This window comes from Colwellia echini (assembly GCF_002843355.2).
Taxonomy (GTDB): domain Bacteria; phylum Pseudomonadota; class Gammaproteobacteria; order Enterobacterales; family Alteromonadaceae; genus Colwellia; species Colwellia echini.
Map to the genome: position 1 here is coordinate 1 of NZ_PJAI02000019.1, position 57,671 is coordinate 57,671.

52 protein-coding genes and 1 riboswitch (1 of these 53 running past the window's edge) are annotated in these 57,671 nt (G+C 35.4%); of the genes, 31 read left to right on the forward strand and 21 right to left on the reverse strand.

The genetic code is table 11. The annotated features are described in order from the left end of the window. Together CWS31_RS14035 and CWS31_RS14040 are read left to right on the forward strand one after the other, a co-directional pair. A partial coding sequence (locus tag CWS31_RS14035; RefSeq protein WP_484038965.1) for an ATP-grasp domain-containing protein occupies nucleotides 1-314 on the forward strand: 314 nt, incomplete at its 5' end. 12 nt (nucleotides 315-326) lie between these two features. Further along, nucleotides 327-1,346, forward strand: coding sequence for a succinylglutamate desuccinylase/aspartoacylase family protein (locus CWS31_RS14040; RefSeq protein ID WP_101343043.1), 1,020 nt, complete (start codon nucleotides 327-329; stop codon nucleotides 1,344-1,346). Between the two features lie 173 nt (nucleotides 1,347-1,519). Here the strand turns inward: CWS31_RS14040 and CWS31_RS14045 are convergent, their stop codons facing one another. Then, nucleotides 1,520-2,599 (reverse strand): phospholipase A, encoded by a 1,080-nt coding sequence (locus CWS31_RS14045; protein ID WP_101343042.1) that lies wholly within the window; start codon nucleotides 2,597-2,599, stop codon nucleotides 1,520-1,522. Between the two features lie 216 nt (nucleotides 2,600-2,815). Here CWS31_RS14045 and CWS31_RS14050 point away from each other — a divergent pair, with 216 nt between their 5' ends. The 3 genes from CWS31_RS14050 (at nucleotide 2,816) to CWS31_RS14060 (ending at nucleotide 5,433) form a co-directional block, all read left to right on the forward strand. Then, nucleotides 2,816-3,541: a 5-oxoprolinase subunit PxpA gene (locus CWS31_RS14050; protein WP_101343041.1), complete on the forward strand. Its 726-nt coding sequence runs from the start codon at nucleotides 2,816-2,818 to the stop codon at nucleotides 3,539-3,541. Continuing rightward, on the forward strand, nucleotides 3,541-4,404 hold the full coding sequence (pxpB, locus tag CWS31_RS14055; RefSeq protein ID WP_246143544.1) for a 5-oxoprolinase subunit PxpB: 864 nt from the start codon (nucleotides 3,541-3,543) through the stop codon (nucleotides 4,402-4,404). The genes CWS31_RS14050 and pxpB overlap by 1 nt, the downstream gene beginning before the upstream one ends. Before the next feature lie 75 nt (nucleotides 4,405-4,479). Further along, nucleotides 4,480-5,433, forward strand: coding sequence for a 5-oxoprolinase subunit C family protein (locus CWS31_RS14060; protein ID WP_101343040.1), 954 nt, complete (start codon nucleotides 4,480-4,482; stop codon nucleotides 5,431-5,433). A gap of 55 nt (nucleotides 5,434-5,488) precedes the next feature. Here CWS31_RS14060 and uspE read toward each other — a convergent pair whose 3' ends face one another. The 10 genes from uspE to ccoN all read right to left on the reverse strand — a co-directional run bounded on the left by uspE (nucleotide 5,489) and on the right by ccoN (nucleotide 15,149). After that, on the reverse strand, nucleotides 5,489-6,436 hold the full coding sequence (gene uspE, locus CWS31_RS14065) for a universal stress protein UspE (RefSeq protein WP_101343039.1): 948 nt from the start codon (nucleotides 6,434-6,436) through the stop codon (nucleotides 5,489-5,491). A 149-nt stretch (nucleotides 6,437-6,585) separates the two neighbouring features. Next, nucleotides 6,586-7,305, reverse strand: a complete 720-nt coding sequence (gene fnr / locus CWS31_RS14070; protein WP_101343038.1) for a fumarate/nitrate reduction transcriptional regulator Fnr — start codon at nucleotides 7,303-7,305, stop codon at nucleotides 6,586-6,588. 99 nt (nucleotides 7,306-7,404) lie between these two features. Then, nucleotides 7,405-8,181, reverse strand: coding sequence for a sulfite exporter TauE/SafE family protein (locus CWS31_RS14075; protein ID WP_101343037.1), 777 nt, complete (start codon nucleotides 8,179-8,181; stop codon nucleotides 7,405-7,407). Nucleotides 8,182-8,184: 3 nt separating this feature from the next. Then, nucleotides 8,185-8,415, reverse strand: a complete 231-nt coding sequence (gene ccoS / locus CWS31_RS14080) for a cbb3-type cytochrome oxidase assembly protein CcoS (protein WP_101343036.1) — start codon at nucleotides 8,413-8,415, stop codon at nucleotides 8,185-8,187. Between the two features lie 55 nt (nucleotides 8,416-8,470). Continuing rightward, on the reverse strand, nucleotides 8,471-10,960 hold the full coding sequence (locus CWS31_RS14085; protein ID WP_101343035.1) for a heavy metal translocating P-type ATPase: 2,490 nt from the start codon (nucleotides 10,958-10,960) through the stop codon (nucleotides 8,471-8,473). Nucleotides 10,961-11,221: 261 nt separating this feature from the next. Then, nucleotides 11,222-11,716, reverse strand: coding sequence for a FixH family protein (locus CWS31_RS14090; RefSeq protein ID WP_101343034.1), 495 nt, complete (start codon nucleotides 11,714-11,716; stop codon nucleotides 11,222-11,224). A 161-nt stretch (nucleotides 11,717-11,877) separates the two neighbouring features. Next, nucleotides 11,878-12,849, reverse strand: a complete 972-nt coding sequence (gene ccoP, locus CWS31_RS14095) for a cytochrome-c oxidase, cbb3-type subunit III (protein WP_101343033.1) — start codon at nucleotides 12,847-12,849, stop codon at nucleotides 11,878-11,880. Next, on the reverse strand, nucleotides 12,842-13,048 hold the full coding sequence (locus CWS31_RS14100; protein ID WP_101343032.1) for a cbb3-type cytochrome oxidase subunit 3: 207 nt from the start codon (nucleotides 13,046-13,048) through the stop codon (nucleotides 12,842-12,844). The genes ccoP and CWS31_RS14100 overlap by 8 nt, the downstream gene beginning before the upstream one ends. Before the next feature lie 21 nt (nucleotides 13,049-13,069). After that, nucleotides 13,070-13,714, reverse strand: a complete 645-nt coding sequence (ccoO, locus tag CWS31_RS14105) for a cytochrome-c oxidase, cbb3-type subunit II (protein WP_101343031.1) — start codon at nucleotides 13,712-13,714, stop codon at nucleotides 13,070-13,072. 10 nt (nucleotides 13,715-13,724) lie between these two features. Next, nucleotides 13,725-15,149 carry a cytochrome-c oxidase, cbb3-type subunit I gene (gene ccoN / locus CWS31_RS14110; protein WP_101343030.1) on the reverse strand — a complete coding sequence of 475 codons (1,425 nt, stop codon included), beginning with the start codon at nucleotides 15,147-15,149 and terminating at the stop codon, nucleotides 13,725-13,727. 571 nt (nucleotides 15,150-15,720) lie between these two features. On the opposite strand from ccoN, the gene CWS31_RS14115 reads away from it, so the two are divergent. Further along, nucleotides 15,721-16,227 carry a hypothetical protein gene (locus CWS31_RS14115; protein ID WP_246143546.1) on the forward strand — a complete coding sequence of 169 codons (507 nt, stop codon included), beginning with the start codon at nucleotides 15,721-15,723 and terminating at the stop codon, nucleotides 16,225-16,227. 185 nt (nucleotides 16,228-16,412) lie between these two features. Here the strand turns inward: CWS31_RS14115 and CWS31_RS14120 are convergent, their stop codons facing one another. Continuing rightward, nucleotides 16,413-18,089: a lytic transglycosylase gene (locus CWS31_RS14120; RefSeq protein WP_101343029.1), complete on the reverse strand. Its 1,677-nt coding sequence runs from the start codon at nucleotides 18,087-18,089 to the stop codon at nucleotides 16,413-16,415. A 126-nt stretch (nucleotides 18,090-18,215) separates the two neighbouring features. Continuing rightward, nucleotides 18,216-19,076, reverse strand: coding sequence for a hydroxyacylglutathione hydrolase (gene gloB / locus CWS31_RS14125; protein WP_101343028.1), 861 nt, complete (start codon nucleotides 19,074-19,076; stop codon nucleotides 18,216-18,218). A gap of 189 nt (nucleotides 19,077-19,265) precedes the next feature. On the opposite strand from gloB, the gene CWS31_RS14130 reads away from it, so the two are divergent. Then, nucleotides 19,266-20,093, forward strand: coding sequence for a class I SAM-dependent methyltransferase (locus CWS31_RS14130; RefSeq protein WP_101343027.1), 828 nt, complete (start codon nucleotides 19,266-19,268; stop codon nucleotides 20,091-20,093). A gap of 69 nt (nucleotides 20,094-20,162) precedes the next feature. Further along, nucleotides 20,163-20,921, forward strand: coding sequence for a Nif3-like dinuclear metal center hexameric protein (locus CWS31_RS14135; protein ID WP_101343026.1), 759 nt, complete (start codon nucleotides 20,163-20,165; stop codon nucleotides 20,919-20,921). A 79-nt stretch (nucleotides 20,922-21,000) separates the two neighbouring features. Here the strand turns inward: CWS31_RS14135 and CWS31_RS14140 are convergent, their stop codons facing one another. Further along, nucleotides 21,001-21,765 (reverse strand): ElyC/SanA/YdcF family protein, encoded by a 765-nt coding sequence (locus CWS31_RS14140; protein ID WP_101343025.1) that lies wholly within the window; start codon nucleotides 21,763-21,765, stop codon nucleotides 21,001-21,003. A gap of 208 nt (nucleotides 21,766-21,973) precedes the next feature. Further along, a riboswitch (Lysine riboswitch) is annotated at nucleotides 21,974-22,215 on the forward strand. A gap of 174 nt (nucleotides 22,216-22,389) precedes the next feature. Here CWS31_RS14140 and lysC point away from each other — a divergent pair. Next, complete coding sequence (lysC, locus tag CWS31_RS14145; protein WP_101343024.1) at nucleotides 22,390-23,784, forward strand: lysine-sensitive aspartokinase 3; 1,395 nt, start codon at nucleotides 22,390-22,392, stop codon at nucleotides 23,782-23,784. A 337-nt stretch (nucleotides 23,785-24,121) separates the two neighbouring features. Here the strand turns inward: lysC and CWS31_RS14150 are convergent, their stop codons facing one another. Together CWS31_RS14150 and sbcB are read right to left on the reverse strand one after the other, a co-directional pair. Next, complete coding sequence (locus tag CWS31_RS14150) at nucleotides 24,122-24,607, reverse strand: glutathione peroxidase (RefSeq protein WP_101343023.1); 486 nt, start codon at nucleotides 24,605-24,607, stop codon at nucleotides 24,122-24,124. 193 nt (nucleotides 24,608-24,800) lie between these two features. Next, nucleotides 24,801-26,246, reverse strand: a complete 1,446-nt coding sequence (gene sbcB, locus CWS31_RS14155; RefSeq protein WP_101343022.1) for an exodeoxyribonuclease I — start codon at nucleotides 26,244-26,246, stop codon at nucleotides 24,801-24,803. A gap of 183 nt (nucleotides 26,247-26,429) precedes the next feature. On the opposite strand from sbcB, the gene CWS31_RS14160 reads away from it, so the two are divergent. From CWS31_RS14160 to galU, 16 genes are all read left to right on the forward strand, one after another. Further along, nucleotides 26,430-26,972, forward strand: a complete 543-nt coding sequence (locus tag CWS31_RS14160; RefSeq protein ID WP_101343021.1) for a DUF6942 family protein — start codon at nucleotides 26,430-26,432, stop codon at nucleotides 26,970-26,972. 172 nt (nucleotides 26,973-27,144) lie between these two features. Continuing rightward, complete coding sequence (locus CWS31_RS14165; protein WP_101343020.1) at nucleotides 27,145-28,167, forward strand: Wzz/FepE/Etk N-terminal domain-containing protein; 1,023 nt, start codon at nucleotides 27,145-27,147, stop codon at nucleotides 28,165-28,167. Between the two features lie 340 nt (nucleotides 28,168-28,507). Beyond that, nucleotides 28,508-29,554 carry a UDP-N-acetylglucosamine--undecaprenyl-phosphate N-acetylglucosaminephosphotransferase gene (gene wecA / locus CWS31_RS14170; RefSeq protein WP_101343019.1) on the forward strand — a complete coding sequence of 349 codons (1,047 nt, stop codon included), beginning with the start codon at nucleotides 28,508-28,510 and terminating at the stop codon, nucleotides 29,552-29,554. A gap of 651 nt (nucleotides 29,555-30,205) precedes the next feature. After that, complete coding sequence (locus CWS31_RS14175; protein ID WP_101343018.1) at nucleotides 30,206-31,447, forward strand: hypothetical protein; 1,242 nt, start codon at nucleotides 30,206-30,208, stop codon at nucleotides 31,445-31,447. Beyond that, nucleotides 31,440-32,504, forward strand: a complete 1,065-nt coding sequence (locus CWS31_RS14180) for a glycosyltransferase family 4 protein (protein ID WP_101343017.1) — start codon at nucleotides 31,440-31,442, stop codon at nucleotides 32,502-32,504. The genes CWS31_RS14175 and CWS31_RS14180 overlap by 8 nt, the downstream gene beginning before the upstream one ends. After that, the gene (locus CWS31_RS14185) at nucleotides 32,494-33,582 is read left to right on the forward strand and encodes a glycosyltransferase family 4 protein (protein ID WP_170252891.1); all 1,089 of its coding nucleotides are present in this window, start codon (nucleotides 32,494-32,496) and stop codon (nucleotides 33,580-33,582) included. The genes CWS31_RS14180 and CWS31_RS14185 overlap by 11 nt, the downstream gene beginning before the upstream one ends. Nucleotides 33,583-33,588: 6 nt before the next feature. Continuing rightward, nucleotides 33,589-34,854, forward strand: a complete 1,266-nt coding sequence (locus CWS31_RS14190) for a hypothetical protein (RefSeq protein WP_101343015.1) — start codon at nucleotides 33,589-33,591, stop codon at nucleotides 34,852-34,854. Continuing rightward, entirely contained in the window at nucleotides 34,805-35,686 is an 882-nt protein-coding gene (locus CWS31_RS14195; RefSeq protein WP_101343014.1) for a hypothetical protein, read from the forward strand. The genes CWS31_RS14190 and CWS31_RS14195 overlap by 50 nt, the downstream gene beginning before the upstream one ends. Continuing rightward, the gene (locus CWS31_RS14200; protein ID WP_101343013.1) at nucleotides 35,674-36,687 is read left to right on the forward strand and encodes a glycosyltransferase; all 1,014 of its coding nucleotides are present in this window, start codon (nucleotides 35,674-35,676) and stop codon (nucleotides 36,685-36,687) included. The genes CWS31_RS14195 and CWS31_RS14200 overlap by 13 nt, the downstream gene beginning before the upstream one ends. A gap of 1 nt (nucleotide 36,688) precedes the next feature. Further along, on the forward strand, nucleotides 36,689-37,795 hold the full coding sequence (locus CWS31_RS14205; RefSeq protein WP_101343012.1) for an acyltransferase family protein: 1,107 nt from the start codon (nucleotides 36,689-36,691) through the stop codon (nucleotides 37,793-37,795). Further along, complete coding sequence (locus CWS31_RS14210; protein ID WP_101343011.1) at nucleotides 37,795-38,577, forward strand: glycosyltransferase family protein; 783 nt, start codon at nucleotides 37,795-37,797, stop codon at nucleotides 38,575-38,577. Before CWS31_RS14205 ends, CWS31_RS14210 begins: the two co-directional genes overlap by 1 nt. Nucleotides 38,578-38,619: 42 nt before the next feature. After that, nucleotides 38,620-39,498 carry a glucose-1-phosphate thymidylyltransferase RfbA gene (rfbA, locus tag CWS31_RS14215; RefSeq protein ID WP_101343010.1) on the forward strand — a complete coding sequence of 293 codons (879 nt, stop codon included), beginning with the start codon at nucleotides 38,620-38,622 and terminating at the stop codon, nucleotides 39,496-39,498. Further along, nucleotides 39,498-40,043 carry a dTDP-4-dehydrorhamnose 3,5-epimerase gene (gene rfbC, locus CWS31_RS14220; protein ID WP_101343009.1) on the forward strand — a complete coding sequence of 182 codons (546 nt, stop codon included), beginning with the start codon at nucleotides 39,498-39,500 and terminating at the stop codon, nucleotides 40,041-40,043. Before rfbA ends, rfbC begins: the two co-directional genes overlap by 1 nt. Nucleotides 40,044-40,101: 58 nt before the next feature. Beyond that, the gene (gene rfbD / locus CWS31_RS14225; protein WP_101343008.1) at nucleotides 40,102-40,989 is read left to right on the forward strand and encodes a dTDP-4-dehydrorhamnose reductase; all 888 of its coding nucleotides are present in this window, start codon (nucleotides 40,102-40,104) and stop codon (nucleotides 40,987-40,989) included. Between the two features lie 41 nt (nucleotides 40,990-41,030). Next, entirely contained in the window at nucleotides 41,031-42,143 is a 1,113-nt protein-coding gene (rfbB, locus tag CWS31_RS14230) for a dTDP-glucose 4,6-dehydratase (protein ID WP_101343007.1), read from the forward strand. Nucleotides 42,144-42,304: 161 nt separating this feature from the next. Beyond that, nucleotides 42,305-43,237 (forward strand): UTP--glucose-1-phosphate uridylyltransferase GalU, encoded by a 933-nt coding sequence (gene galU, locus CWS31_RS14235; protein WP_101343006.1) that lies wholly within the window; start codon nucleotides 42,305-42,307, stop codon nucleotides 43,235-43,237. Between the two features lie 170 nt (nucleotides 43,238-43,407). On the opposite strand, the gene CWS31_RS14240 is transcribed toward galU, so the two are convergent. The 4 genes from CWS31_RS14240 to cmoA form a co-directional block, all read right to left on the reverse strand. Beyond that, nucleotides 43,408-44,568, reverse strand: a complete 1,161-nt coding sequence (locus tag CWS31_RS14240; RefSeq protein WP_101343005.1) for a patatin-like phospholipase domain-containing protein — start codon at nucleotides 44,566-44,568, stop codon at nucleotides 43,408-43,410. A gap of 107 nt (nucleotides 44,569-44,675) precedes the next feature. Then, nucleotides 44,676-46,046, reverse strand: coding sequence for an anti-phage deoxyguanosine triphosphatase (locus CWS31_RS14245; RefSeq protein WP_101343004.1), 1,371 nt, complete (start codon nucleotides 46,044-46,046; stop codon nucleotides 44,676-44,678). 97 nt (nucleotides 46,047-46,143) lie between these two features. Continuing rightward, on the reverse strand, nucleotides 46,144-47,112 hold the full coding sequence (gene cmoB, locus CWS31_RS14250; RefSeq protein ID WP_101343003.1) for a tRNA 5-methoxyuridine(34)/uridine 5-oxyacetic acid(34) synthase CmoB: 969 nt from the start codon (nucleotides 47,110-47,112) through the stop codon (nucleotides 46,144-46,146). A 104-nt stretch (nucleotides 47,113-47,216) separates the two neighbouring features. Then, a complete protein-coding gene (gene cmoA / locus CWS31_RS14255) occupies nucleotides 47,217-47,945 on the reverse strand; it encodes a carboxy-S-adenosyl-L-methionine synthase CmoA (protein WP_101343002.1) in 729 nt (242 codons plus the stop codon). A gap of 322 nt (nucleotides 47,946-48,267) precedes the next feature. Here cmoA and aspS point away from each other — a divergent pair, with 322 nt between their 5' ends. From aspS to ruvB, 4 genes are all read left to right on the forward strand, one after another. Then, complete coding sequence (gene aspS / locus CWS31_RS14260) at nucleotides 48,268-50,049, forward strand: aspartate--tRNA ligase (protein ID WP_101343001.1); 1,782 nt, start codon at nucleotides 48,268-48,270, stop codon at nucleotides 50,047-50,049. Nucleotides 50,050-50,208: 159 nt separating this feature from the next. Further along, nucleotides 50,209-50,736 carry a crossover junction endodeoxyribonuclease RuvC gene (ruvC, locus tag CWS31_RS14265; RefSeq protein ID WP_101343000.1) on the forward strand — a complete coding sequence of 176 codons (528 nt, stop codon included), beginning with the start codon at nucleotides 50,209-50,211 and terminating at the stop codon, nucleotides 50,734-50,736. A gap of 161 nt (nucleotides 50,737-50,897) precedes the next feature. Then, nucleotides 50,898-51,533, forward strand: coding sequence for a Holliday junction branch migration protein RuvA (ruvA, locus tag CWS31_RS14270; RefSeq protein ID WP_101342999.1), 636 nt, complete (start codon nucleotides 50,898-50,900; stop codon nucleotides 51,531-51,533). A gap of 102 nt (nucleotides 51,534-51,635) precedes the next feature. Beyond that, on the forward strand, nucleotides 51,636-52,646 hold the full coding sequence (ruvB, locus tag CWS31_RS14275) for a Holliday junction branch migration DNA helicase RuvB (protein ID WP_101342998.1): 1,011 nt from the start codon (nucleotides 51,636-51,638) through the stop codon (nucleotides 52,644-52,646). A gap of 111 nt (nucleotides 52,647-52,757) precedes the next feature. Here ruvB and CWS31_RS14280 read toward each other — a convergent pair whose 3' ends face one another. Continuing rightward, nucleotides 52,758-53,267: a DUF2062 domain-containing protein gene (locus CWS31_RS14280; RefSeq protein WP_101342997.1), complete on the reverse strand. Its 510-nt coding sequence runs from the start codon at nucleotides 53,265-53,267 to the stop codon at nucleotides 52,758-52,760. 584 nt (nucleotides 53,268-53,851) lie between these two features. Here CWS31_RS14280 and CWS31_RS14285 point away from each other — a divergent pair. Beyond that, nucleotides 53,852-56,428 (forward strand): DNA internalization-related competence protein ComEC/Rec2, encoded by a 2,577-nt coding sequence (locus CWS31_RS14285; protein WP_101342996.1) that lies wholly within the window; start codon nucleotides 53,852-53,854, stop codon nucleotides 56,426-56,428. 309 nt (nucleotides 56,429-56,737) lie between these two features. Then, nucleotides 56,738-57,671 carry the 5' portion of a lipid A export permease/ATP-binding protein MsbA gene (gene msbA, locus CWS31_RS14290; protein ID WP_101342995.1) on the forward strand. The gene runs 908 nt beyond the window's last position, so the window shows 934 of its 1,842 coding nt (coding positions 1-934); its start codon is at nucleotides 56,738-56,740; its stop codon lies off the right edge, out of view.

The following is a 57,671-nucleotide window of genomic DNA, read 5'->3' on the forward strand; positions in this document are numbered from 1 at the left end:
TTGCGGCGATGAAACGTCAAGGCGCGGAAGGTGAATTTCGCTCTAACTTACACCGCGGCGGCTCAGCAACTGTGGTTAAATTATCAAAAGAAGAGCGCGACACGGCAATTATGGCGGCTAAAGCAATGGGCTTAAATATGTGTGGTGTTGATTTACTTCGTTCACAACATGGCCCTATGGTGATGGAAGTTAACTCTTCTCCTGGTTTGGAAGGAATTGAGGCCGCAACGGGTCAAAACGTAGCGGGAATGGTGTTTGAATTTTTGGAAAAAAATGCTAAACCAAATAATACTAAAACTCGTGGTAGAGGTTGATTAAGGAAAGTTATGGATATTTTAAAAATTGGTGAGTTTGAAATTTTACCTGGTGAGCAACGCAAAATAGATTTGCCTGTTGCTAAACTATATACCGATGCCAATGTATCGTTACCTATTCATATTATTCGCGCTAAAAAGCCAGGCCCAACAATTTTTGTTAGTGCCGCAGTGCACGGTGATGAATTAAACGGTATAGAAATTATTCGTCGTTTGATTAATGAGAAAAAATTTAAAATTATTAAAGGTACTTTAATCGCTGTACCTATGGTTAATGTGTATGGTGTGGTAAATCAAAGCCGTTATATGCCTGATCGTCGTGATTTAAACCGTTGTTTTCCAGGCTCGGCAAAAGGATCGCTCGCCGGTAGAGTGGCGCATATATTTCTTAATGAAATTGTTAAGCACTGTGATTACGGCATTGATTTACATACAGGTGCAATTCATCGTTCAAATCTGCCGCAAATAAGGGCCGATATGTCTGATGCAGCCACAAAAGAATTAGCAGAAGTATTTGGCGTGCCAGTAGTATTAAATTCTAACTTAGTTGATGGCTCGCTCAGAGAAGCTGCAGTTAGGAATGAAACCAAAATACTATTGTATGAAGCCGGTGAAGCATTACGTTTTGATGAATTCTCAATTCGAGCAGGCATGAAAGGTATCTTAAATGTTTTACAACACTTAGGCATGAAACGCAAAACCTCTGCCTCAAAGAAAAAAGTTGTTCCATTTATTGCAAACGGTAGTCAGTGGGTTAGAGCGAATGCGAGTGGCATTGTACATAACATTGTTAACTTGGGTGACCAAATCACTAAAGGGCAAGTGCTGGCCGAAATAGGCAGCCCTTATGGCGAGGTTATTGATGCGGTTAAAGCGACTCGATCAGGTATTTTAATCGGTAAACAAAATATCCCGTTAGTGCAAGAGGGGGAAGCTATGTTTCATGTCGCTTATTTTAGTGAAGATGATGAAGAAATTGCCGAGCGTATAGAAACGATTCATGATCAATTATTACCTGATAATGAAGATTAATCGTTTAAGCTAGCAGATTATAATCAAAGCCCTAATAAACTTAGGGTTTTGATTAAAGACTAATCATTCTCTGAATTGAGCCTGTTCCAACTATGAATTTGAATTCTGCTTAACTTATGTTTTAGTTATTTTTAAGTAGTGTTTAGGTAGTGTTTAGCGTCAATTTCCATTTATTATAGTAAAGTCGTTAGCGCTATACCTATACCAAAGCGTGTTTGATTAATATTATAATCAATTAAACTTCCACCATAACCACTACTGAGTTGTGTGTAACCCTTAAGTTTACCCCACAGAGGAAAAGTAGCGCCTATCTCAATAAAACCATTATGTGTAGAGAAATTATTTCTAATTTTTGAATAGTATTCAAAGTTGATACTCTGCTTATAAACCATACCCAATTCAAAATAGCCCATGTAATCAATTATATCGGGATTATCATCACCATCACCATCTATCACCCCGTTTACTGGCGGTGACTTTTCAGATTCTGGGATCCTCCACCATGCGCGGAAAGCCAGGGCAAAATCACGTTTTTCATAAAGGTAGGTTGCATAAGCACGGTTCCAACTTCTTGATAATAATTGCGATTGTCCGTTTGATTGATGTTCTAAACCCAAAACTAATGCTGAATTCCCTCCGAAAGGGTGTAAATTAATTGGTGTAAGGTAGAAGAATTCAGGTTGGTAATTTGTTTCTCTAAAAGGCTTAGAAATCTCTTTCGCATAAATTTGCCACCATGATTGCAACGTAAAACCAAAGAAAATTTGATCGCCTTCTCGAAACAAATCCCCCGTTAATAAGGGAATTTTTACACTGATTTGAAACTGAGCTTCAACATTTTTTAGATCATCTTCCCAAGTAGAAAAATCTTTATAAGCGTTTCGGTTAACAGTGTTAACGACCGTAAAGGGTAAGATATAATTCATTTTATAAGGTGTTAAAACATAAGGATTATCTTCGCTGTGTTTTTCTTTAATAATTCGATTAGATAAAGCGCCTAACTCAATAGGTTGTTCATTGTTTTCATGGAGAATTTCACGGGCGATTTTCTGCTCACACAAGCTCTCTATTTCTGCTAAAGATGTTTTTTTATCAGCACTTTTAATGGTTTTGATGATGCACTTGTCAAACTTATCAGCAGATGGATACTCTGTTTCGACACTGGTTTTACTATCAGCAGCGTTAACTGGTATGTTAACAACAAAGTACAGTAAAAAAGTTAAAAAACTGCTCGAAAATACGTTATTGTTCATACATTCTTTATCATGTGGTTTATTGATAGTTTATATTAACAAGTATAACCTGTTATTGGCTGAGTCAATAAGCATTGATTTGGCTCAGGCATATACCTATAGATTTGTGCTATTTAGTTATGAGCTTGAATATAATTGAGATAATAATTTTTACTTCTTTTTCAGCATTTAGAAACGCTTTTATGAATAAAGAACGGTACACGAGTATATATGATAATGAAATTAAACTGTGATTTAGGCGAAAGCTTTGGCGCGTGGTCCATGGGGCTTGATAATGAGGTGATGCCTTATATTGATCAAGCCAACATTGCTTGTGGCTTTCACGCCGGCGATTCCTTAGTAATGCAAAAAACATTAACTTTGGCAAAACAATGTCAAGTATCTATTGGCGCGCATCCAAGTTATCCCGATTTAGTAGGGTTTGGACGACGGTCTATGGCCTGTACACAGCAAGAAATAATAGCAATGCTCCACTATCAAATTGCAGCACTCGACGGTATGGCACAAGTTCAAGGATTATCGCTTGATTATGTGAAACCTCATGGTGCGCTATACAACGATATGATGAAAAAACCAGAAGTATTTAACTCGATTTTAACGGCTATTTCTCAATATCCTAAGAAACTTGTGTTGATGATCCAAGCAACAGCTGACTTTGATAATTATAAACTACAAGCAACGAAATTAGGCATTACGTTGTATAGCGAAGCATTTGCTGATAGATGTTATGACGATAACGGCAGATTATTAGCTAGAACTGAGCAAGATGCGGTGTTATCTAAAGAAGCTATGCTTGCACAAGTCAAGCAACTGGCAGAGCAGGGCAGTGTTACCACTATTTCAGGTAAGATTCTAACATTAAACGTTGATAGCTTGTGTGTGCATGGTGATAATATTGAAGGCGTACAGGCCATTCGTGAAATAAAAGATTTGCTACGTTAATGGCTATAGATGATCAACCCAAGCGGCCTGTGTATAACAGCCCATTAACTCCAGAGTTTAATTGTGAGATGAATACATCAACTCAAATTAATGAACATATTCGATTGGATATTGCTGGCGAAAATGTATTAATACTTTACTTTACGGAGCTTGATTTTACAGAACATGACTTAACGCTAGGCGCTAACGAGGATAAAAAAGAACCTTCTTCCAATAATATTTTGCAAAGCGGTATTTCCGAAACTGTTAATAGCCAAGTGCAGCAAACTGTAGTTTTACTCCGTCAGCATTTAGCCAATGAAATTATTGATCTTATTCCTTCATATGCTTCCGTTTTGGTAATGTTTGATTTATTGAAAACCGATCATCACCAATTACGATTAAAATTACAACAATTATTAAAATCTTGCACAATAGCACCTGAGCAGCAAGGTAGGCTAATCGAATTACCAGCTTATTATTCTCTTGAATCAGGTATGGATTTACCCCGTATTGCGAAACAAGCGAAATTAAGCGTTGAGCAAGTTATTCATTTACATCAAGCACAAGAGTATCGGGTTTATGCCATAGGCTTTGCACCCGGCTTTGCTTATTTAGGTGAAGTGGATGAGCGTATTGCTATGTCGAGGTTAGCAACACCACGATTAACAGTGCCTAAAGGTGCAATTGCCATTGCAGATAGGCAAACTGCAGTTTACCCCGCACAATCTCCAGGGGGATGGAATATTATAGGCTTATGCCCAACAGATATGTTTAATGCCAAAGCTGAGCCAATAATGCCTGTAGCCGTTGGTGATAGAGTAAAGTTTGTGGCAATAACTAAACAACAGTTTTTAAGCTTGGGCGGAAAATTAGCTGATTAGGCGACGTTAGTCACCAACTATTAAAATGACAATATCAGTGATACTCATGGTAACGACAATAAAGGATAAACAACAATGCTAGGGTTTGTCGTTAAAAATTCGGGTGTACTAAGCATAATTCAAGATGCTGGCCGTTTTGGGGCGTTTAATTTAGGTTTAACCAATGGCGGCCCTGCGGATGCCTTGGCGTTTAATTGGGCTAATAAATTATGCGGTAATGAACTTAACTCATCAGCGATTGAGATTAGTGTCGGTGGTTTACAATTAACAGCGCAAGTTGATTGTGTTATCGCTATAACTGGCGCGCCTATGCCACTAACGCTTAATGGTAAAGCAAAAGAGTTATGGCAAAGCTTTACGGTAAAAGCCGGTGATAATATTCAGCTTGGTTTTGCTTCGGTTGGCGTACGTTGTTATTTAGCCGTTGCAGGAGGATTTACTGTACCCCATATTTTTGGCAGTAGCGCTACGGTTTGTCGAGAATCTATAGGTGGTATTAATGGTGGTAAATTAGTGGTTAATGATCTATTAGTTTGTCAACAAATGTCCACAGTAAGCTGTAAAAATATAAAACTATGGCAGTTGCCTGAGTATGATATTCCAACCTATTCTAACGAAGTGGTATTAAAAACAGTATTAGGTTATCAACATCAGCATTTTAGTGTAGCTGAAAAACAATTATTTTTCAGCAGTGAATATAAGATAGGTAAGTTATGGGATCGCATGGGGTATCGTTTACAAGGACGGCCCATTACTGCAGATATTGACGGTATCTTATCCGAAGGGATCAGCTATGGAGCGATACAAATACCTGCAGATGGTCAACCTATTGTATTATTAAACGATCGGCAGACTATCGGCGGTTATCCTAAAATGGGGACTGTTTTTTCAGCAGATTGCGCTAAGCTTTCGCAGTATCGACAAGGTGATAGCGTTCGTTTTAAGCCAATATCAATAGAAAACGCAAATAATTTATATCATCTAAATGCCGCGCGATTTAATCGTATTAAACTTATTCGTTGTAACTAAGCCGAGTTAAATCAATATGTTTAACTCATCGGCTTAATAAACATTATACTCGCATCTACTCAGCTAGTGGCGACACATAACCGTCAGGCTTTAATGCTAATACATCACAGTTTAATAGGTCGATAACTTGCTCTGCTGTATTACCTATTAAAGCGGCTGAAATACCTGTACGGCCAACTGTACCTAAAACCACTAACTCTGCATCAATCTTTAATGCCGTTTCTTCAATGACAGCTTCCGGTAAACCTTCTTCAACATAAGTATTAGCTAACGGTATATTAAAATTATTAGCATGAACTATCATCGCTTTTTGGTGATGTTCATGCATGGCATGATTGTATTCACTCGCATCGAACTCTGGTATTTCAATGGCAATATTCACAGGAGTACCTGGATAAGAGTTAACTAAGTGTACATTCGCGGTAATTAATTGCGCAATATTTTTTGCCTGCTCGGTAATCCGGTTATTTAACGAAAGGTGCTCTGCTTCATCACTACCAACATTTAAGGCTGCTAATATATTGCCTTGTTTTGGCCATGCATGATCTTTTACTAGTAATACAGGGCAAGGGCATTTTCGTAAAATATGCCAATCAGTTGGAGTAAAAACTACCGACTTAAATTTATCGTGATGATGTGTGCCCTTGATCACAAGATCGTGATTATGGCCAATAACTTGTTTGACAATGGCTTCATAAGGGCGATTATTCCAAACGACTTTACTGTGTATTTTGATATCGACATTTAAGTCGTCAATAAGATCATTCAACCATTGTTGTTTTTCTTTGATAACTAGCTCACGCATACTATCTCTATCGTCGCTAGATAATATTGTTGTCATCTCATAGGAAAAGTCGAAGATACTAAAAAAAGCAGTGATTTTGATGTGCTTTTCAGGCAGCAGAGTTTGTATTTTAGAGACTAGTTCTATTGCTCTTTTTAATGCTTTTTGATCTTCATTTGAAGGGTCAATAACAACGAGAATACTTTGATAAATGTCCATACCTGCCTCTGTAAATTAATGAATAATATTATAGTATTTATAGCAAAGTTGACGAGTTAATGCTTATTAAAATTAGTGTTATTTAAATTTTTGAGGCGTTAATGGGTTGTTAAAAGAGCAATACGAGTGAACACCAGGTTATCAGGCCACTATAAATCGGCAGTCTTACAAAGCATATCAAAATCAACAATTGAAATTAATTTCCCTTCAACCTTTATTAAACCGATTTTGTGGAAACGATTTAATAAACGACTGATAGTTTCCACTGTTAAACCAATGTAATTACCAATATCGCTACGTGTCATGGTTAAACGAAATTCGCTGGCGGATAAGCCACGAGCATGATACCGCTCGCTTAAACTGACGATGAAAGTAGCAACACGTTGCTCGGCATTCTTTCTGTTAAGTAAGGTTAACATTGCCTGATCGGTTTTAATTTCATTACTCATTAACCGTAATACCTGCTTTTTAAGTTTCGGCATAGTATCAGATAGTTCATCTAAGTTGACATAAGGAATTTCACATACCATAGATGTTTCGAGGGCTTGGGCAAAACTCGGGTGAGAGTTATCGGCAATAGCATCAAAACCAAGTAAGTCACCTGCAAGATGAAACCCTGTAATTTGTTCTTCACCTTGCTGATTTATAGTATAGGTTTTAAAGGTGCCTGAGCGGATAGCAAATAAAGCATGCATCACTTCGCCGTCTTGAAATAATTTGTCGCCTTTATGAATAGGGCGTTTGCGATCAATAATTTCATCAAGAGAGTTAAGCTCTTGATTATTTAAGGAAAAGGGTAGGCAGAGTTCGCTTATGCTGCAGTTATGGCAATTAATATGTTGTGTTGCAGAGCAGCTATTGTTTGACATGTTATTGACTCTTTTATTAGTGATTTTTATTATTTCTAACTAACTATTAATGACGTTGATTTGTTTAGTTAACCATATACTCCAGCTCTTCGGATATTATTAAAACACTACTCGAATGGCAACTATAAAGCTATATATTCCATAACTAATAAGCGATATCGCCATGGTTTTTCTAAACAGTAAATTAGCAAGTAAGGCTTTAATACTTTGCATACCAATTGACAAAGCAATTAATGCCGGTAGGGTGCCTAAGCCAAAAGATAACATGATAGCTGCCCCTGTCAATGTGCTGCCGCTAGCTAGTGCCCAAGTTAGGGTAGAATAAACCAAGCCACATGGCAACCAACCCCATAACGCACCTAATCCTAGTGACTTCTTACGACTATCAACAGGAATAACAAATTTTGCCATGGGGGATAAATGTTGCCATAAACCTTTGCCTAAAGCTTCAACTCTATTAAGCCACATTAACCATTGGCCTATGTATAAACCCAATAAAATAAGAAATATAGCGGCAACTAAGCGTAACCCGGCTAGTGGTAAGCCTATATTTTTAGCTGCTATTGAACCAGTAAAACCTACGATGGCGCCAATTAAGGTATAACTAGCAATGCGGCCAATATGATAAAATAAAATGAATTTAAAACGGCTTGATTGCGCCGAACACGCTGTTGATGAACTCATTGGGGGGGCAGCACTTGTCACGGTAACGGGTATGTCACCTTGCGTGCTGATGTTTGCTTGTCCTAATGTCTCACGCTTTGTGGGCTTATTAATTACCGAAGTGAGCATGGTAGTTATGCCACCACACATAGCTAAACAATGACCAGAGCCAAGTAAGCCAATAATAAAAGCGGAAAATAAATCAATACTCATGGTTTAGTTAGGCTTGTTTATATCTGATTGAACTTCTGGCTTAATTTCTTGCATCTGCTTTTCGATGCTAATTTCATCTGTATTGTTTTTACGTTGTTCATCGTCAAACAAAATGCTCATGCCTTGCTTTTCAAGATCATCAAACTGTTCTGTTTTAACGGCCCAGAAAAAGAAGTAAATACCTAACGCGGTGAATATGATGGCGATTGGGATTAATATATAAATGATACTCATTGTTTTTATCTCTTAGCTAATGTTTTAGCTTATTGGCTCTTCGCTTACGCAGCGTTTAAGGTTTAAGTAAGCGTAATGAATTGGTGATCACTAATATGGAGCTAGCAGACATACCAATTACCGCCATATATGGGGTAATATATCCGGCAACGGCTAAGGGTAATACAATAGCATTATAACCAAATGCCCATAAGTAATTTTGAAATATTATGCGTCTTGTTCGGTGCGATACTTTGATTAAGGTATTGATGCTACTTAATTTATTATTGAGCAAAATTACATCTGCGCCACTTTTAGTGATATCTGCGCCACAGCCCATAGCAATCGATACGTGTGCGGCACCAAATACTGGAGAGTCATTAACACCATCCCCAGTCATAGCTACGTTATCGCCTTGTGCTTGCATGTTTTGTATATACTGCATTTTTTCTGTCGCGCTCAAACCTCCTAAAGCAACATTCAACGGTAATATCTGACTAATAGCATCACAAGCATGCTGACTGTCACCTGATAATAAACGCGTTTTATGTTGCTTATTAAGCTCTGATAAGGTGTTAAAGGCATCATCACGAACTTTATCGATAAGGTAAAAAGCAGCAATTATTTGTTTGTTTGCCATTAAAATACAATTAGCACCTTGTAAATCAATTTGCTTGCCTTGCTGACAATTTATTGCACCTAATTTAGCTAACCAAGTACATTTACCAATAGTATAATCGATCTCATTAATAGACCCCGTAACACCTTGACCTGAGTGTACTTTAACTTGTTCGGCTTTGAGGCTGTGATCTCTAAATTCAGTAAAAGGCTTAGCTATTGGGTGCTCTGAATGAGCTTCAAGTGCGGCTGCAATGGCAAGTACTTGTGCTTTACTCGTATTGTCATTATTCGATCCAATGAGTTCAATACGGTCAATAGTAAACTCACCTGTGGTTAAGGTGCCAGTTTTATCAAAAGCAAAACAATTAATACTAGGAATAGTTTCCATAACATGACCACCTTTGATCATTATCCCCGCTTTATTCAAACGAGTTGTAGCGCAGGTTAAACCGGTAGGTGTTGCTAATGAAAGGGCGCAAGGGCAGGTCGCGACTAACACTGAAAGGGTGATCCAAAAAGCTTCTTCAGGTAAATGTTGATGCCAATAAAGTGCAGTACCAATTGAGGTTAATAATATGATGGCAACAAAGTATTGGGCTATTTTATCTGATAATTGAGCTATTTTAGGTTTATGTGTTTGTGACTCTTCACTTAAACGGATAAGTTGGCTTAAAAAAGACTGACCTGAGTTTTTAGTGACTTGTACGGTAATATTACCATCACCATTTATCGTACCAGCAAATATTTTATCATTAACTGTTTTATTAACAGGTGTTTGCTCACCTGATAACATCGCTTCATTTAACTGACTGTTACCGAGCGTAATAATACCATCAGCAGGGACAAGCTCACCAGGTTTGATAATTACAATATCACCTTGCAATAAGCTTTTAGCAGCAACAAGTAATTCTTGTGGGGCAGCATCAGCGCTAGTTGAATTAATATCCGTAGGTATTAATTTACAGGCAGTCATCGGCATCAATTTTAATAAATTAGCTGACACTTGGGCCGCGCGAGAGCGGGCTCTAAATTCTAAAAACTTACCAATGAGCAATAAGAAGGTGAACATTGAAACTGACTCAAAATACACTTCCCCTTGTTGCGTAACAGTAGCCCAAGCACTTGCACTAAACGCGAGAATAATAGCAACTGATACTGGCACATCCATGGATAATCGTTTAGCTTTTACGGCGTTTATCGCGCCAATGTAAAAAGGGAATGCGCCATAAAATATAATTGGAATAGCTAGCATAAAGCTTATCCAACGTAGGTATACTTTATTGTCTTCGGTCATATCGGCGAAAGCGCCAAAATATAAACCAACGGCAATCATCATGATTTGCATCATTAAAATACCGCTAATACCAAGACGTTTAATGAAGGCTTTACTCTGTTTCGTATTGTTTATTTCAATGTCATTCGCTTTAAAAGGTAGGGCTTGATAACCAATGCGCTCAATTTCACGCAAAATATCACTCAGTTTTACTGAGGTATCTTGCCACTTTACCGTGGCACGTTGTGTTGTAGCATTAACGTTGATAGAAACTAAACCTGTTAGCTTATCTAATTGTCTTTCAATTAACCAAGCACAAGCCGCACAACTAATGCCATCAACGGTTAATATCGCTTCTTTAAGGTCATTTTGTAGTTCATTACCTTGAGCATCAACTCCTGTATTTGAACTACTATTAAAAACAAATTCACTCTGTAATACCGCTTCATCAAGTAATTTATTTTTTTGTAATTGCTCAGGAATAAGAGAATGACCTTTATGTGCAGGCTCTGTTCTAACTGAATAATATTGAGATAGACCATTCTCAACAATAGTTTGGGCGATGGCTTGACAGCCAAGACAACACATAGGTTGTTGAATATGATTAATTTCAACGTGGAGGTTGATACCTTTAGGAACTATTTCATTACAGTGAAAACATTGAGTAGTCATGATTTAATACTTTGTAACTTTGAAGTGTAATAGCGAACATTGAAAATTCGCTATGGTTCGCCATAGGGTGATAAATTAGCCAGCTAACTTGACTCACGTATTTAACCAACTTTTAACCTATTCTCTCAATATAAGCTCCGCTTAACAATACGTAATAAATGGAGCTTAGTTGATAGTGTTTAATAGATGGATCTTAGTTGGGTTGAATATGTTAATGCCATTAATTTAAAGGTACTTATTAAAGATATTTATTAAAGATATTTACTGAGCTTTTATTGGATCAGGAATAAAGTCGATAAAATTCTTTTGTGGTAAGCCAACAGTATCCTGAATTTTCCAGTGACCTTCAAAAGAGGTTAAAGTAATTTTCCATTTACCACCAACAGGTTGCTCAAATTGATGTCTAAAATGACCATTGCCATCAGGTGTTAAGGCTAAGTAAAAGTCTTGTTCAGCCAGTGTAGGGTGAGCAAAATTAACATTGAGTAATGGAAATACTTTTTCTATGCCAGTAGGCTTTATGATTAACTCGTTACCATCTAATTGCAGTGCAAAGCGAAGCCCTAGTTTTTGCGCCATTTTTACTTTGCCAACTTCTAAATTAATGGCTTTGCCTTTTTTATAATAATCCCCAACCACTAAAGGATCTGGGTTAGTATTGGCGATGATATAAGTTGAAATGCCTGCGACAACGGCAGTAAAAGGTAAAATAAAAACTAACCAAGCCCAAGGCTCACGATACCAAGAATCTTTCATAAAGGTGCTTTTTTTGACAGTAGAATATGGGGCAAGATTATACCTTTTATAACAGCCATCAGCTAGTTTTGAAGACAAATAAAAAAGCCCTTGATTACCAAAGTAATCAAGGGCTTTATCTTTACAATACCGCTAATCTAAAAAAAGCTAGATATTGATAATTAGTCTTGCGATAAACTGTAAACGTAGGCGCCAATTAGGTGAACTTTTTCTTCACCTAAAATATCTTTCCATGCTGGCATAACACCGGCGCGACCATTACGAATAGTTTCTTCAATAACACGTTTTGAACCGCCGTATAACCATATGTTATCAGTTAAGTTTGGCGCGCCCATAGGCGTACCCATAGCTAAACTACCTTGACCATCTGGACCATGACAACCTGCACATATTGCAAATTTTGCTTTACCTGCTTTTGCCATTTCAGGATCTACCGAGCGACCACTTAGACTAATAACATAAGCAGCAACTTCTTGCACACCTTGCTCGCCGCCTAAAGTTGTTTCCCAAGCCATCATACCAGCAGCCTTACGGCCATTCATTATGGTTTCTTTAATCGCTTCAGGTGTACCGCCATATAACCAGTCTTTATCAGCTAGGTTAGGAAAGCCAGTAGTACCGTGAGCATCAGAGCCGTGACATTGTGCACAGTTTTGAATGAATAAGCGCTGACCAATTTTTAATGCTTCGTCGTCTGTCGCTAAATCTTCAATACTACGCGCCGCGTAAGCAGTGAAAATTGGACCAAACTTAGCATCAGCAGCAGCCATTTCTCGATCGTACTGCACTAGTACACCCGAGTCTTTTTCTAAATACTTTGCTGTTTCGGCATTTGATTGTGCAATACTTAAAATACCTTGGTTAGAGCTTTTCCAGCCTAAAAGACCAGTCCATGCACCTAAACCATACATAGCAATGTAACCAAAAGCCCAAATGATTGTTAGTAAGAAAAAGGTACTCCACCATTTAGGTAAAGGGTTATTTAACTCTTCAATGCCGTCAAAGCTATGACCCATTGACTCACCTTCTTCAACGCCTGCAAAGTTCTTCAAGCACATACGTAGTAGTAAAGTAAGTGCTACTAACAAGCCAAGAGAAAGAACCCAAATCCATATATTCCAGAAGCTAGACATTATTATTCGTCTCCTGTTTGCTATCTTTATCGTGATGGCGTTTAGTATTATCAGCAGCTAAATTATCTTCTTCAAAAATAGAGTTTGCGACTTCATCAAATGAGTCTTTACGCTTTTTTGAATATGACCATACAACAATGATAATAAACAACCCCAATATAAGTAGGGCAAATAGCCCTCTAAGTGTACCGTAATCCATAACTTTTCCTTTAGATACGGCTTACTTCAATGCGTGACCAAGTGATTGCAAATATGCAACCAAGGCACTCATTTCAGTTTTACCTTCAACAGCAGCTTTAGCACCGTCAATTTCAGCTTGAGTATAAAGCGGAATTGGGTTGCCGTTTTCATCTTTATGACTGCGGTTACGAGTTAAAAAGTTAAATGTTTCTAGCTTTTTACCGGTTAACTCACCATCTAAGGTATTAGTACTTAACCACTTAAAAGAAGGCATGTTTGATTCTGGCACAACTGAACGAGGATCAATTAAGTGAGCAATATGCCAATCGTCACTATAACGACCACCAACACGTGCTAAATCAGGACCAGTACGTTTTGAGCCCCATAAAAATGGATGTTCCCATACGCTTTCGCCCGCTACACTATAATGACCGTAACGCTCTGTTTCTGCGCGAAATGGTCGAATCATCTGGCTATGACAGTTACTACAGCCTTCACGAATGTAGATATCACGACCTTCCATTTGTAGTGCAGTGTATGGTTTTAAATTATCAACGGGTGTCGCTAATTCTTTTTGAAAGAACAACGGCGTTATTTCAACTAATCCACCGATACTGATAGCCATAACGGTAAATAGAAAGAATAAGCCAACATTCTTTTCAACTTTTTCATGTGAATTTTTCATTTGGCTCTCCTTAAGCTGCATCTACAGGCTTAAGACTATTGTCTTTAGCACCGATAGTTTTAAACATGTTGTAAGCCATTAATATAAAGCCGGTTACAATCAAAACACCACCTAAAAAGCGGATGAAATAGAATGGGTAAGAAGCAGTTAAACTCTCAACAAAACTATAAGTTAATGTACCGTCGCTGTTTACAGCTCTCCACATTAAACCTTGCATTACACCAGAGATCCACATAGCTACGATGTAAAGTACTACACCTACTGTATGCAACCAGAAATGTACGTTAATAAGGCGAATGCTATACATACGACCTTGATTAAATAACACCGGAATTAAGTGATACATAGCACCGATAGATATCATAGCAACCCAGCCTAAAGCGCCAGAATGTACGTGACCAACAGTCCAGTCAGTGTAATGAGATAAAGCATTTACTGATTTTATTGCCATCATCGGACCTTCGAAGGTAGACATACCGTAGAAAGATAATGAAACAATTAAGAAACGTAATATAGGATCGGTGCGAAGTTTATGCCAAGCACCAGAAAGTGTCATGATACCGTTGATCATTCCCCCCCAAGAAGGCAAAAATAGTACAATAGACATAACCATACCTACTGATTGAGCCCAATCAGGAAGTGCTGTGTAATGTAAATGATGCGGACCAGCCCAAATGTATAAAGAAACTAATGCCCAAAAATGCACGATAGATAAACGGTAAGAGTAAACAGGACGTTCAGCTTGTTTTGGTACGAAGTAATACATCATACCTAAGAAACCAGCAGTTAATAAGAAACCAACGGCGTTATGTCCGTACCACCATTGCATCATGGCATCAATTGCACCAGAGTAGATAGAGTATGATTTCATCCCAGAAACAGGAATTACCATAGAGTTACCAATGTGTAATACCGCTACGGTTGCGATAAAGCCACCAAAGAACCAGTTGGCAACATAAATATGTGACACTTTACGTTTTACTAAAGTACCAAAGAAAACAATAGCGTACGAAACCCATACTACAGCAATAAGAATGTCGATAGGCCATTCAAGTTCTGCGTATTCTTTAGAAGAGGTATAACCTAAAGGTAAAGAAATAATTGCCGAAACTATTACTGCTTGCCAACCCCAAAAGGTGAATGGAACTAGCATGCCACCAAAGAGTCGTGTTTTACAGGTACGTTGTACCACGTAATAAGAGGTGGCAAATAATGCACTTGTACCAAAAGCAAATATTACAGCATTAGTATGAAGTGGACGAAGACGGGAGTAGGTTAACCAAGGTGTTTCAAAGTTTAACGCAGGCCAAATTAATTGTGCCGCGATAAGTACACCTAATGAGGTACCAACGATACCCCAGATTACAGTCATTACAGTAAACTGACGTACAACATCAAAGTTGTAGTTTACTGCTGACGTATTACTTGTGGTCATGTTAAGAATTCCGCAGTGTTATTGTTAATCAGAAAGTATAATTGCTATAAGAACTAAATAGATAAAACTTTTAGTTATAGGACACAAAAGTACTTACTCTATGGGTTTGCTCTGTTGAGCTGTGAGATTATGTCACATGGTGTAAAAAAATGTTTCAAAATCCCTATAATTTTACCCTCTGCCAAGGTTATAAATCAACAACTATGCTCGTTTAAATTTGATGTAGATCAATAAAAGCGAGTTAGCGTACGTAATTATGTTGATATTTAGGCAAAAATAAAAGCTATTAAAAAAGTCAATGGCTTAGCAATAAAAAATACCGATTAATTATTGGAAAGTGAAGTGTTTAATTGCAAAAAATTATAACAGCTATTTATATTAGCCATTTAATATTGGCCTGAGTTATGTGATGAGTTATGTGATGAGTTATGTGATGAGTTATGTGATGAGTTAATGACGGTGATCAAATTCAACTCTTACTAGCTAGTTGAGCATAGCTGGTAGATAATGGTTGTTTTTTCAGTCACTCGGTTTTGTGTTAAATATTTTTTAATATGATTGAGGTATTAACGTGTTAATTTTTAATAATGTGCAGGGTAGGCATAAACGCTTGCCGATTATATTGATATTACTTATCTCTGCTTGTAAGCCTGAAAGTGGGTTGGTTAATATTGACGCTCAACTTCAGCCGCAATGTATTACTAGCCAGAGTCAATGCGAAATTAGTACAACAGCAGGTACCTTCATTGTTCAATTTTCGCAAAGTATGCCTAATAGTAAGTTAACGGACAATATTAAAACTGAATTACCCTTTACTATTGAAGTATCTTCACGAACTCCAGAAGGTAATGTACTTCAATCAATTTCTAAGATTTCAGGTTATCTTGAAGGCAAAGATATGTTTATGGGAAAAGTACCTGTCTTTTTTGAAAAACAAGCAGGTAACAATAATTACGTGGCAACTAGTTTACTGGCAAGTTGTAGTGAAGAGCAGATGGTCTGGCGATTATGGCTAACAGTGAATAGCGCGGGGGCTGAGCAAAGATTTTTTGTAGACTTTATGAGCCAACGTCTATAACTTATTATCTATAACTTATTATCTATAACTTATTAAAAGCTAAGCAATAAAAAAGGTAAGCAAAATAAATATTCGCTTACCTTAGATTCTTTATTATCACTAAGTTATTACAGCTAAGTTATTACCAGTAAAAGTTATAATCAGTTAATTACAGCCAGTGAATCAGTATTATTATTACTTTAATGCTAAATATTATTAGTCACATCAACAGAAAGCTTTAACCGTTGACCGGGTTGTAAATACTTCTTTCTATCAAGGTTATTCCATCGTTCTATATCACTAATTCTTACGTTGAATTTATCAGCGATACGGGCAAAAGAATCGCCACTGCGTACTTTATAAGTAATGTTACGCATAATGGAATTCTCAACATTATTACCCGATTTATTGTAACTTGACGCCGTGGTATCTGTGCTTGCTTGTTGCCAGATCACTAAGGTTTGACCTAGTTTTAAGGTGTCTCTTGGCGCAAAACCATTCCATTTAGCGATACTGTTACCACTAACTTTATATTTACGGCCGATATCCCATAAGTTGTCTCCAGAAACAACTATATGTATTGTTTTTAAGCCGTTTCTAGGTTTGCTTTGTTTTTTAGCAATACGTTGCCCTTGTGAAAATATATAACTGTCGAGCGATTTTGCAGCAACGGGAATAAGTAAATATTTACCCGCGCGAATTTGATTACCTTTAATGTTATTTACTTTTTGGATTAAATCTACGCGAGTATTAAATTTATTAGCAATAAAGCCTAAATTGTCCCCGCTTTTAATTTTATAACGTTCCCAAGCAAGTCGATCGTTAGGACTTAGCTCACTTAACCCCTGTTCAAATTGTTCAACTGTGTGTGAAGGTAATAATAAACGATGAGGCCCTTGAGGAGCGGTTGCCCAGCGGTTGTATCCAGGGTTTAAACGCTGTAATTCAGCTAATGTTAACCCTGACAGAGTCGCCGCTTTGGCTAAATCAAGTTGTGATTCTATATCAACTTCAGTGAGTACCGCTTCATTTTCAATCGGGTAAAGTGAAATGTTAAAGTACTCTGGACGTTTAATTAAATCTACCAAGGCGAGTAATTTAGGAACATAGGCACGGGTTTCTTTAGGTAGGTCAAGTGACCAAAAGTCAGTAGGCTTACCTAAACGTTGGTTTTTTCTAACGGCATTACGAACTCGACCTTCGCCTGAATTATAGGCAGCTAATGCCAACATCCAATCACCATCAAAGAAATTATTTAAATATTTTAGATAAGCAATAGCACCTTGGGTGGAAGCGACAACATCACGTCTACCGTCGTACCACCAGTTTTGTTTCATACCAAAACGCTCACCTGTGCCAGGTACAAATTGCCACATGCCTGAAGCGCGTCCGTGTGAGTAAGCAAAGGGATCGAAAGCACTTTCAACAACGGGGAGCAGGGTCAATTCTAACGGCATATTGTTTTTTTCTAATTCTTCAACAATATAATAAAGAAAAGGCTCAGCACGTTTAGCAACGCGGGTAAGATAGCTTGGATGCTTTAAAAACCAGTTTCGCTGTGAAATAACACGCGGCTGCTCTGGAATATCAAAAATAAATTGTGTTCGTATACGTGGCCAAATATTGTTGTCATCATCATCTGCGCCTTCTTTTAACGTATCATTTAGCGAGAAATCACCATCGGCAACAGGATGTATAACATCAATACTTTCGTCTGCTAACAATGCCTGGTTAATTTCTAAAGGCTCTGCTGTTTCTATTTCAGATTCTTCGATACTGAGCGTTGTTTCTTGCTTATCGTTACTTGCAGGTGAATTTTGACAGCCAATTAATAAAACAACTAACGGCAAAAAGGGTAGAAAAGGGAATAATATATGCTTCATGAACAACCAGTAAATCAGTGATAAATAAAAACGATTTAGGAGAATAGCATGCTTTACGGCTATCAAGCTAACATATTGCTTGGCTTGATAGCTGAAATATTGCTTAAATGTACTAACTTAATAAAACTAAAAGCTATTTTTCCAAGCTCGTATTTGTGTAAAAACCTCAGTGTCGTTATGCAGGTTAAACTCAGTGCCACCGTGGTTATTACTTTGTTGTACATGTTGTAAATAATAGGTTTGCGCAGCATTTTGTACTGGAGATTGGTGACAACGTAAAAAAGGATTTATTTTCTGCTCTAAACCAATAGTACTTGGAATGGTGGATTGATTATTTTGACGTTTTATTGCTACCTGCTTTGCATAAATATTTAAATCCTTGTTGTCAGGGTCTACTGCTAGAGCAAAAGCTAGGTTGGCTTGAGTATATTCATGAGCACAGTAAATTAAGGTATTGCTAGGAAGGCTTACTAATTTTGTTAAAGAATGATGCATTTGTGCGGGGGTACCTTCAAACACACGACCACAACCGCCTGAAAATAAAGTGTCTCCACAAAAAAGCAGACCTTGATTTTTATTTTCGTGTTCAGTTTGAGTAAAGTAAGCAATATGACCATGTGTGTGCCCAGGCACGTCTATTACTCTGAACTTACAATTAAGCCTTGGTAAAGTAACACTATCATTTTCAGCTAAGGTGATATCAAGTTGCTTAATACCATCATTAGTAGGACCGTAAACCTTAAGAGGCCAAGACTTTTGTTTTGCAAACGCTTTTAATTTTTCAATACCACCAATATGATCGCTATGATGATGAGTAATTAAAATAGTGGATAAAATCTTGCTGTTTTTTTGTAGGTGAGCAATACAAACTTCGGCATCACCTGGATCTACTAAAGCAATCTCTTGAGTATTATGATGGGAAATTGCCCAAATGTAATTATCGTTAAAGGCCTTAATAGCAGTGACAATTGGCGCTGTGTGATTCATATAAATTTACCTAGAGTATATACATTATCATTAATTGAGAAGGTCAAAGTGAATTAAACGTATGCTACATTAAAAGATGTAATATATGGTAGCATGAAGTTGTATCATTTAAGCTTAGCATGAACTTAAAAACATTAACTCAAACGGTTAAATTCAACCGCTAACTAATTCACGGATAAAGCGAATAAAATGAAACCAGCATTAGCTTTTCGACAATTACATTATCCTAATTCATGGCAAGATTTACCTAATGGTAGGTTGATAAAAAAAGCCATAGAGTCTGAACTTTCTCCTTGGTGGCCTAAATTTTTTGGTTACCACGTTGCTAAGTTAGGCGCGTTAAGTGCTGAAGTTGAAATAGTTAATAGCACCATTAAACATCAAGTTTGTGTATGTAATCAAAACACTTACAGTAAAAGTCATAGTAATGATATAAACTCAAGCGAAGTAAACTTAACCCGCGTGGTTGGCGATATTGATGATCTACCGTTACAAAAGCACAGTGTTGATGTTTGTTTGCTAAGTCATGCATTAGAGTTTTCTCTTGATCCACATCATGTTGTTCGTGAAGCAAATAGAGTGTTGATCCCAAATGGCTATTTGGTTATCACCGGTTTTAATCCAATAAGCCTGGCTGGTTTGAATAGACTCTTACCCTATAGACGTAAAAAGTCGCCTTGGAATGAACACTTTTTCACGCCGATGCGAGTTAAAGATTGGCTTCATTTAATGGGTTTTGAAGTGTTAGCTGATCAGCGCAGCTTACATTCAAGCTTAACTGGAAAGTTAACAACAGAAAAGTTAGACAATAAATGGCACCATTTTGCGAAAAACTACTTACCGTCATTAGGCTCTGTATATGTAATTGTGGCGAAAAAACGGGTATTACCGTTAACCCCTATTAAACCTCGTTGGCAAATTAGACCTGAGTTTAACCCAGTAAAAGTAACGACGATGAATACCTCAAGAAAATTAACACCAACTAACAAAAAAAGTAGCGCTGACAAGGCCATGTAAATGAAAGCAATATAAACGCTCAGCACCTCATTTATAAAATAAATAAAAGAAACAAAAAGAAATTCAATTATGCAAAGAACCGATTTAGAAAAATATTTAACTGACTTATTAAAACCACAGCAAATAAAAGATTTCACGCCTAACGGTTTACAAGTTCAAGGTAGTGATACCATAACTAAAGTGATCACAGGTGTAACCGCATCTAAAGCGCTGATTGAACGTGCAATAACTGAAAACGCCGATGCTATTTTAGTACATCACGGTTACTTTTGGAAAAATGAGTCTTATGTGATCCGTGGTATGAAACATGATCGCATTAAAGCTTTATTACTTAATGACATTAATTTATTTGCTTATCATTTACCGCTAGATATTCACCCAACACTAGGTAATAACGCGCAACTTGCACAGTTATTTAATATAGAAAATGTACGACCGTTAGAGCTAGGCAATTCTTTAAGTGTGGCGATGCAAGGTGATTTTGCTCAAGCTTATAGTGGCAATGAACTAGCTAATATAATAAATGAAACGCTAGGGCGTGAATGTTTACATATTGCCCCGCCCAGTAATAAACCAATCAAGACAATTGCGTGGTGCTCTGGCGGAGGTCAGGGGTATATTGAATTAGCAGCAGAGCAGGGCATAGATGCGTTTTTAACGGGAGAAGTGTCAGAGCAAACAACACATGTTGCTAATGAAATGAATATCCACTTTTTTGCCGCGGGGCATCATGCAACAGAGCGTTATGGAGTGAAAGCCTTGGGTGAGCATATTGCACAAGAGCTAGGACTTGATGTGCAATTTATTGATATCGACAACCCTGTATAGGTTTTAAATTGAAGGTATGTTAATACTGAAGATCAACATATCTCGAGCTTTATTCATATTAACTCATTAAATAAAACAATTATTTAAACAGGTTTTTAAACCATTGCGCTAATTGACCAAGACTTTCATACCAAGCAATTGTAGTTTGCTGTAACTTGATACTATCAGGAAAATAATAAGCCCAGTTTTTAGTACTGTCTGGGTTTTTCACCCAAAACCCGGTCGGTGCTGCAATGGGGTTAATGCCTTGTTCTTCAAAGTAATTCATTGAACGCGGCATATGATCGGCATTAGTGACTAAAACCACTTTAGTTCCTTGCACCCGCGGCGCAATTAATTCTGCTTCTTCAGCAGTATCCATAGGAAAACTTTCCGTAATTATTTTTTGTGCAGGTACTCCTAATAACATTAGCGATTGCTTAACTGTTTCAGCATTAGATACTGGGTTTGTGCCGCCATAACCCGAAGTAATAATTCTAGACTCTGGGTGAAGTTGATAAATACGTAATGCTTCAACCACACGTTGTAATGAACAAGCTGATAACTGACTGGTTACTGGTAGTTGATCATTGTTATTATGATGACAACCGAGCACCACTATATAATCTACAGGTGCTTGTGTTTTTACATAAGCAGGGTAATCATTTTCTATGCCAAACATTACTTTGTCTGAAAAAGGGGGAAAAGCACTTACAAGTAGAATAACAAAAGCGAAGGATAAACTTTTAAAACTTAAGCTTGGTCTTTTCTTATGCATGAGTAATGCGATAAGTAGCAAAAGCAGTATTATATTAATTGGCATGATCAATACAGTGATGATCTTTTTAAGAAGAAATAAATCCATAAAGTTAAATTCTACTACCTAAATCGTTGAGTTATATTAATTGATTCGATTCACTATACCAATAATTATTGTAAAGTGCTTGTGCAATAATTAAATGGCAAAACAGCATATTTTTAATCATTAAATGCATAAAATTTATTGCAATAATAAAAATAATCGGTTCTAATATGCACGCATTTTTAATTAGGGTTAATACTCTACATGAAAATACACCAGAAGAGGTGCGAAACTTAGGTAAAAAAGCATGAGGAACCACAATTCCGAAGACTGTTTTTTGAGGGAGGTTATCGCCGAGAATATTTAAAGGGTGGCTTTAAATATTCGGTCATTTAGGTTGAATCCTGATGACTGTCACCTGACATATTTGTTAATTTTCGCTGCATAATTGCTATCAAGTATTGCAGCAAAATATAAGTTAACAACAAACATAGGTGGAGAGCTTCTGGCTGAAAAGATTACGTATAGTTTTGCTTTTAGTAATTATCACCAATAATTCCCCTAAAAAGTAAAACTTTCCTCGTTACCTACTCAGTCATGCTCTTCCAATATTATTTTACTTAGCATTGTGTGATTATTAAATAACACACTAATAACAATATGCTTAAGTTTTTATGGGAGAAATTTATGAATTCAGAACAAGCAAATACAGTATCAAACTCAAACCTAGATAACGCGTTGACGGTTGCCAAATTTGGCGGCACAAGTGTTGCCGATTATGACGCTATGCTACGCTGTGCAAGTATTATTAAAAACGATACCAGTAACCGTTTGGTGGTTGTTTCAGCTAGTGCCGGCGTAACTAATTATTTAGTTCGTTTAGGTCAAAAAGATGTACCTGCTACAGAGCAAGCCGAGATAATTGAAAATATTCGCGCTATTCAAGTAAATATTACCCAGCACTTATCATCAACCGTAGAGGCAGAGCTTAATCAAGAAATTGACAGCTTACTTACTGAGCTTAGTGGTTATGCCGAAGCGCAAGCTACTGAACATACAACTAAAACAGCAGATGCTATCCTAGCGTTTGGTGAGCAATTTAGCTCACGTATTTTTGCTCAAGTATTACAATCTGTTGGTGTTGAGGGTGAGTATTTTAACGTTCAGCAAATTATGAAAACTAATAGCTTATTTGGTAAAGCTGTAGTTGAACTGATTGAGTTAGATAGACTTTGTGGGCAAGTATTAGCACCTAAGCTGGTTAATAAAGTTATTGTTACTCAAGGATTTATTGGCCAAGATGCGAATGGTAACACTACGACTTTAGGTCGTGGCGGCTCAGATTACTCAGCAGCTTTACTTGCTGAAGCATTAAAAGCGACTAACTTAGCTATTTGGACTGACGTAGTGGGTATCTTTACGACTGATCCACGTATTACCGATCAAGCCCGTGCCATTAAAGAAATAAGCTTTGGCGAAGCTGCTGAAATGGCGACTTTTGGTGCAAAAATATTACACCCAGCCACCCTTATTCCTGCAATGCGTTGTAATATCCCTGTATTTGTTGGTTCAAGTAAAGAGCCAGAAAAGGGCGGTACACAAATTAAAAAGAAAGTAGACTCTAACCCAACATATCGTTCAATTGCTTTACGTCGCGAACAAACGTTAGTTACAGTTAAAAGCCCTGCAATGTTACATGCCAGTGGTTTTTTAGCAAAAGTATTTAGTATTTTAGCAAAGCATGAGTTGAGTGTTGATTTAATTACTACCAGTGAAATTAGTGTTGCATTAACGTTTGATAACCCAGTAGGTTCAACGCAATCAATTATTACTAATACTGTAGTTGCTGAATTAGAACAGTTATGTGAAGTAACCGTTGAACACGGTTTGTCACTTGTAGCTGTTATAGGTAATGGTTTAAACCGTGCTCATGGTGTTGGACAAAAAGTATTTGATACTTTAGAAGGCATTAATGTCCGTTTAATTTGTCACGGTGCTAGCGCGAATAACTTATGCTTTTTAGTTGATGAAGCTGACGCTAACCCAACAGTTGAGAAGCTTCACAGAAGTTTATTTGCATAATTTACTAGGGCTCAACTAGTAAGTTACAAAGCAATTAAGAATAACTTCATAATTGACAAGCTTTACCCGAGCCTAACTTGAATTAATAAAACCCTGGACGATATTTTATATCGTCCAGGGTTTTATTGTTTTATAGCTTCGAGAAAGTATATTCAGTAGGTAGACTTATACCAAGGCGATTAAATATATGCTCATATATACGGGTTAAAATATGCACCTACTTCGTTATTTATTTAATAATTAGAACAATTAGTTATTAAAATAAATGTCATGTATTTAGCAATTTTTCTTAGATATAAACCAGACCACCTAATTAATAAAAGTGGTATTAACTGTATTATATGGTTAATAGCTTCTCAATATCTGATCTAATATCTTCAGGTTTTGTCGTTGGCGCATAACGCTTTATTACTTCACCTTGACGGTTCACTAAAAATTTAGTGAAATTCCACTTAATTGATTTGGAACCTAAAATACCAGGCGCTTGTTGTTTTAAATAACTAAACAATGGCTCGGCATTGGTACCATTTACATCAACTTTATTAAATAATGGAAATTTAATATTAAAGCGTAGGTCACAGAACTGCTGGATTTCTTCGTTGCTGCCACTTTCTTGCTTTTTAAATTGATTACAAGGAAAGGCTAATACTTCAAACCCTTTGTCGTGAAAAGTATCATGGAGTGTTTGTAATCCCTGATATTGTGGGGTGAACCCACAATTACTGGCGGTATTAACAATCAATAATACTTTATCGCTAAACTTATTTAGCTCAACCGTTTCATTTTTATTATTTTGTACCGAGAATTGATAAATATTACTCATTTTGATCCTTCGCTTTATTTTTTGTTAATTGCTTTACTCGCTAGCTTATCAGTTACTTTTCTCACAGTCCTCGCTAGTTACCTCGAGAGAAGAACGCCTATGCGTTGAGCTTTTTTGAACCTGAGTAGAGCTGAGATAATTTCAGGCTGTTGAAGAGTTATCTTACTTTTGTTCAAAAAAACTTGGTGAAACACTAACCTTGAACATACTCATAAAGCGCTTTAAGCACTGACATTTTAGCTTTATCTTCTTCGTGCTCATGTGCAAGATTTTCAATCTTCATCATAAACTCATCAATAGACAAAATACCTTTACCGCCATACTGTAATTTAGTTTGACAATACTGTTGCCATTTTTCTTGCTCTTCAGTTGATAGTGTTTCTGGATGATTCCTTGCTCTATACCTAAATAATAAAACGTCTAAGCGTGAGTCTTGAAATTGAAAAGGATGATTTGCCAATTGTGCTGGCGTTAAACCACGTAAAATATCCATTTGTGCTTTATCACCATGACTAAAAAAACTGCCTCCATATAAAGCTTGCTCAGCATCAACTTCATCGTTATCAAAATCTGAACTAGCAAACACATCACTAAGTTTATCTCTAAGCTCCGCATGTTTTTTCAATAACGATAAATTCTCTAAACAAATTTCGCGTGGAATATCTAATCGTTTGGCATTTTCAGGCAATAAGGTTTTAGCTGGCGCAATAACAGGACATTTATTAACATGAATTAGTTTAATTGGAATAGGTAGTTCATCAGACGCTAAATCATCAAAGCGAGTATATAAACGTGTTTTAATTTCTTCGCTACTTAATTCAAGTAACGGTGATATATCGCGTGCTAAATCAACACAAATAACCGCATTTTTATTTACTGGATGATAGTTAATAGGCGCAAACCAACTGGTACAACCGTGAGCCGAAGAAATTTTACTTGAGGTGTGAACAATTGGCGTCATTTCAGCTGTATTAATCAAATCTTTTACTTGATTTTTATTTCTTAAATTGAAAATAAAATCATACAGTTTAGGCTGCTTTTCTTTAATCAATTTTGCCATGGCAATAGTGGCGTAAACATCACTCATCGCATCATGAGCTGCTTCATGGCTAATACCATTAGCAGCTGTTAATAACTCAAGACGAAAGCTCACTACTTCTTCACCATCACGATCAACAGTTGGCCAATTAATGCCTTCAGGGCGAAGCGCATAACAAGCGCGTATCATATCAATAATATCCCAGCGACTATTACCATTTTGCCATTCACGCCCATAGGGATCATAAAAATTACGATAAAATAAGTAACGACTTACCTCATCATCAAAACGAATATTATTGTACCCAGCAACACAAGTATTAGGTTGCGAAAATAATGCATGAATACGCGCAGCAAACTCAGCTTCAGATAAACCTTCACGCATCGCTTTTTTCGGCGTAATACCTGTTACTAAACACGCTTCTGGTTGCGGTAAATAATCAATTGGCGGCCGACAATAAAACATTTCAGGCTCGCCAATAATGTTTAAATCAAGATCAGTGCGAATGCCGGCAAATTGAGACGGCTTATCAAACGCAGGGGCAATTCCCCACGTTTCATAATCGTGCCAGAGAATAGTATTTTGTACGGTAGAGTTCATTATTATTCGCTTTTTATTGAGAAGCCTATAACGTTTACGTTAATTTATTACCGAATAGGTAATGTTTTATTATCGCTTTGCTCTGCATGGTAAGCAACCATGAATTGAGAAAAGTATTGATTTTACTTAGTATTAATCATGTAATAAGCTTAGTGAAATACGGTAGATAAGAATATATAAAGTATGAGTAATATTGGTTTTGGTGATCGTGATTTTAACTTTGCAGTATATATAGCCAACAAACCCAGCATGAGGGAATATCAACATTTAACCAAAGTAATGCCACTATGCAGAGGTGAAATAAACGTAATCAATCAATCTTGTGGCAATGGTTGGCGTAAAGTGTTTAATGTTTACGCAAAGTTACTTTATACGTTAGACCCACAAGTTTTTGATTTTTCAATAAAAGCACCAATATGGCAAGACTATAGGGATAACCACTTATTACAAGAAGGTAGTAAAACAGCATTGCTATTTTCATCACCGCAATTAAGTAAGTCAACATCTAAAAATGATATGCTACATATTATCTGTGGTAAAAGTCACGCTAAGGCATTGATAAATAAAGGGAAATTAAAAGTCAACCTAGATTGGCTTGATAATGAGTTTGCAATAGATAGAAAAAATAAAGTAATTGTTTGTCCTTATTTTGACTATAGACAATTGAGTAACATAAAAATTGAAAGTTTAGCTAGGCTATTACTTACTTTAAAATCTACGTTGTAAACACAAATAAACCTTACAATTAATAGCTTAATTTTAAGGTTTATTTAAAGCCTAATGTTACCTTGAGGAGACTTACGCTTTAACTTTGCTAAGAATCTTCGTATAATGCGGCAAATTTATTGTTGAACGATAAATAAATTCATTTAACAAAATCCAGCCGGACGGGTGACAAGTGTCAAAATCAGTAGATAATCCCCATGAATTACCAAATGATGTTAATACACAACTTTTGCAACAACAATTACTTCAGCAACAATTATTACTTCAAAATTCTCAAAATTCATTTAACGAAGATGATGAAATAGATTTAGCTGAGTTATGGCGTGCAATTTGGGCTGGTAAATTTACTATTATTATCATTAGCATGTTGTTTGCTGTAGCCTCAGTGTTTTTTGCATTATCCCAACCAAATATTTATAAAGCATCAGCAATTTTAGCGCCAGCTTCAGATGATTCTGGTGCCGGCGGTTTAGGCGCTTTAGCAGGTCAGTTTGGTGGTTTAGCCAGCATGGCAGGAATTAGTCTTGGCGGTGGAGGAGGGGTTGATAAAACAGCCCTGGCTTTAGAAATTTTAAAATCCCGATCCTTTATAGAATCTTTTATAGCTAAACATGATTTATTAGTACCATTAATGGCTTCAAAAAAGTGGGATATGGAAAGTGACACATTAGTTTTAAATGATGAAATTTTTAACAAAGAAACAGGACTTTGGGTACGGGAAGTTAAAGCACCTAAAAAACCAGAGCCTTCATCATGGGAAGCTTTTCAAGAATTTACTGATTTAGTCACTATCTCACAAGACAAAGCTACATCAATGGTGACACTTGAACTTGAGTTTTTTTCACCTGTCATAGCACAACAATGGTTAACTTGGTTAATTCAAGATATTAATGAGTTTATGCGTGAGCAAGATAATATAGAGGCACAAGCGTCAATAGATTATTTAACGGAGCAGTTAGCGAATATTAAATTAGCGACTATGGAAACAGTGTTTTATCAATTGATTGAAGAGCAAACTAAAAACATGATGTTAACCATGGTCAAGAAAGAGTATGTTCTTAAAACTATCGATCCACCGCAGGTTCCAGACACAAAAGACAAGCCTAAGCGCGCGTTAATTGTAGTATTAGGAACTATGCTGGGCGGTATACTTTCTATATTAATTGTATTGGTACGTTACTTTACTAAAAAGTAAAAAACCAACTCAATTGTAAGCATACTTTTAAGCTGTAGAAACTTAAGTTTTAGTAAAATAGAAAGCTTAAAGTAATTGTTAATGGTCTACTCTAGAATGGTTTTCTCTAACTAATATTGTTACAAAATCATGACACTAAAAATAAATTTTTACTGCAATAGTGCAAAGACTCAAGTATAATTAGCGCAAATAGTAGGTTTAGATAATCCTAAGTTAATATTTAATTAGCTTAATAACCACATCAAAAGTGTTAGATGCAAACAGTTTCTTTTAGCATACACCACTTAATAAATTATATTGAGTCGCTTAGAATAGCGCATTACGTTACCGGAACTTAACTATGTATATTATTGCTACAGCCGTGACCGCATTTGTATTTGCGTTTATAGCAATTAAATTTTTCAACCCTGTAGCAATAGAAATAGGCTTAGTTGATAAACCATCAGAGCGTAAACAACACGCCGGACATATCCCTCTTATTGGCGGCATTTCAATTTTTCTTGCCGTACTTGCTGCTAGCCTTTTATGGTTACCTGATACCTTAGAACTTAGAATGTACCTTATAGCATCAGCGATGATGGTATTTATTGGTGCACTTGATGATAAATTTGATCTACGTGTACGTATACGTATTGTAGGGCAAATTATCATTGCCAGTTTAATGATTTATGGTGTTGGCGGTTATATTTCAAATCTAGGTGATTTATTCGGTTTAGGTGATGTCACCTTAGGCCCTTTTGGTATTATATTTACTTATATAGGTATTATCGTTGTAATTAATGCTTATAACATGATCGATGGTATTGATGGCTTAATAGGTAGTTTAAGTATCAATACTTTTACCTCTATTGCCATTTTGTTTATTATGAGCGGCCAAACGAATTATATAAGTTACCCCTTGGTACTAGCGACTGCAACACTACCGTATTTAATGTTTAACTTAGGTTTATTTAAAAAGTTATTTAATAAGAATACCCAAAAGATATTCATGGGGGATGCTGGTAGTATGTTTGTTGGCTTAAGTGTTATCTGGTTATTAATTATGGGAACACAAGGTGAACAAGCATCTTTTCGACCTGTAACCGCTTTATGGATTTGTGCTATTCCGTTAATGGATATGTTAGCTATAGTGGTCAGACGTTATAGAAACGGTAAATCCCCTTTTAAACCCGATAGAGATCACTTGCATCACATATTACAACGTGTCGGATTAACTTCACAGAAAGCATTGTTAGTTATTTCGTTTGCTTCTGTTTTAATGTCAATCTTTGGTGTTGTAGGTGAATACTTTAATATTGCTGATACTGTTATGTTAATAGCATTTATTTTTATGTTTATATGTTATGTAAGTACAATAAAACATCTCATAAAGAATGAAAGCACCTAGTTTTTATACTTATGTTAGGGGCTATTCGTAATCTTGAATGATATTTTAGTTGCAAGTTAAAATTCTATATCCTTTATTTATCTTAGCCAAGTAGAAAATATTAATTTACCTGAAGGTGTATTTAAAATTTTCTATAGTGTAGGTGACTTTAAGTTAGCAATTGGATTTGTTGTATGGAAATGAAATATCACAATACTTTATATGCTAAGTAGAAATAACATCCCGCTTTAACCTGGGAAGTAGGCTTTAGAGCTAGATAATTAGCTAGAACAATTTGGACGGATTTAGATATTTTAATACTGCGCGGTTCAATCAGCCAAGATTATGTCGAGTTGTAAGTTTCAACGTCATTAATTTACCATCGACATAAATCATGAAGCAAAGAACTTGGTGAACGGTGATATGGGTATTTCAAAAGTTTCTTTAGTTGAGCTAACTATGTCTGACAGAGTTTTAGGCTAAAGACTAATCTTTACAACAGTAAGATAATTAGGATAGATGTTATAAAGGAATAGTTCGAGCATTACTTTGAATGGTAGCTGTTTATTTTAGAGGTTAAAGTACAGACCCAATGACTTCATTTTTTACATGTGTTTATAAGTATAGCCTTATTTGTCTTTTCAAACTCAATAATTTGTAAGGCTTTGTATTATGTCAAAAAGTTTGAATAAAACTATTTTGATCGCAACTTTAAATGGTTTGTCACTAGTTTCGACTCTCATGGTTCAACTCTTATTCGTCAAAGAGGTCGAATCTGATTCTTTTAGTGATAATATTTTTCTAATGAGCTCTTTAGGGATGTTTGTTATTTCAATTTTTTCATCAACGCTCGGGGTGTATTTAATTGAAAATTTCTCTAAGATTAAAGATGAAGAATTGAATGTACATGTATTTCAAATATATAAAAAGTTATGGGCATACCTTTTATTTGCAGTAATTTTAATGCTTGCATTTTGTTTGTATTTATCTTTTAAGTCTAATATAAATTTGATGGTTTTAAGTGTGCATGTATTGGTACCTATTTTCATATTTCACAGTTCCATCATTACAGCGATAATGTATTCAAGAGGAAGAATACTTACAGTTGAAGTTGTTAATTTTATTGGTGCAATTATTCCTGTTGTTATTTTAATTTCAAATAGTAACGGCTTAGGGGATGTTCTGCTTTCACTGATACTTATATTGAAAGCATTCATTTGTTTAATATTGTTTCAGATGGTTATTATAAAGAAGAAATATTTTAGTTCGAAGAAATTAAATATTTCGTTTGTAAATAGCCTTGATGGTGAAGCAAGAAAAGTATTGAAAACATCAATGCTGTTTAAGTCTGAGAGCTTTATAGATAAGTTTGTTGTTTCCTTTATGCCTGATGGTATGTTGACTTTGTTCCATCTTCTAACTTCAATTGCAAATGGTGTAATGTCTATATATTCCAAAGTAGTTACTATTCCACTAAGTTATTCAGTAAGTATAAATAAAGCGGATTATAAATTAAAACTTTACTCTGCTTTAAATACTTGGCGAATCATGGTGTATTCTTTGATTGGTATAATTATAATTGTATTTGTACTTGTTTTTAGTTTTAAAATAACGTTTGTTGATAATGATATTATCGGCTATTACTCTATTTTAGTAGATAATATATTTATGGTTTCCGCTTTACTTCTAGCTTATATATTCATGGCTAAAAATCAAATTTATTCTGTGTTGCTATATTCTAGAGGTTTACCTATAAAAGCTATTGAAGTGGGGATGGTTTCATTTTTTATAAATGTCACACAGAAAATTGTGTTGTTTTTATTGTTTTCAATCTCTGGTTTTTATTTGGCTTATGTATTAGGTCAGTTTGTTACTTTGAAATTGTTTGAAAATAAGGTTAAATCAAATGTTTAAGGTTTTATCTTTTACCTCTGGTCGTCATACTCCTAGCTCTTACTATAGAATACGTCAGTATATAGGTTTACTCAGAAATAACGGGGTTATTGTCAATGACTATTATCCTGTTGTTGATAAAAACGCCCCCATACCTATTATAAAACATAAAATAGGTTATAAAATTATATTTCCTATTGCTTTGTTATGGTTTGCTATAAAGTTAATGTTTCGAATTCCAGCCTTACTCAATATAAGTAAGCACGATGTGCTTTGGCTGAATAGAGAGTTATTACCAGGCATACCTTCAATTGAATTTCTATTTAGTAAACCTTATATTTTTGATTTTGATGACGCTATTTGGCTATCGAAGCCGATGGGGAATATTGCCTTTGAAACAATAGTTAAAAATGCAGCTGTAGTTGTTGCAGGTAATGATTATTTAGGTGCAAAGGCTAGAGAATATAATAATAATGTTGAGGTGTTACCAACAGGTGTTGATATTGAAAAAATATACCCATTAAAAAACAATAGAACTATGGAGGGACTCACATTTGGCTGGGTTGGCACAAATGTTAACTTTAAATATTTATACAATATTGAAGCAGAATTATATGATTTTTTTTCTAAAAATAATTGTGTGCTCTTAATAGTTTCAAGTAATAAGCCTAATTTTTTTCATTTAAGAGAAGGTGTCCATTGGAAGTTTAGGTTATGGAAACTTGAAGACGAAAATGAATTCTTGAATTCGTTTGATGTTGGAATAATGCCTTTAGAAAATAATGAATGGGAAGAAGGGAAGTGTTCTTTTAAAATGTTACAATATATGGCCGCCGCTAAGCCTGTCATTGTAAGTCCTGTTGGTATGAACAAGTCAGTGCTTTCGATGGGGAATATTGGTTTCTCAGCAAAAGATGGCGAATGGACTAAGTGTTGCAGCAAATTTTTAGATCCTATTTTAAGGGCTGAAATGGGTCTAGAAGCCCGAGAGGTTATTGAACAAAATTTTTCCACTCAAGCTATATCAATAAAGTATGCAAATATTATCAAAAAGGTTTGTGAAGATTATGCAAGTTAAAATGGTTTTAAATAGATATTATCCTATGATTGGGGGGGCGGAAAGACAAGCTAGGATCTTAAGTTTAGAGTTATTAAAGCAAGGGGTTACACCTAGTATTATTACACAAAAGCATGATTCTAAGTTATTGTCGACAGAATTAATCGATGGGATAAAGGTTACTAGGTATTCATCAGGTGTAATGTTTTATTGTATGTTGTTTATTGCTTTAATTAAGGATCGTAATAATGTAGATGTCATTCATTGTCATAACATTTCAATTACATCTTTTGTTTGTTCTTTAGCTTCTCTATTTATAAGGTGTCCTCTTGTTTTAAAGCTAACTGTAGCAGGGGAATTAACAGAATTACTTGAGCCTACATTAAAAGGGCTTAAACCAAGATTAAAGTCGATATTAATCAAATATACTGTTAAGCGGGCAACAATAATAGCTTTAACACAAGAAGGTATAAAAGAATTAGAAGCACATAAAATAAGTGCCTATACCCATATACCCAATGGTGTATCACTTGAATTAAGAGACCTTGTAGTGCAGAGTAATAAACTACAAAAAATTAAAAGTTATCGTACCTTTGGCTTTTTAGGCCGTTTTTCTGCTCAAAAAGGTATTGAAGTCTTATTGAAAGCTTTTAGTCAGTCCATTACTGAAAATAAACTTATTTTGATGGGGTCGTCTCATCTTCAAGAAAGCACGGTTATAGATGAAGAAATATTAAAGTTTAAAAAATTACTAGGTGATAGATTGGTAGTATTAGAGCCGGAAAATCCACCGTTAAAATTTTACAATATGATTGATTGTTTTGTTTCAACATCTAAGTTTGAAGGGATGCCAAATTGTGTTTTAGAAGCTTTGTCATTAAATATACCTTGTGTGTTAAGCCCTATACCTCCACATAAGGAGATATCTGATAGTTGTAATGCACCTGAAATAAAAATATATAAAACTAATGAAGAATTAATTAGTATATTCGAGCACTCTGACTTAGTGTTATCTGAGAATGAATTACTTCCTGAAAAGTATAATATTGAGAATGTAGCTTATAAATATAAGTTTCTATACGAGCAACTTATAGGTTAATTAAAAGTGGTCACACTTAGTTTCATTCTATGGTTTTCTGTTTTTTCCGGGACTTATACTTTTGGTGGGGTATCAATTTACCCACCTTTATTAATTAGTATATTTGGTTATTTAATAATCGGACTAAAACCTAAAATAAAAAATCGTTTGTTTTCTAGTTTATTTGTTAAAATAACTTTGTTAATGACTTTGTTGTTAATTATCCTTGTCTGTGTTTCAAGTTTAGTTAATAACTCAGAGTCAGTTGTTGTTTTTGTAATGTTTCGCTACATACTTAAATCGATTTTAATTCCTTTAGGGTGCAGTTTTGTCATACTGCATTATATAAATAATTTAGGTCTGAAAAAATTTTATTATAGTATCATTACGATGTTGTTCTTGCAGTTAAGCTTGACTACTATGCAAATTACTATTCCAGAAGTTAGGCACTTTTTATTGTCTATAATTCATCTAGAAGAAAACTGGTTAGCACTTGCTAACATTGGACATTTTCGCGCTACTGGACTTGCAGGTATTTCTATTTATGATACTTCTATAGCTTACTCATTCTTTCTACTTCTACTAATTGGCTTATCTAATTCTTCATCTTTTAAGGATAAAGCTTTATGCAGTTTTGGAATTTTTTCGTGTTTGATGCTATCAGCTATATCAGGGAGAACAGGTCTTATATTCAGCCTAGCGACATTAGTACTGTTATTAGCTATTTCCAAAAACAGAAGAACTTATTCATTTTTGCTTTTTATGTTTATAGGGGGAGGGATATTCATTGCGTTGGTATATTTCGGATTAGATGATTTTTTATTTTATACAAAGTTTATGTTAGAACCATTATTTATGATAATTTTCCCAGATACGGAAAGTGCTTCATTAAATCAATTGCAAGATGAGTATTTATTCATACCTTGGCATTCAAACCTTTATATTGGTGATGGTGTTTGGGCTCAACCTAGCATATCAAGAACGCTTGATTATGAATACAGTACTGACTCAGGATTTATACTAGCATTTTTGTCAGTTGGTATTTTAGGTTTAGTGTACAGCTTCCTTATTCTTCATTTATATTCAGTTACTGTATATTTGCATATAAAGCAATTATCAAATTACTTCTTTGCTTATGTTGCGTATAGTGTTTTTTTTATCCTCCTTGCGTTTTCTATGCTCAAGGGACCCATTTATTTTTCGGAAAGACTATTTCCGGTAGTGCTTATGGTTGTTATTTGTAATGAAATTAGAAGAAAAAAACAAGTTGTCAATCCTTATCGTTTTGTATAATAAAAGTGTTTTTGAAAGTAAGACATTAATGGCTTTACTCAACAATAAAGGACTTAAACAGTATGTGAATAACATATTAATTTGGGATAATAGTAAGGCTCCATTGTCTAGTATAGAACTTGATAAATTGTCTCCTCTTTATGGATCTAATATATCTATTGTTTATAAACACTCAAAGGTTAATTTACCTTTGTCTTCTGTTTATAATGTATTTTTTGATGAATATGAGAGCAAAAGTTCACATCTATGTATTTTGGATGATGATTCGGATATATCCGACGGATTTTTTCATGCTTGGTCGGTTATGTTGAAATCTAATCCCAAAGCAAGTTTGTATTTACCTAATATTTTTCATCATTCTATACTTGTTAGTCCAACGAAAAGGTTTTTTTTAAAAGGATTTTACTTTAAAGACGTTCAGAAAGGCAAATATAAAAATAATAACCTATCGGCAATAAATAGTGGAATGATAATTTCTACAGACTATTTAAGAAGATACTTATTTAGATATAATGAAAAATTAAAAGCATATGGAACCGATGACTTTTTTATGGTTAATTTTCAGAGAAACAAAAAACAAAATTCAAACGTATATGCTTGTATTTTGAATTATTCATTTTCACATGATTTAACATTATCTACGTTGAATAATGATAGTATTGAATTACAAAATAGATATGGTTTACTTTTAGATTCTTGGAAAATTATTTATAATGAAAGAAGGGTTACTGTTTTTGTATATAGCCTCATACATAGCCTGTATATGTCTTCAAGGTATTGTAATTTAAACTATTTTAAAATCTTTAAGGAACGACTGTTTTGCAATGTTTAATTGTACACGTCCCTCGTTTAAGCCTGAGTGGTGGTAACATTATTACAATGGAGCTTTGTAATGAATTTATAACTAAGGGATATAAAGTTATTCTATTTGATGGTTTCCAGTTTCATTTATTTGAGCAAGCAGATTTAAAAAAGAGAAATAAAGGAGTGCTGAATACTTTTTTAAATCTATTAGCCTTTATCGGTTGCTCTTTTGTAAGCCTCTTTAGTATGCAAAAAGTTATAGCGACACACCATTTAACTGCTATGTTTTCATTTGTAAGGCCAACATATTATGCATTTGTTCAGGATTTAGAAGTTGATTTTTACCCTAACAAAATAAAAAGAATAGGAGCTTTTTTTTGGCGTAATTATTTAAAGTCAAATGTTAAAATATATACAAATAGATATTTACAGTTACAAGTAGGTTTAGCAGGTGAAGCTACTTGTAAAGGGGCTATTTTTACCAATGAATTATTACACCCAAGGGTAAATACTAAATTTTCAGATATTGACTTCTTTATGGTTTTACGAGATGGCGACTATAAAGGAAGTGGTATTACATTAAGTGTTTTTCAGGAATTGTATAATAAAGGTTATAAAGTTGTATTGGTTAACTGTTCAAAACAGAAGCTAGATAGGAAAGAATATGAACAGAATATTTATTCATCTATGGCGAGGTCTGATTTCTTAAGTTTGCTAAGTCGAAGTAAGTGTTTTATTTGTTTATCTGTTTGGGAGGGATTAGGGTTGCCTAATATTGAGGCTTACCTAAATGGTGTAGCTGTAATATCAACCCCCATACCATCAGCGAATCTATTAGCATCAGTAAGTCAAACCTCAATTTCTTTACTTGAGAAAGAAGTTAATGTTAGCAATATTGTATATCAAATATTAGAACAATATAATTGTTTGGATAGTACTCTTGAAAGCAGTTCTACTAAGGTTGAAAATATAAAAAAATTAAGAGACGACTGGATACAAAACTATTTTAACATCATTATAAGGAAGTAGAATGTTCCCAAACTGGGTTGTTTCGCATGAGAATAATCTAAACTTTATTAGGTTTATATTATCCTCACTGGTTTTGTTTACACATTGTTTTGCTCTATATTATGGAGGTTCAAAATTTGAACCGTTTCATGAATATGGTTTTACATTAGGCTCTCTAGCCGTAGATGTTTTTTTTATATTGAGTGGTTTTTTAATTGCTAAGAGTGTTTTTTTTAGTAAAGATTTGATTAGTTATTTTTTTGCAAGAGTTCTAAGAATTATTCCTGCATTAATAGTCGTATTAATATTAACTGTGTTTATTTTAGGTCCTATTTTTACAATATTACCCATTGATGCATATTTTTATAATTTTGATACATGGAGCTACTTAGTTAGAAATACACTACTCATTTTTGGTATAAACTTCACTTTACCAGGTGTGTTTGAAAGTGTGCCTTTTCAAAAGTCAGTAAATGGTTCTTTGTGGACGTTACAATATGAAGTTAGGCTATATGCATTATTATTTGTTTTTTTTATAACCTATGAAATGTTTAAAAACTATAACGTTCGTATCAATAAATTAAATTCTTATAGGTTAATGTTTTCTTGCTTTTTTATCATTGCAAACTATTTATATTTGATGTCAGAATTACAACGTATGGAGTATAGTAAAGGCTATTATTTAACATTCTTATTTTCGCTAGGTAGTCTGTTATTTATATGGAGCGGTATAAGTAATGCGAAGTATATTTTTTGTTTTTTTATTCTTTCTGTTATTAGTCTTAATGCTTTGGTTCTAAAAACATTTTTCCCAGTTGTTTTTTTACCTGTTATCTTATTTGGTATTTATTTATTTGGTTACGTTATTAACGTTAAATTGGGGAAGGATTACTTTAAAAATAATGATATATCTTATGGTTTGTATATTTATGCTTTTCCTGTACAGCAGTCATTAATATCTATCTCTAGTGATATAGGGTTTATATTATATATATTATTGTCATTTCTTTTGACGGTAATACTGGCATATGCATCTTGGATTTTTATTGAGAAACCATTCACTTTATACAAGAAACAGGTAGTCTATTTTTTCAAGTTTTTTAGTTTTACAAGATTAAGGGGTAAGTAGTGACTATTTTTATTTCTGTTGTTTCTCATTTACACGGGGAGTTAATTGAGCAACTGGGTTGTTTGGCTAAATTAGCAGAAAGGTTTAAAGTTGTTGTTAAAGTTAATAGTGAAGAAACGTATTTATTATCTTATTTAAAGTTACATAACATCAATGTTATAGATACATCTTATGGTTTAGGGTTTGGGCATAATAACAATATCATTTATAATTATTGTGAAGATAAGTTAGGGATGAATTCTAATGACTATTTTATAGTATTTAATCCTGATGTGTATGTTGAGAGCGAAGCTTTAGCTGAGCTTGTTAATAAAATGTTCGAAAATAATTGTCAATTAGCCGGAGCAAATCTTTTTAAAAACAAAGAACTTACAATCCCTGATAATTCTATAAGGCATTTTCCAACTTTTTTACAGTTTTTTAAATCTTTTTTAGGTTTAGGGAATAGCACCATTATTGATAAATCTAAAGTTTTAAAACCAATAGAAGTTGATTGGGCTTCAGGGTCTTTTTTAGCTTTTAAAGCATCTCACTATCGTTTATTAGGCGGCTTTGATCAAGGTTATTTTATGTACTGTGAAGATATAGATATCTGTTTTCGAAGTAATAAAATTGGAATCCCACTTACCTTTTATCCGGATATAAAAATGCTTCACCTTGCTAAGCATGCTAACAGAGCCTTATTCTCTAAGCACTTTTATTGGCATTTATGTAGCGTAGGACGTTTTTTATTAACTAAGGTTGGAGTCACAAAGCCTAAGTCTATAATAGGCTTGGCTTAGTTTATCTTTTATTTTATTGGTTTGTTATAGGTTTAAAAATGTATGCATAAAGGAATTATTTTAGCTGGCGGAAGCGGTACTCGCCTTTACCCCCTAACAAAAGTTGTTAGTAAACAACTTATGCCTGTTTATGATAAACCTATGGTTTATTATCCGCTTGCAACATTAATGCAGGCTGGAATTCAAGAAATATTGATTATTGCGACACCTGAAGAAGTTCATCGTTTTGATGATTTATTAGGAGATGGTAGTAATTTTGGTATCTCTATTTCATATAAAGTACAACCAAGCCCAGACGGTTTAGCTCAAGCATTTATCTTAGCCGAAGAGTTTCTTGATGGTTCAGCTGCAGCTTTAGTGCTTGGCGATAATATGTTTTATGGACATGATTTAACCAAATCATTACAAAACGCAAATGCACAAACATCTGGCGGAACTGTATTCGGTTATCATGTGTCAAACCCTCGTTCTTATGGTGTTGTAGAATTTGATGATGCGGGTGTTGCTATTTCTATTGAAGAAAAACCTCAGGTACCTAAATCGAATTATGCAGTTCCAGGTTTGTATTTCTTTGATGGAAATGTTGTTGAGTTTGCTAAAGCAGTTAAACCTTCAGCACGCGGTGAGTTAGAGATAACAGATGTTATTGAGCAATACTTAAAAGCTGGGAACCTCAAAGTAGAAATTATGGGACGAGGCACTGCATGGCTTGATACTGGAACTCATGATGACTTATTAGCGGCCGCTAACTTTATTTCGACTATTGAAAAGCGACAAGGTTTAAAAGTAAACTGCCCTGAAGAAGTCGCATTCAGAAATGGTTGGTTAAGTGCTGATAAACTCAGAGAAATTGCTGAACCACTACGTAAAAGCGGTTACGGTGAATACTTACTTAATCTTCTTGATGAGCGAATTTTTTAATGAAAGTTATTGAAACATCAATCCCTGATGTAAAAATTATAGAGCCCCAAGTATTTGGCGATGAGCGTGGTTTTTTCTTAGAAACTTTTCGGGATGATTGGTTTATAAAAAATATAGCTGATGTGACTTTTATTCAAGATAACCATAGTAAATCAAGCCACGGGATTTTGCGTGGTTTGCATTATCAGTTGAAAAATACTCAAGGTAAATTAGTTCGTGTTACCTCAGGTGAAGTTTATGATGTTGCTGTTGATATGCGAAAAAATTCTCCTACTTATGGGCAACATGTTGGCGTGCTTTTATCAGGCGAAAATAAACGTCAATTATGGGTGCCAGAAGGTTTTGCTCATGGTTTTTATGTGATGAGTGAGTCTGTGGAGTTTGTATATAAATGTACCGATTATTATAATCCTGAACATGAAGTATCACTGTTATGGAATGATCCAACATTAAATATTCAATGGCCTTTAATTGAAGATAAAAGTCCATCCTTATCTGCAAAAGATCAAATAGGGTTATTGTTTGAAGATGCGCCTACTTTTTAATGTGTATCTTTTATTACGCACCTTTTAATACGTCCATTGAAAATTAAGATGAAAAGATATGAAAATAGTAGTAATCGGTAAGTCAGGTCAACTGGCTTGGGAGTTAAACCAACTTTCATCATCCTACCATGAGGTTTTTTGCTTAGGGCGTAATGATATTGACCTGAATGACTTAACTTCAATACAGAACATATTAAAACAATATCAAGCAAACGGCGTTATTAATGCCTCAGCATATACTGCCGTCGATAAAGCAGAATCAGATGTTGATAATGCTTTTGCGCTTAATGCATCGGCTGTAGGACAATTAGCAAAAGCTTGTAAAGCCCTTTCATTACCATTAGTACATATTTCTACAGATTTTGTATTTCATGGCGATAAAGGCTCTCCTTATTTACCTAATGATGAAATAAATCCCTTAGGTATTTATGGTAAAAGTAAGGCTGAAGGTGAGCAATTAATCAAAGATATTTACCCTGAAAAAAGTAGCATAATTAGAACCTCTTGGGTGTATTCAACGCATGGTAATAATTTTGTAAAAACCATGCTTAATTTGATGAGTACTAAACCAGAACTCGGTATTATTAGTGATCAAATAGGTACACCTACTTATGCAAAAGGTTTAGCAGAAGCTTGCCTGTTAATATTAAAGAATAACATAACAGGTATTCATCATTATACCGATACAGGTGTTGCTAGTTGGTATGACTTTGCTATTGCAATTCAAAGTATTGGTTTTGAACTTGGCTTATTAGATAAAATAATCCCTATAAAACCAATATCAACATCTGAGTATCCAACGCCAGCTGAACGACCCCATTATAGTGTTTTAGATAAAAAATCACTATCAGATGCTTTACCTACGTTGACTTTAAAGCATTGGCAAACACAATTACGCGATATGATGACTGCGCTTTTAATAAAACAAAAAGCTGAGCAGCATTAATATCTTATAGAATTAATCGAATTTATGAATAGAGTTAACCTATGAAAAAATTATTAGTTACCGGTGGTGCAGGATTTATTGGCGCTAACTTTGTACATTATTGGATGAATAAATACCAAGCCGATAAAGTTGTAGTACTTGATGCGCTGACATATGCAGGTAATATCGCAAATTTAGACTGTGTAAAAGATGAAGCTAACTTCACTTTTATCCGAGGTGATATTTGTGACCAACCGTTAATTGAAAAAATATTACAAGAACATGATATTGATACACTAATTCATTTTGCTGCAGAATCTCATGTAGATCGTTCTATTACAGGACCTGATGCTTTTATAGAAACGAATATCATCGGTACTTATAGTTTACTAAAAGCAGCCAAAAAAGTTTGGCTAGATGGTGCCTTTAATGGCGGAAAAGTAGTTGAAGGGCACCGTTTTCACCATGTATCTACAGATGAAGTTTATGGCACATTATCACCTACCGAGCCTCCTTTTAAAGAAGATACCGCTTACGCGCCGAACTCGCCATATTCAGCAAGTAAAGCCGCTAGTGATCACTTGGTTCGCGCTTATCATCATACTTATGGTTTGAATGTTACTACGAGTAATTGTTCAAATAATTATGGACCATTTCATTTTCCAGAAAAATTAATCCCACTTGTTATTACTAATATTTTGCACGATAAAGCATTGCCTATTTATGGTGATGGTCAACAAATTCGTGATTGGTTATACGTAGAAGATCATGCTTATGGTATTGATTTGGTATTACAAAACGGTCGTATTGGTGAAAATTATAATATTGGCGGCAATAATGAATGGGCGAATATCGATATTGTAAAAACAATTTCAAAATTGGTCGAGCAAGAGTTTGAAAAAGATAGTGAATTAGCGAAGCGGTTTCCTACAGCAAAAGCTGCAATTTCAAAAAATACCGAATTGTTAATTACTTATGTTAAAGACAGACCAGGTCATGATCGTCGATATGCTATTGATGCATCAAAGACTAACCATGAGCTAGGTTATGTGCCTAAAGAAAGTTTTGACACGGGAATAGGTAAAACTGTTCAATGGTATTTAAATAATGAAGTATGGTGGAAAAGTGTTATGGATGGAAGTTATCAAACATGGATCGCTTCTCAATATGAATAATTTGTGAAACATTAATTGCTAATGGTAATAGTACCTATAAACCCTATATAATTTATATCGGTTTTATAAAGCAATAAATTTCACTTATTACTTACATTCAAGCAATGACATTTATAGCAATACTCATTAGAATAAAAACTCAGTAATTATTAAGGACGAATATGAACAACAGAATAACCAAAGCAGTAATCCCTGTAGCGGGTCTTGGTACACGTATGTTGCCTGCGACAAAAGCAATTCCTAAAGAAATGCTTCCTATCGTTGATAAACCAATGATTCAATACATTGTTAATGAGTGTGTTGCAGCGGGTATTAAAGAAATTGTTCTTGTTACCCATTCTTCAAAAAATGCTATTGAAAACCATTTTGATAAATCTTTCGAGCTTGAAACAACACTAGAAAAACGTGTTAAACGTCAATTACTTGCAGAAATACAAGCGATTAGCCCTAAAGACGTGACCATTCTACATGTTCGTCAAGGTGAAGCGAAAGGCTTAGGCCATGCAGTGTTAAAAGCACAGCCAATTATTGGTAATGAACCTTTTGTTGTGGTATTACCTGATGTTATTTTAGATGATGTTTCAGCAAACTTAAAAACTGAAAACTTATCAGCTATGATCGCTCGTTATAATGAAGTAGGTGGCTACAGCCAAATTATGGTTGAGCCAGTGCCTATGGAGCAAGTGAGTAGCTACGGTGTTGTTGACTGCGGTGGTGTAAAAATACTACCAGGTGAGTCAAAACCTATGACAGCAGTTGTTGAAAAGCCAGCTAAGGAAGATGCGCCTTCTAACCTTGCTGTTGTTGGTCGTTATGTATTATCAGAGAAAATTTGGGATTTATTAAGATTGACACCTCCTGGTGCTGGTGATGAAATTCAGTTAACAGATGCTATTGCTATGTTAATGGAGAAAGAGACGGTAGAAGCATTCCATATGACAGGCAGATCACATGATTGTGGCTCGAAACTTGGTTATATGAAAGCGAATGTTGAATACGGTTTACGTCACCCTGAATTAGCCGCTGACTTTAAAGCTTTCTTAGAAGATATGGTGAAAGTGCCTAAGCCAGTTCCAGCTAAAGCGTCTAAATAAGTGATTAGTTATTAAAATTAGCTAGTTAAACTACTTAGATAGATCCTGATAATTGTAGAAGTAATTCTCAACTATCAGGATTTTTTGTTTTAGCTTATTCCCATACTTTTCGTGCTAATGTATAGGTGCTAGTGCATATTAGCTGTATATTAGTGCGAATAAACTCCCGCCTATGGGAGTGGGTTGAATATTTTTATTTCATCCACGTTTTGCTTCTCAATAAACTCATGAAAACACTCTGCTAGTTGAGTTGTCTCCACTAATACCTTTTCCCAATATTTAATACGGACGCTAGGCTCCATGTCGATAAAGTCAGTTCTATCAGGAATTTTATGATAGGGCAGTGACTGAATAAATTTTTGTGACGGCGCTAACAGCACTGTATTATCGTAGTTACTTAAGAGTACTTTACGGCTTGAGCTTTTATCAAACCAACCTGCTTTGGGTTGTGAAGTAAAGTGTGGGTACAAGGTTAAGTTATGTTTTGCTAGGTTAGGATTGTTTGATGATCTTTTACTATCAGGGCGATGTAAATCAGAAAAATGTTCTTCTCTGTGCAGCTTTTTAGCAAGCGCTTCTTTATTTTTCTGCTCTAGGGAAAAGTCAAAATGGTAATCAATAACCCCGCCATCTCGGTAAATACCTTTTTCAGCGCCAGCTATATCTTTAACGCCAGACATGACAAGCGGGATTGAGCCTGAAGCAAGTACTGTACTTTTTATGTTAGCTGCGGTTAAGTTTTGATATACGGTGTTAATATTATAAGGGTCGTTAATCGCTAAGTTACTGTATTTATTTTTAAATACATAACGTTGGTATTGCTTATTTAATAAGCCTCTATTGCATTTATTTAATAACATACTGTTAAGCAAGCCTGCTATTTGAAAAAGTTTATTATCAGATGTGGTAAATCCATTGCATTTAGCAACGAGAAAGTGGGCTTTGAATATTTTGTTATTAATGACTTCATCCACACCATTTTCTGCAAATAACTGATCTACGAGAGTAATAGTTTTATTGGTTACTTCTTGTGGTTTAGCCTTTTTTGAATAAACAGTATTGGCGTATTGATGCGCTAAAATCTCAATCGCTTTCACGGGATTTTTTTGTGTTAAACATGCCGCGCGAAATGCACCAGAGCTTGAGCCTACTAAGTTTAATTCCGTATCTCTGCCTTTGAAAAAATCACCAAAGAGGTATTTATCTAAACCAAATAACATAAACCATTTTGGGCCGCCACTGGCACCGAGAAAATTGGTAAATAATTCTTGTTTAAAACCTTCTTCTTGTATTGTTTTTAAAGCCTTTTCACCAGCGTATATTTCTAGCATTTCTGCAAAATCTCATGATTAAATTATTATATAAAGTGTGGGTAATTAGTAAGGCGATAACTGTCTTGAAAAACGCCGATAGCTACTTATTATTTATCTTTTAGGCGCTAAGTTAATTGATAATCTGACGCGCCGTGAGCATTAAATAAGGTTTGATAAAGTCTAGTTGCATAATCATCGGTCATACCTGCAATGTAGTCAGCAATTACGCGATGAGGGTTTAATTGCTTATCCACTGCATATTGCCATCGATTGGCACTGTTGCTAGGTAATAAACGAAGTGGATCTGATGATAATGCTTCAAACAGCTCCATCACAATTTGTTGTCCTCGATACTCTAAACGCTGCAAGCTTGTAAGTTTAATTACATAAAAGTAAACAAAGTCTTTAAATACCTTTAGAGCTTGCTCGGTTACGTAAGATAAGCGAGCGTTATAACGTAATAATTGCTCAGTAAAATTAACATCGTCTTGTTCGTTTAAGTCAGTTAATTCAATTGAGGTAATAAGGTAGTTTACTAAACCGCCAATAGCATCTTTTTGTAAGTGATGATGATCACTAAACAGTTTATCTGTTAAGCTCGCGCTGTATTCTTGTAGCCAAACGTCATCAATCTCAAGCAGTTTTTGAATAACTTCTCTTTCAAAGTCAGTTCGGTTAACGACTTTAGTGACTATTGCATCTTCAAGATCATGAATGCCGTAAGCGATATCATCAGCCAATTCCATAATGGAACAATCAAGCGATTTAAAGCGTGTTTTATGATGTGCTTTCTTTATGTTTTTATCACTATGTTTAGCCGTTTCTTGTGTATTAAAACTTTGAAACAAACTACGGTCATCACTAGATAATGGTTTTAATATCCAATCAATAATGTCTTGATCATCTTTATATAACCCTTTTGCCGGATGCCAATCACTGGCTTTAAGCTGTCTGAAATTACAATTTGATGTAGGTTGACTATTTTTGCTTAACGTCTCTATGAATTGCGGGTATTTCATTAAACCCAGTAAAGTACGGCGACTTAAATTCATACCAAAGTGTTCACTGAAGGTTTCTAAACGCCCGACAATACGCAGTGTTTGCCCATTGCCTTCAAAGCCGCCGTGATCACGCATCATATAATTGAGCGCTATTTCGCCGCCGTGACCAAAAGGCGGATGGCCTATATCATGTGCTAAGCAAATAGTTTCTATTAAGCTATCAGTACTTGGGAAAAGTTCTGCGCATAACTCGGGGGATTTACAACGTAATTGTGCGGTAATGCCTGAGCCGATTTGTGCGGCTTCTAACGAATGGGTTAAACGAGTGCGGTAGAAGTCACTTTGACCGCTACCCATTACTTGAGTTTTTGATTGTAGGCGACGAAATGAAGCTGAGTGTAATATTCTTGCACGATCACGTTGAAAAGGGTCGCGATGATCTTGCAATCTATTAGGTACTTTTTTTAATCTTCTTGATAACCAAACGTCACTCATGTTTATTTGTCCCTTAACTTAAACTATTAATTTACATTATTAATAGTGATTTTAATAATGTAAATTAATAGTGATTTTAATAAGGTACACCAGATAGTTAGGCGTTGGCAATAAATATGGCGCGTTTAGGGGCAGGGTAGCCTTCAATGGTTTTAGTGTTATCTTCTGGGTCAAGAAAATCTTGTAGAGACTCAGTATCAATCCACTGTGTTTTTCGTTGCTCATCTAAAGCGGTAATATCAGTATTAACCACGCGCACATTGGTAAAACCACAACGTTCTAACCAAGCACACATTGCTTTTTCACTAGGTAAAAACCAGACATTACGCATTTTTGCATAACGCTCACCAGGAACAAGCACAGTGTTTTCATCGCCATCAACAATTAAAGTTTCTAAGACTAATTCACCACCTTTAACCAGTTGTGCTTTTAATTGATAAAGAAAGTCAATCGGCGAACGGCGATGATACAAAACGCCCATAGCAAATACGGTATCAAAAGCTTTTAACTCAGGTAATTGCTCTACACCTAAAGGTAATAAATGTACTTGATCATCATTAATAAAGTGTTTTATGGCATTAAACTGCATTAAAAATAATTGAGTAGGGTCAATGCCCACCACAAATTTTGCATCACAGCCACGCATACGCCATAAGTGATAACCGCTGCCACAACCTATATCTAGTACATATCGACCTGATAAATCGCTAATGTGTTCAGCTAATCTGTCCCACTTAAAATCACTGCGCCATTCGGTATCAATGTGTAAACCGTGAATATGGTACGGACCTTTTCGCCAAGGTTTAAACTTCTTCATTAAATTTTCAAGACGTTTAAATTCACCTTGATTTAAATCGCCAAGCTCACCCACTTCAACTTTGTCAGTTAAATTAGTTTTTGCCTCACCAGCTACACTTGGTAAAGCATCGAGTGTTTTTTGCCAATGCTTGTATTCACCATGTAAATTATTGTCATGCCAATCGGTTAATTGTGCTGGTAAAGTATTTAACCAATGGCTTAAGCGGTTAGTGGCAATTTTTTGATAAAACAAGTTGAACTGATTCATAAAGAGTTTCTTTTAAGGTTTTTTTAAATGTGACTTTTAGGCTGCTTTTTTAATCGTAACTAGTTTAAGCATGACTAGTCTAATCGTGACTCGTTTGTAGGAAATTATTTTATGGCAACAAATGAAGTGAAGTTAAAACATTGAAACCACTGCGAACTATGATTAAACCCTGCGATGGCTAAGCGCTCTTTATGTACTTCAACAGAGTCGGTTAGCATTACTTTTTCAAGTGCGGTGCGTTTTTGCGCAACTTCTAATTCACTATAACCATTGTCACGTTTAAAGTTGTGGTGTAGATCAATAAGTACTTCATCAATACGTTGATCATTGCTCGATATTTTCTCTGATAATACCAATAAGCCGCCGGGTTTTAAGCCTTTTGCTATTTTGGTTAATAACGCTTGGCGCTCTGATTTGTCAATAAACTGTAAAGTAAAGTTAAGGACAACCATCGACGCGTTTTCAATAGCTATATCTTGAATATTACCTTCAATAATTTCAACAGGGGTTTTGCCTTTAAAAGCTTCAACGTGCATTTTACAGCGTTTTACCATATCAATAGAATTATCTACGCCAATAATTTTACAACCTGTTGCTGTTATGCCTTTTCGCATAGCGAGGGTTGCCGCGCCAAGTGAACAGCCTAAATCATAAATATTACTGTTGTCTTGAGCGAATTGTTTGCTAAGTCTGCCAATGGTTTCAATAATGGTATTGTAACCAGGTACAGACCGCGAAATCATGTCAGGGAAAACTTCAACAACTTGTGCATCAAAGGTAAAGTTTTTAACTTGAGAATGTGCTTGCGAGTATATTAAATCAGTATCAGACATGAGCTTTTAACTATTCACTATTTATAAAATTTAAAAAGTTATTTATTTTAACCGATCTTATTAGCAAGGTATATCTAGTGAGTTTGTTTTTATTCTTGGTTGATAAGGTTTTATACCCGTTACCATTCAATATGCATATTTCAGAGCGCTTGAGGAATTTCAATTCAAGGCTCTGTGATAAAGGAATGGTTATATTTATCCATCTGGCTGTTCTAGGGTGACATTAATAACTATTGCTTTATAATATCCGCAAAATTATCGTAATAAGTGCAATTTAAGCGTTTATTAACAAAAATATAATGAATGGTATAGGACAAAATACATGCGCAGTCTTTATTGTGGTGAGGTGAATGAATCTCACATCGGACAAGAAATAACTTTATGTGGTTGGGTTAACAAACGTCGTGATTTAGGCGCAGTGATCTTTTTAGATATTCGTGACCGTGAAGGTCTTGTGCAAGTAGTTTATGATCCTGATTTACCAGAAGTAATTAAAAAAGCGAATACTTTACGTAATGAGTTTTGTGTACAAATTAAAGGTAAAGTACGTGCTCGTCCTGAAGGACAAGTAAATAAAGACATGAAAACTGGTGGTATTGAGATTCTAGGATTAGATCTAACTATCTTAAATAAATCAGCACCTTCACCACTTGACCCGAACCAAGTTAACTCAGAAGAGCAGCGTTTAAAATATCGTTACTTAGATTTACGTCGCAGCGAAATGACAGAACGTTTACGTTTCCGCGCTAAAGTTACCTCAAAAGTACGTAGCTCATTAGAAAGCTTAGGATTTTTAGATATTGAAACGCCAATTCTTACCGCAGCAACCCCAGAAGGTGCACGTGATTATTTAGTGCCAAGTCGTACCCATAAGGGGCAATTTTTTGCTTTGCCACAATCACCACAATTATTTAAGCAATTATTGATGATGTCGGGCATGGAGCGTTACTATCAAATAGTTAAATGTTTCCGTGATGAAGATTTACGCGCTGACAGACAACCAGAATTTACGCAAATAGATATTGAAACTTCATTTATGAGTAGTGATCAGGTAATGCAAGTTACTGAAAAAATGATCCGTGAATTGTTCCAAGAAATGCTCAATGTTGATTTAGGCGAATTCCCTCGTATGCCTTATTCTGAAGCCATGTCTCGTTTTGGTAGCGATAAGCCTGATTTACGTAACCCATTAGAAATCGTTGATATTGCAGACATTGTAAAAGATGTTGAATTTAAAGTGTTATCAACACCTGCAAACGACGAGAAAGGTCGTGTTGCGATTATTTGTGTACCACAAGGTGCTGCTAAATTCTCACGTAAAGGACTAGACGAATTAACTAAATTTGTTGGCATTTACGGCGCTAAAGGCATGCCTTGGTTAAAAGTAAATGATGCTGATGCAGGTCTTGAAGGCTTACAATCACCTATTTTAAAATTCTTAACTGCTGAGCAAGCACAAGCTATTTTAGATCGTGCTAATGCGAAAACAGGCGATATTATCTTCTTCGGTGCAGATAACTATACAGTTGTTAGCGAGTCGCTTGGTGCACTTCGTCTTAAATTAGGTGAAGATTTAGAGCTACTTGAAGGTGAATGGAAACCTCTATGGGTTGTTGACTTCCCTATGTTTGAAGAAGCTGATGGTCAATTACATGCGATTCATCATCCGTTTACTGCACCTACAAATTTAACTGCGGAACAACTAGAAGCTAATCCTGTTGGTGCATTGTCTGATGCATACGATATGGTATTAAATGGTTGTGAATTAGGCGGTGGTTCAGTACGTATTCATAACCAAGACATGCAAGCTGCAGTGTTTAGAATTTTAGGCATTAGTGATGAAGAAGCTCAAGAGAAATTCGGTTTCCTTCTTGAAGCATTACAATATGGTGCGCCACCACATGCAGGTTTAGCATTTGGTTTAGACCGTTTAGTGATGTTGATGACAGGAACTAGTTCAATTCGTGACGTAATGGCTTTCCCTAAAACAGCAACAGCAGCTTGTCCATTAACGAATGCGCCGGGTAACGCCAATCCAGAGCAGTTAAAAGAATTAGGTATTTCAGTTATACCGCAAGTAAAAAAAGATGAGGCGTCACTTTAATTCGCTAATATTCCCTTATTTATAGCGGAATTTTTAGTTAAATAAATTGTCATAATTAGTTATTAATGCAGCTATTACTTATGTTTTAGCTGCATTTTTTATGCTCTAATAAAAGTTATACAACGCTTTAATCATAAAGAATAAATAAAAGGCAAGTCATTGGCAATAATATTAGGGATAGATCCCGGATCACGCTTTACAGGTTATGGCGTTATCAAAAAAGAAAATAACAAATTCACTTACCTTGGAAGCGGTTGTATTAAAGCGCTCAGCCAAGGGGAAGATTTAGCTTCTCGTCTACAAACTATTTTTGCTGGCGTTTCGGAGTTAATTATTCAATTTAAACCCGATATGTTTGCCATTGAACAAGTTTTTATGGGGGTAAATCCTGGAGGTGCGTTAAAGCTTGGTCAAGCACGCGGAGCTGCTATTGTTGCAGCAACCAATACAGGTTTAGCCATTAGTGAATATTCAGCAAGACAAATTAAACAAGCAGTAGTTGGCACGGGTGCTGCCGATAAAAGCCAAGTGCAACACATGGTAAAAACTATGCTCAAGTTACCTGGTACGCCACAAGCCGACGCCGCCGATGCTTTAGCTGTAGCACTCTGTCATGCACATAGTCATACCAGTATTGCCATATTAGCGGGGCAAGCAACTAAAACTGTAAGGGGGCGACTGCGATAATTAACGGGTATAAACCCGTAACCGTTGAAATGCTGAAATACGCATAGAGTGAGCGTGAATAAATTTATATCTACAAAGTACTATTATACTCAAGCTTGCTTTACTGTATAAATATATAGTGTTATTCTCTTGGTTAAATTATTTAGACTTTGGTACTTAATGTGATTGGTCGTTTACGTGGCACACTTGTCGAAAAAATCTCCCCTGAAATATTAATAGAATGCGCGGGTGTCGGTTACGAAGTAACTATGCCGATGACGAGCATTTATGCATTACCTGAACTTGAGCAACAAGCGATTATTTATACCCACTTTGTGGTGCGTGAAGATGCCCAGTTGCTGTATGGATTTGCGAATAAAATCGAGCGAAGATTATTTAGATTATTGATTAAAGTAAATGGCGTGGGACCTAAACTTGCTTTAGCTATTTTATCTAATATGTCAGCTGATCAATTTGTTAGCTGCGTTAGACATGATGACATTAGTGCTATTGTTAAAATTCCAGGGGTTGGTAAAAAAACTGCTGAGCGTTTATTAATTGAAATGCGTGACCGTTTAAAAGACTGGCAAGCACAACAAATTCATATAGTAAGTGATGGCGGTGTTATGCCGGAGCAACTTTCTACTGAGCTCAATCAAGAGTCAACTTTCATTAATGATAATAAAGGTGATGCTATCAATGCTTTGTTATCGCTTGGTTATAAACAAGTTCAAGCTGATAAAGCAGTTAAAGCCGTATATAATCGCGAAATGTCGAGTGAAGATATTATTCGTGATGCGTTAAAATCAATGCTTTAAAGCGCTTGTCTGTACCTTGACTGTAAATTACAGAGTAAAAAACGCAATAAAAAATCGATGAAAAAAGAGTCAATGAAAAATACTCAATGAAAGGAATAACCCATGATAGAAGCTGATCGACTGATTGAGCCTATTGCCAGTATTGAAGATGAAAATGTCGATCGCGCCATTCGTCCTAAAATGTTACAAGACTATACCGGTCAAGAGCATGTTAAAGCGCAGATGGAAATATTCATTCCTGCCGCAAAAAATCGTGGCGAGCCATTAGATCACTTACTTATTTTTGGGCCTCCAGGTTTAGGTAAAACAACTTTAGCTAACATTGTTGCCAACGAAATGGGCGTAAACATTCGTACTACTTCGGGCCCAGTACTGGAAAAAGCAGGCGATTTAGCGGCACTGTTAACCAATTTAGAAGAAAACGATATACTTTTTATTGATGAAATTCACCGTTTAAGCCCAATGGTAGAAGAAATTCTTTATCCCGCGATGGAAGATTATCAATTAGATATAATGATTGGCGAAGGTCCTGCAGCGCGTTCTATCAAACTTGATTTACCACCATTTACTTTAATTGGCGCAACTACGCGTGCTGGCGCTTTAACATCACCGTTACGTGATCGTTTTGGTATTGTGCAACGTTTAGAGTTTTATAACGTGCAAGAGCTGTCTTCTATTGTTACTCGTTCAGCACATTTTTTGAATTTAACCATTGATGCCGAAGGTGCTTTTGAAGTGGCTCGCCGAGCACGTGGTACGCCGCGTATTGCAAATCGGTTATTACGCCGAGTACGAGATTATGCAGACATTAAATCTCAAGGTATTGTTAATAAAACAACGGCCGCTGCTGCGCTTGATATGTTAGAAGTAGATAATGAAGGTTTTGATATCATGGATAGAAAACTACTGCATGCCATTATCGATAAATTTATGGGCGGCCCAGTAGGCTTAGATAATGTTGCCGCGGCTATTGGCGAAGAGCGAGAAACTATTGAAGATGTGTTAGAGCCATTTTTAATTCAACAAGGCTTTTTACAACGTACGCCACGTGGAAGAATTGTTACGGATAGAGCTTATCAACATTTTGGTATTAGTAAGCCAGAAGGTTCATAAAATTGCTAGACAGCTTATAAGTAGCTAAAAGTATCAGTGATAAAATGTATCATTAATAAAAAATGCCAGATAATCACTGGCATTTTTTATTTTAGCTACTTAATGAATAAGTTATTTATGCGGACGTTTCTGCCAAGCTTTAATCGTTTGATAACGCCATAACATCTGGATTGTAAAATACCCTAAAACAGAGAAAAGTAGCGCAAGTACACCGCAGCCCAATAAAAATGCAGGGCCGATGGTTGATAAACTGTCGATCACCCATTGCCAGCTTGCTTCAAATTGAAAGCTTCGCTCTCGCACACCTAATATCAAAGTGCCTACTAAATAACAGCCATAAAAAATAAAAGGCATAGTAAACGGATTTGTAAGCCATACTAAAGCAACAGATAAAGGTAAGTTAGCATGTAAAATAATTGCCGCAGCAGCAGCTAAAATCATTTGAAAAGGTACTGGCATGAATGCAAAGAATAAACCGACAGCAAAGGCTTTAGCAACCGAGTGACGATTTAAGTGCCAAAGGTTTGGGTTGTGTAATAGGCTGCCAAAAACCTTAAGACATTTATTGTCTTTGATTGCTTGTTGGTCTGGCATAAAGCGTTTGATGAGTTTTTTCGCCATTTTCTTCAACAGATCCTTTGACTATATTTTAAAATTTAACAAATTAAGCTATTTTCACTGAGCTTTTCACTGAGCTTTTCACTGAGCTTTTCACTAAGCTTTTCACGGAACTATTAACTGAGATTTTAACTGAGTTATGCTTATAAGTTATTTTAAAGAATATAGATGTTAGTTTTATTACTATAATAAGTTAGTCCACATGTTACTTATCACGTTTAAGAAATAATTAAATTAAAAATACAGGTTTTAGTATTCATTACTCATTATGCTGTAAACCTTATAGTTATTTCGAAAGTACTATTAAACTTGTACCAAAGTAACCAAGTTATAAATAACTGAACATTGGATAAACATTGTTACACAACAAAGCTATTTTACTCGTTTTCAGCGTTACTTTTTCTATCAATAGACCGCTATTGAGTACATCAAAGTGCTTTGATAACGAATAAACTCCCATTATTGTGTGAAAACTAAATTTATATTTTAATTTTCATTTACTTATAAAATTCATTATCCAGAGTTCAGGTTAAATACTGATTTAATACAATTATTTAATAGTAAAAAATAAAAGGATTTATATCACTATGGATTGGTGGTTACTGACATTTTTTCTTGGTGCTATATTGTCCCTGTTTTTACCGGAAGTGCCAACAAGTTTTCAGCTATTTTTGGTTTTTTGTCTCGCAATCGCCTTTTTTAGCCATAAAAGCTTACGTAATAGTTCAGGATTATGGTTTGGGGCAATATGTGTTTTAGTTCAAGCACATTTTTATCAAGGGCAATTACCTGACACTTTCTTCACGCTCATGCAAAATAAACAAACCTTGTTTATTGAAGGTAAAGTCGAAAGTATCCAACCAGGCTCTACTTTACCTAAGATTAAAAATACAGAACGACTGGGCACTGATAAAGTTGATAATACTATTCGTTTTAACTTTCTGGTGAGCCATATAAACCAGCAAGTGTTAGACTCGCCTGTTTTAGTTAGACTAAGTTGGAAAGGCGCAAATATAGCTATCGCGCAAGGCAATCAACTTTCTCTTCAGGCTAAGTTAAAACCCGCGCATGGCTTAAAAAATTTAGGTTCGTTTAACTATTTAACATGGTTAAAAGCACATAATATAGTCGCGACAGGTTATATCGTTAGCCCCAAAAAAAACCAACAAGCCAAGCTTATTAATCACCGTATATCAAACAAAATAACTTATAGACAACAATTATTAGATCAATACCAAAACTTAGCTCCAGTACATCAATTAACCCCTATTTTATTGGCTTTAGCTTTCGGTGAGCGTAGTTCATTATCTCCAGAACTTTGGCAAACCTTACAAATAACGGGAACAAGCCATCTTATTGCTATTTCTGGCTTACATGTAGGCTTACTCGCAGGTAGTACCTTTTTTGTTGTGATGATACTTGTTCGTTATCTACCTATAACTGCATCTAAATGGCAACACATTAATGTACGCTATTTAGCAATTATCTTAAGTATTATCTCTGCGACTATTTATGCCTACTTAGCTGGTTTTTCATTACCTACACAACGAGCGCTGGTGATGTTAAATCTATATTGGTTTAGTCGTTTAATGGGGATAAATTTTTCAGTAAAACGGTTATTGCTAATCACAGTGTTTATTTTATTAGTGTTGAGTCCGTTTAGTTTATTAACCGCTAGTTTTTGGTTATCGTTTTATGCCGTTGCCATCATTTTTGTTACCTTGTGGCGATTTAAGTTTTGGTTAAATCGCGGTAGTACTTTTTGGCAATTTATTAAAGGCTTATTAATTATTCAACTGGCACTGACATTCATGTTAATGCCAATTACCTCAATATTTTTTCAACAAGTATCTTTAGTGTCACTCGCCGCTAATATTATTGCCGTGCCTTGGATGAGTGTTATAAGTATTCCCGCTACGCTGCTTTCGGTATTAATTATGCCTTTTAGCGAATTATTGTCTCAATGGTTTATGATGTTGTCATTACAGTCACTATCATGGTTGTGGCATTATCTTCAATTACTTAGTCAGCAAAGCTATGCAGTGGTTACACTGTCATTAGGGCAGCAATTGATCTTATCTTTGCTCGGCATAGTGGTCTTTATCTTCTGTTATTTCTCACCAAACTCTTTGAGTTATTTCACCAACTTTGGTCGTATAAAAAGTTTTGTAATTAATGTTAAAACATCGAGTGCTCAATTATTTAAAGGTATTAGTCAACAGAAAAAAATACGTTACCTTAAGGCTACTTCATGCGTTTCCGTGTTAATTATAATGGCTTGCTTACTATTTACTTATGATTGGCTTAAATCAAAAAATGTTGTTGCACAAAAGGTAATATACACACCTTGGCAGGCAGTTTATTTTGATGTGGGGCAGGGATTGTCAGTATTAATAAAACGTAATGGTAGGGCTATTTTATATGACACTGGCGCAGCATACCCTAGCGGATTTAATATGAGTGATTCAGTAATTTTGCCGTACTTACAGTATTTAAGCGTTGATAAACTAGATAAAGTTATTTTAAGTCACAGCGATAATGATCATGCTGGCGGTATTAACCAATTAATAGCAAATATTACTATTGATGAAATACGGAGCAATGATATCGCTATTATTGGTGTGAGTGATAAAAATAGAGAAATTAAAACTTCACCTCAGCAAAAGCCTTGTAATCTAGATCATAGTTTTATTTGGCAAGGTCTTAACTTTGATATTCTTTGGCCTTTATCTGTCAATATTAGCGATAATGAAAATAGGAGAGTAAAACAAAAAAATGATGATTCTTGTGTGATATTAATTTCTGATGAAAAAGGGCGTAACTTATTTTTAACAGGAGATATTTCGGCTAAAGTTGAACTGCAACTGTTAACTTTATACCCAAAGTTAACGGCAGATATTTTGCAAGTTCCACATCATGGCTCTAAAACATCATCTAGCCAAGCATTTTTAACGCAATTATCACCACAGTTAGGCTTGGTCAGCGCTGGATTTTTAAATCGTTGGAACATGCCTGTTGCACAAGTAAAACAAAGTTACCAAAGCTTAAATATTCCACTATTAAATAGCGCAGAGCTAGGGCAAGTAATCATTACTTTTAACGAGGATGAATATAAAGCTCGAAGTTATAGTCAAGATTTACGTCCTTTTTGGTTTAGTAATTAGTATTTAATGGTAACTTAGTCGGTCGATATCCACCTTGAGGCTTGATTTCGTGTCGTTTTTGATTGCGCTAACTATAGTTTTTGTTGGTTGTGCCTGTGTTTCACGGTAAAATAAAATTTCGTTTAAATGAGTTTAATAAAGTAATACCTGCTCCGTTAAGTTTATGAGCTTGTTGTGGTTAATTTTACAAGCAGAAATTAACAGTAAATTTAATGGATTTAACATAGGTGTATTGCACGTAAGTGATTATAAGTCACTCACGGCTCATTTCTTATTTTGTTAATTATATGACTAGAGTAATCATTACTAATGGCTCCTTCTTCCAATAACGCCTTACCTACCACCTCTGAATCACTACAAGCGAGTACATGGCAAAACTTCAAACGCCTTGTGGGTTATGCTAAACCTTATAAGCTTGGATTTGTTGCAGCTATTATAGGTATGATCAGTTATGCCGCCATTGATGTTTATTTTTTATCGAAGTTACAACCACTTGTCGATGAAGGTTTAGCTGGAAAAAATGCTGAATTTATGAAGTGGGCGCCTATTTTTATTGTTGTTGCTTTTATTATTCGTGGTATAGCTAACTTCATCGCTAACTATTGTTTAGCTTGGGTAGGTAATAACGTTGTAGCAGACTTAAAACAACAATTGTTTGAACACATTATGTCTATGCCTGTGGCGTTTCACGATCAACAATCAACGGGATCACTTATTTCTAAAGTGACCTTTGATACCGAGCAAGTATTAAATTCAGTCAGTAAATCAATTTTAACTTTGATTCAGCAAAGCGCTTTTGTTATTGGATTATTAGGTTTGATGTTTTACATGAGCTGGCAATTATCAGTAATCTTTTTGTTAATTACTCCAGTTATTGCAGCTATTGTGACTGTAGTATCAAAACGCTTTAGAAAAGTAAGTAAAAATATTCAGGGTGCAATGGGCGATGTTACTACGGCAGCAGAGCAAACTTTTAATGGCCACAAAGTCGTATTAACCTTTGGCGGACAAGAGCGAGAGTTTTCTCGTTTTGCTTTGATCAACAAGCGTAATCGTCAGCAGAGAATGAAAATGAACGCAACCCGTTCAGCCAGTGTGCCTATTATTCAAGTTATTGCCTCCTTCGCACTTGCCTTTGTATTTTATGCTATTACTTCTGAATCGTTAAAAGAAAGTATCTCCCCGGGTACCTTTGTCAGTGTTATTACTTACATGACTATGCTGTTACGACCATTAAAAATGC

What these genes read in the sequence shown, in the direction of transcription:
- CWS31_RS14285 (WP_101342996.1), top strand. Translation starts at nt 53,852, where the DNA reads ATGGATTGGTGGTTACTGACATTTTTTCTTGGTGCTATATTGTCCCTG.
- sbcB (WP_101343022.1), bottom strand. Translation starts at nt 26,246, where the DNA reads ATGAACTCTACCGTACAAAATACTATTCTCTGGCACGATTATGAAACG.
- CWS31_RS14280 (WP_101342997.1), bottom strand. Translation starts at nt 53,267, where the DNA reads ATGGCGAAAAAACTCATCAAACGCTTTATGCCAGACCAACAAGCAATC.
- CWS31_RS14135 (WP_101343026.1), top strand. Translation starts at nt 20,163, where the DNA reads ATGCAAAGAACCGATTTAGAAAAATATTTAACTGACTTATTAAAACCA.
- uspE (WP_101343039.1), bottom strand. Translation starts at nt 6,436, where the DNA reads ATGGACATTTATCAAAGTATTCTCGTTGTTATTGACCCTTCAAATGAA.
- ccoS (WP_101343036.1), bottom strand. Translation starts at nt 8,415, where the DNA reads ATGAGTATCATTTATATATTAATCCCAATCGCCATCATATTCACCGCG.
- rfbA (WP_101343010.1), top strand. Translation starts at nt 38,620, where the DNA reads ATGCATAAAGGAATTATTTTAGCTGGCGGAAGCGGTACTCGCCTTTAC.
- CWS31_RS14185 (WP_170252891.1), top strand. Translation starts at nt 32,494, where the DNA reads ATGCAAGTTAAAATGGTTTTAAATAGATATTATCCTATGATTGGGGGG.
- pxpB (WP_246143544.1), top strand. Translation starts at nt 3,541, where the DNA reads ATGGCTATAGATGATCAACCCAAGCGGCCTGTGTATAACAGCCCATTA.
- CWS31_RS14100 (WP_101343032.1), bottom strand. Translation starts at nt 13,048, where the DNA reads ATGGATTACGGTACACTTAGAGGGCTATTTGCCCTACTTATATTGGGG.
- rfbD (WP_101343008.1), top strand. Translation starts at nt 40,102, where the DNA reads ATGAAAATAGTAGTAATCGGTAAGTCAGGTCAACTGGCTTGGGAGTTA.
- CWS31_RS14090 (WP_101343034.1), bottom strand. Translation starts at nt 11,716, where the DNA reads ATGAAAGATTCTTGGTATCGTGAGCCTTGGGCTTGGTTAGTTTTTATT.
- aspS (WP_101343001.1), top strand. Translation starts at nt 48,268, where the DNA reads ATGCGCAGTCTTTATTGTGGTGAGGTGAATGAATCTCACATCGGACAA.
- cmoB (WP_101343003.1), bottom strand. Translation starts at nt 47,112, where the DNA reads ATGAATCAGTTCAACTTGTTTTATCAAAAAATTGCCACTAACCGCTTA.
- wecA (WP_101343019.1), top strand. Translation starts at nt 28,508, where the DNA reads ATGTATATTATTGCTACAGCCGTGACCGCATTTGTATTTGCGTTTATA.
- CWS31_RS14075 (WP_101343037.1), bottom strand. Translation starts at nt 8,181, where the DNA reads ATGAGTATTGATTTATTTTCCGCTTTTATTATTGGCTTACTTGGCTCT.
- rfbC (WP_101343009.1), top strand. Translation starts at nt 39,498, where the DNA reads ATGAAAGTTATTGAAACATCAATCCCTGATGTAAAAATTATAGAGCCC.
- galU (WP_101343006.1), top strand. Translation starts at nt 42,305, where the DNA reads ATGAACAACAGAATAACCAAAGCAGTAATCCCTGTAGCGGGTCTTGGT.
- CWS31_RS14180 (WP_101343017.1), top strand. Translation starts at nt 31,440, where the DNA reads ATGTTTAAGGTTTTATCTTTTACCTCTGGTCGTCATACTCCTAGCTCT.
- CWS31_RS14160 (WP_101343021.1), top strand. Translation starts at nt 26,430, where the DNA reads ATGAGTAATATTGGTTTTGGTGATCGTGATTTTAACTTTGCAGTATAT.
- ccoP (WP_101343033.1), bottom strand. Translation starts at nt 12,849, where the DNA reads ATGTCTAGCTTCTGGAATATATGGATTTGGGTTCTTTCTCTTGGCTTG.
- lysC (WP_101343024.1), top strand. Translation starts at nt 22,390, where the DNA reads ATGAATTCAGAACAAGCAAATACAGTATCAAACTCAAACCTAGATAAC.
- CWS31_RS14120 (WP_101343029.1), bottom strand. Translation starts at nt 18,089, where the DNA reads ATGAAGCATATATTATTCCCTTTTCTACCCTTTTTGCCGTTAGTTGTT.
- CWS31_RS14195 (WP_101343014.1), top strand. Translation starts at nt 34,805, where the DNA reads ATGAAATTAGAAGAAAAAAACAAGTTGTCAATCCTTATCGTTTTGTAT.
- CWS31_RS14130 (WP_101343027.1), top strand. Translation starts at nt 19,266, where the DNA reads ATGAAACCAGCATTAGCTTTTCGACAATTACATTATCCTAATTCATGG.
- ruvB (WP_101342998.1), top strand. Translation starts at nt 51,636, where the DNA reads ATGATAGAAGCTGATCGACTGATTGAGCCTATTGCCAGTATTGAAGAT.
- CWS31_RS14150 (WP_101343023.1), bottom strand. Translation starts at nt 24,607, where the DNA reads ATGAGTAATATTTATCAATTCTCGGTACAAAATAATAAAAATGAAACG.
- CWS31_RS14175 (WP_101343018.1), top strand. Translation starts at nt 30,206, where the DNA reads ATGTCAAAAAGTTTGAATAAAACTATTTTGATCGCAACTTTAAATGGT.
- CWS31_RS14045 (WP_101343042.1), bottom strand. Translation starts at nt 2,599, where the DNA reads ATGAACAATAACGTATTTTCGAGCAGTTTTTTAACTTTTTTACTGTAC.
- CWS31_RS14140 (WP_101343025.1), bottom strand. Translation starts at nt 21,765, where the DNA reads ATGGATTTATTTCTTCTTAAAAAGATCATCACTGTATTGATCATGCCA.
- ccoO (WP_101343031.1), bottom strand. Translation starts at nt 13,714, where the DNA reads ATGAAAAATTCACATGAAAAAGTTGAAAAGAATGTTGGCTTATTCTTT.
- cmoA (WP_101343002.1), bottom strand. Translation starts at nt 47,945, where the DNA reads ATGTCTGATACTGATTTAATATACTCGCAAGCACATTCTCAAGTTAAA.
- CWS31_RS14240 (WP_101343005.1), bottom strand. Translation starts at nt 44,568, where the DNA reads ATGCTAGAAATATACGCTGGTGAAAAGGCTTTAAAAACAATACAAGAA.
- CWS31_RS14085 (WP_101343035.1), bottom strand. Translation starts at nt 10,960, where the DNA reads ATGACTACTCAATGTTTTCACTGTAATGAAATAGTTCCTAAAGGTATC.
- rfbB (WP_101343007.1), top strand. Translation starts at nt 41,031, where the DNA reads ATGAAAAAATTATTAGTTACCGGTGGTGCAGGATTTATTGGCGCTAAC.
- CWS31_RS14040 (WP_101343043.1), top strand. Translation starts at nt 327, where the DNA reads ATGGATATTTTAAAAATTGGTGAGTTTGAAATTTTACCTGGTGAGCAA.
- gloB (WP_101343028.1), bottom strand. Translation starts at nt 19,076, where the DNA reads ATGAATCACACAGCGCCAATTGTCACTGCTATTAAGGCCTTTAACGAT.
- CWS31_RS14205 (WP_101343012.1), top strand. Translation starts at nt 36,689, where the DNA reads ATGTTCCCAAACTGGGTTGTTTCGCATGAGAATAATCTAAACTTTATT.
- CWS31_RS14060 (WP_101343040.1), top strand. Translation starts at nt 4,480, where the DNA reads ATGCTAGGGTTTGTCGTTAAAAATTCGGGTGTACTAAGCATAATTCAA.
- CWS31_RS14050 (WP_101343041.1), top strand. Translation starts at nt 2,816, where the DNA reads ATGAAATTAAACTGTGATTTAGGCGAAAGCTTTGGCGCGTGGTCCATG.
- ccoN (WP_101343030.1), bottom strand. Translation starts at nt 15,149, where the DNA reads ATGACCACAAGTAATACGTCAGCAGTAAACTACAACTTTGATGTTGTA.
- CWS31_RS14245 (WP_101343004.1), bottom strand. Translation starts at nt 46,046, where the DNA reads ATGAGTGACGTTTGGTTATCAAGAAGATTAAAAAAAGTACCTAATAGA.
- fnr (WP_101343038.1), bottom strand. Translation starts at nt 7,305, where the DNA reads ATGTCAAACAATAGCTGCTCTGCAACACAACATATTAATTGCCATAAC.